We start from the raw sequence: 57,026 nt of genomic DNA, 5'->3' as shown, positions 1-57,026 counted from the left end.
AAACGGCTTTTCGATCGCGGCGCTGTTCGTCGTGTCCGAAAGCTGGATCAACCTTTATGCCGATCAGAAGAATCGCGGGACATATTTTTCCCTCTATATGCTGATGACCTCGCTTGCGACATTGTTTGCGCAATTGCTGATCGAGGCGGCCGGACCGAAATCTCCTCATCTCTTTCAGCTTGTGCTTGCGGTCATCCTGTTCGGGTTGGTTTATGCCCGCTTTGTCGGTGGCCCCTGGCCCACCTTGCGACTGCCGCTGGCAGTGACGGTCGATGCCAGCAACGTCCACTCCGGGAGCCGGTTTGGCATCTGGCGGCTCGCCGCTCTCGCGCCAGTCACTGTCGTCTGCGTCTTTCAGTCGGGCATGACCAACATGAACGTCTATACGATGACGCCGATCTATGCGGAGCGGGTGAACCTCGACGCTGCCGTTGCGGTGACGCTGGTGACGGCTTTCAGCCTGGGCGGGATGCTCGCCCAGGCGCCGATCGGATGGTTGTCGGATCGCATGGACCGGCGCGTTCTGTTGCTCCTGCAGGGACTGGCGGCAGCGGGTCTATGTGCTGCAATCGCCTGGCCCGGAATGCGGCCCCAGGCGCTGCTCTACGGCCTGTTCTTTGTCTATGGCTCAGTCGCGCTGACGATCTACCCGGTCGCAATCGCCTATGCCAACGCGCAGCTCGATAGTCGGCACATGGTTTCCGCGTCGGGCAGCCTGCTGCTCCTCTATTCGATCGGCAACATCATGACACCGGGGCTTGCCGCGCAATTGATGGAACAATTCGCACCGCAGGCTCTCTTCCTTCTCCTCGGCGGCGGAGCCTTTCTGGTTGCTGCCGCCGCCTGCTTCAATCTTGTCCGCCGTCCGATCGGCGCGGCCAAGCCTTGCCTCGTTTCGGGAGGATGCGAATGACATGCGCCAAGCCTTATGACCTCGTGATCCGTGGTGGCCGCGTGGTGCTTCCGGACGCGACCAGGCAGATCGATATCGGCATTCGCGATGGCGTGATTGCCGCGCTGGAGCCGGATCTGCCCGAGGGAAGAAATGAAGTCGCAGCAGAAGGTCGTCTGGTCTTGCCAGGTGGGGTCGACAGCCATTGCCACATGGATCAACAGCCATGGGAAGGCAAAACGACGGCCGACGACTTCAACACCGGCACGCTGTCTGCGATGTGCGGCGGGACGACCACCGTCGTGCCTTTCGCCATGCAGATGCGCGGCCAGTCGTTGCGCGATATCGTCGAGGATTATCACAAGCGGGCCTGTCCAAAGGCGCGGATCGACTATGGCTTTCACCTGATCGTCGGTGATCCCTCAGCCGAAGTATTGCGCGACGAAATTCCCGGCCTGATCGCCGAAGGCTGCACGTCGATCAAGATTTACCTCACCTATGACGGGCTGAAACTCGATGACTACGAGGTGTTGAACGTCCTCGACCTTGCCCGTGCGCAGGGTGCGATGGTCATGGTCCATGCCGAAAATGATGCCTGCATTCGCTGGCTGACCGAAAAGTTCATCGCTGCGCGCAAGACCGACCTGCGCTATCACGAGAAGGCCCATTCGGCGATCGGTGACCGTGAAGCGACCTTTAGGGCGATCAGCCTTTCGGAACTGATCGAGACCCCGATCCTCGTCAGCCATGTTGCCGCCGGCGGGGCCGTCGAGGAGATTCGCCGCGCCAAGGCGAGAGGGCTTCCGATCTATGCCGAGACCTGCCCGCAATATCTCTTCCTCTCGGCCGATGACATCGATACGCACGACCTGTCCGGCTCCAAATGCGTCTGCACGCCGCCGCCGCGCGACAAGTCCAACCAGCCGGCAATCTGGGGCGGCATCCTGGATGGAACGCTTGAGGTCTTCACGTCCGATCACTCGCCCTGGCACTATGCCGACAAGATCGCGGGTGGGCCGGGAACCCCGTTCCATCGCATTCCCAATGGCATTCCCGGTATCGAAACGCGGCTCGCTTTGCTGTTTTCCGCTGGTGTGAACGGTGGCCTGATCTCGCTGCAGAAATTCGCGGATCTGACCGCCGGCGCCCCGGCGCGGCTCTTTGGTCTCCATCCCCGCAAGGGACGGATTGCAGTTGGTGCCGACGCCGATATCGCGATTTGGGATCCGGATCGCAGCGTCACAATCACCAATTCGCTGCTGCATCATGCGACGGACTACACGCCCTATGAAGGCCAGGTCGTGAAGGGCTGGCCCATCATGACGATCTCACGGGGCGACATCGTCTGGGACGACGGAAAGATCATGGCCGAGCCGGGACGGGGCCAGTTCGTTGCCCGTCACCGGCCGTTCCCACCGCAGCAAGGTCTTTCGAAGGTGCTTGCATCATGACGGCGGCGATGTCACGCCTTGATGGCAAGGTGATCTTTCTGACCGGTGCTGCGAGCGGTATCGGCGCGGCGATTGCGCGCCGCTGCATCGATGAAAACGCCTCGGTGATCTGTGCGGATCAATCGCTCGATAGCGTCACTGCGCTCGCCCAGTCCCTTGGCCCTCAGGCTTTCGCCATCCAGTGCGACGTGACTGATAATGCGTCGGTCAGGCGCGCGGTGGATAGTGGTGTGAGACGGTTCGGACGCCTGGACGGGCTCGTGCACAACGCCGCAGCACCCTCGATGGGTGGCACGGTCGTCGATCTTGACGAACAGCAATGGCGCCTCGAGATCGACGTCATCCTGACGGGCGCCTTCCTGGCCAGCAAGCATGCGCTTGCGGCAATGATTGCAGGCGGCGGCGGATCGGTCGTCTTCATCGCATCGCAGTTTGCGCATGTGGCGACCGGCAGGGCTGTCGCCTACTGCGCAGCAAAGGCCGGTCTCGTGCATCTCGCCAAGGCCATGGCAACCGATCATGCGGTCGATGGCATCCGCGTCAACAGCCTGTCGCCGGGCGCTGTTGCCACGCCAAGGCTGCTGCAGCGTTGGCCGGATCTTGAGGCGGCCAATGCCGGACTCGGACCTGCGCATTTGCTCGGTCGTATCGCAAAGCCCGATGAAATTGCCGCTGCTGCCGCCTTCCTGCTGTCGTCGGACGCTTCGTTCGTCACCGGAACCGACCTCCTGGCCGATGGTGGCTATGCCACGCGCTGATGCATGTCGCGAAATCTTTGGATGGATTTGAAATGACCCTACTTGTCACCGGTGGAACCGGCTTTGTCATGAGTGTCCTTGCCCGGACGTGGCTCGATCGTGATGCCAGGGCGCGTGTCGTCATTCTTGACCGCGCCGGCCTGGATGACATGGCTGAGCGCTATTTTGCACCGGTCCGCGATCGGCTCACTGTTATCACGGCTGACATCTGTGATCCCGGCCAGTGGGAGGCAGCGCTCGACAGTCACGATATCCGTTACGTGGTCCATGGCGCGACTGTCACTCCAATCTCGCGTGGCAGTGCCGCAGAAGCAAAGCGCCAGCCCGAAGCTGACGATCCTGCCAGGATCGTCGATGTCAATTTCATGGGCACCGTGCACATTCTCGAATGGTTGAGGGAACGCCCCGGCATTCAACGCCTCGTCTTCGTCAGTTCGGGCTCCGTCTACCGTCACCACGGGCCGGATTGGACGGGTGAGCCGCTTCCTGAAGATGGCTATGTCGCGCCGCTGACGCTTTACGGGATCTCCAAATTTGCAGCCGAGATGGTCGTCAACCGCTACGCAGATCTGTTCGATCTGTCGGCGGCCTCCGTTCGGCTTGCGTCGGTTTATGGGCCGATGGACCGGGTCACCGGCAGCCGCAATTTCCGGCACGTGCCGAACCGGGTAGCCCACATGGCGCTTGCTGGCGAGACCATCCGGCCAAACAGCCTGGAGCCTGTCGGCGACTACATCACCTCGACCGATGTCGCCGATGCGATCATCGCGCTGATCCTCGCAGAACGCCTGCGTTACCGGCACTACAATATCGGCAGCGGCGAGACCTCGACGATCGGCGACATCATCGCCTGGGCGAAGGAGCGGGCTCCGGACCTGCAGGTCGATTTGAGCCCGGGGGAAACTGCCAACATCATTCAGGACGTCTCACTCAAAGACGGCATGTGGGGAGCCTACGACATTGCCCGCATCGCGCGCGACACCGGCTGGCAGCCGCGCGGCGCAAGGCAATCGTTCCACGATTACATGGACTGGATTATCGACAACGAAAATCAGAACGAGGGAAAGTGATGAGCGCCATGGCAAAAGATCAATCGCGCGACTTTGTCGGTTACGGCCCGAAGCCTCCTGTCATGACTTGGCCAGGTGGGGTCAAGCTCGCGATCAACCTTGTCCTGAACTACGAGGAGGGCGCCGAATATTCCTGGCTCGAGGACGGGCGAAACGACAATTGGGGCGAATACAATATCCCAAACAGCCCGCCGCTGCGCGACCTCGGCACCGAAACGCATTTTGAATATGGCAGTCGTGCCGGCGTCTGGCGCCTATCACGCCTGTTCGACCGCTACGATATTCCGGTAACCGTCTCGGCCTGCGCCGTTGCGCTCGAGAAAAACCCTGCCGTCATTGATTGGATGAATGCCCGCGGCCATGACCTGCTCGGCCACGGCCTGCGCTGGAGTGAATATTCCATCATGCCGCGCGATGAGGAGGAGCAACAGCTTCACGAAGCCATCGCCCTCTATCAAAAATTGACCGGCAAGCGGCCGATGGGCTGGAACTGCCGATCCTTTCCAAGCGTCAACACCCGAGATCTGATCGTCAGGGAAGGTGGCTTTCTCTATTATTCCGATCCCTGCAACGACGATCTTCCCTATTTTCTCGATCACGAAGGCACGCGCCTTCTCGTCGTTCCCTATTCGAAGACACTGAACGACAGCCGTTATCTGATTGCGCCCGGCTACAGCAATCCGCGCGATTTTGCCGAGGATTGCCGTTCTGCCATCGACTACATGATTGGCGAAGCCGACGAGATCGGGGGGCGCATGCTGACGATCGGCGTGCATGCGCGCTGGATGGGCCAGCCCAATCGGGCGTCGGGGCTTCGGGACGTGATCGAACACGTCAAGAAGACCCCGGGCGCTGCCTTCATGCGACGCGAAGACATCGCTCGTTACTGGATGGATCATCATGGCTGACGGTGCGCATGCGATGCCGGGTGACCATCGTCAAGCAGAGGCGGAAACGATAAGCGGCGCCGAATATGTCGCCGGTGTCTTGAAGCAGGAAGGCGTCAAGCAGATCATCGGCTTTCCGGCAAGCGAGCTTTTTGATGCGTCTGCCGCGCTCGATATTCCGCCGCTGATCGCACGTACGCAGCGGGTCGCCGTCAACATTGCCGAAGGTTACGCCCGGGCGACGGCCGGCAGGGAGCTCGCCGTCGTCACCGTCCAGTACGGTCCGGGAGCCGAAAGCGCCTTTGCCGGTATCGCTCAGGCCTTCAATGATCGTGTGCCGATGCTGTTCCTGCCGACCGGTTATCCGCGCGGATCGGAAGCGGTCGCCCCGAATTTCGAATCCCGTCGCAACTTCCGCCACATCACTAAATGGTGCGAAGCGGCAACGCAGGTCGCCGATCTGCCGAAGCTGATGCATGCGGCAATTTCACGTGTCAGAAACGGGCCGCCGGCGCCCGTTCTGCTGGAACTGCCGGTCGATTTGTTGGCCGAAACGCTCGACGCCCGTCCGGCCGATCATCGCCGCCCGCGCCGCAGCGTGCCGCAGGCCGATGACGGTGAGGTGGCCAATCTGGTTGAAGCGCTGATTGCGGCCAAGAGCCCGGTGATCCTGGCAGGGCAGGGAGTTCTCGCCGCATCGGCCACGCAGGACCTGGTCGAGCTGGCCGAGTTGTTGAACGTTCCCGTCATGACGACACCGAACGGCAAGAGCGCCTTTCCCGAAGACCATCCACTTGCGCTTGGGACTGCCGGCCGGGCACGACCGGCGACGGTCGACCATTTTCTCGAAAGGGCCGATGTCGTGTTTGCCCTCGGCAGCAGCCTGACGCGCTCCTATTACATCCTGCCGGTCCCGGACGACAAAACCATCCTGCAGGTGACGCTCGACGAAGCCGATCTCGGCAAGGACTATGCGATCTCGCAAGGCGTGATCGGTGATGCCGCCTCCGTCCTCAGGCAGATGATTACGCTTATCCGCCGGGAATTTCTGCCACTTGGCGACCGGCCGCAGCCGGCGGCAGAAATCGCCGTCATTCGTGCGGCCTTCTTGGAAAAGTGGATGCCGCTGCTGACATCGGACAGCACACCGATCTCGCCCTACCGTGTCGTCTGGGAGATCATGCAGGCGATCGATCCGAAGACCTCGATCGTGACGCATGATGCCGGTAATCCGCGTGACCAGTTCTGCCCGTTCTATATGGCAAGCACGCCCGGCGGCTACATCGGCTGGGGCAAGACCACCCAGCTCGGCAGCGGCCTCGGCTTTGCGATGGGGGCCAAGCTTGCTCGTCCCGATGCGACGGTCGTCAATCTGATGGGAGAGTCCGCCTTCGGAATGGTCGGCATCGACTTCGAAACCGCCGTGCGGTGCAATCTGCCAGTCCTGACGGTCGTGCTGCGCAACAACGTGCTCGGCGGCTACGCGAAAAGCATGCCGATTGCCACCACGAAATATGGCGCGAATCGGGTGACGGGCAACTACGCTCCGATCGCTGAAGCCCTCGGTGGCTACAGCGAATGTGTGATCGAACCGGAGAACCTGCGTCCCGCATTGTTGCGCGCGCTGGACAGGGTTACAGCCGGCCAGGCCGCGCTGATCGAGGTTGTCACGCACGAAGAACCGCGGCTCGCAGGTCTGTGGTAGAAAAGCGGAGGCGGACGTGTTCGATACGATGATCCTTGGCGGCACGGTCGTCAATGCAAACGGTCAAGGCCGTGCGGATGTCGGCATTCTCGATGGACGGATAGCGGCTCTGCTTGCGCCTGGCGAGACCGCGATGGCACGCAATTTCATCGATGCGGGCGGCAAGCAGCTATTGCCGGGGCTCGTCGATGCGCATGCGCATCTGCGAGAACCCGGACTGACGCACAAGGAAGACTTTGAGAGCGGCACGCATGCCGGCGCTCTCGGCGGCGTGACAACGATCCTCGACATGCCGACGGACGATCCCTGGACGGCTTCGGCGCAGCAATTGTCCGACAAGATGGCGAGCGCAGCGGGACGACTGAATGTCGACGTCGGTTTTCAGGCGGTGGTTTCAAAGAGCTGCGACAGCCTGGATGACCTGCTTGCCTTGTCKCCGGTTTCGCTTGAACTGTTCACGGCAGATGTGCCTGCCGACTATCGGTTCGACAGTCTGGACGCGGTCACGCAGATGCTGCGCCGGTTGAAGGACACCGGCACGGTGATCGGTGTTTCCCCCGGCGACCAGTCGATCCTCGAGGGAACCAGTTCACGCGACCGCAGCGGCGGCATTTCGGCGTTTCTTGCCAGCAGGCCGCCGCTCGCCGAAGCCGGCGGTATCGCGCGTGCGGTTCTTGCCGCCGCCGAGAGCGGTGCGCGAGTGCATGTTCGCCAGGTCAATTCGAAGCTCGGCGTCGAAACCTGGCGCCGCCTTCAGGGCATGGCTGACGTCACTATCGAAACGACGCCGCAGAACCTGTTCTTCACATCCGACGACTACGAGACGGACGGTGCCAAGCTGAAGGGATCACCGCCGTTTCGCGCGCATGACGATGTCGCTGCCCTGCGCCATGCGGTCTCGGAGGGCCTGATCACGATCATGGCGACCGATCACGCACCGCACAGCCCGGCCGAGAAGTCGGCGGCCTATGAATCCTTTGCCGATATTCCCGGCGGCATGCCCGGACTTCAGACATTGCTTTCGGTGATGCTGGGCCTTGTGGCGGAAAAGGTCATAGGGCTTCCGGACCTGGTGCGGATCTGCGCCTACAATCCCGCCCACCGCTTCGGGCTTGGACGTTCGAAAGGGTCGATCGCCGTCGGTCGTGATGCCGACATGCTGATTGTCGATATGGGCAGATCAGCTGTCATCACCAATGCCGAACAGTCTTCGCGCGCCGCTTACACACCATTTCATGGCAGGCGTGCGGCCGGCCGGTTGACCGATGTCTTCCTCCGCGGCGAACGCATCGTCAAAGACGGAACGCTCATCATCCCCAATCGCGGCCAGGTCGTCCGCAGGGCCGACTAAAGGAACTCCCATGCCTATGCTCGAGAAGAAAATTGCCATTGTCACCGGAGCGAGTTCCGGTCTCGGTCGCGCGATCGCGCTTCGCTACGCCCAAGAGGGCGCGACCGTCGTGATTGGCGACGTCTCCGAGGATCCGATCGAGGGAGGTGAAACGACCCTTTCCCGCATCCGGGCGGCAGGCGGAAAGGGTATGTTCATAAAGGCCGACATTTCCAGATGGGCTGACGTCGATGCGCTGGTCTCACAGACGGTGAAAGGGTTTGGGCGGCTCGACATCATGGTCAACAATGCCGCGATCTACACTTCGACCGATCTCCTGGAAACGTCGCCGCAACAATGGGATCGGGTGATCGCCGTCAATGTCACCGGCTTCTTTTATTGCTGCAAGCGGGCAGCGCAGCAATTCCTACTGCAGGAGCCGGTCGGCGACACGCGCGGACGCATCATCAACATTTCGTCGCAGCACGGCATGGTCGCCTGCCCAGGCGATTTCCCCTACGGGGTCAGCAAGGGTGCGATCGTCCAGATGACCCGGCAAATTGCTGTCGACCATGCAGCGGCAGGAATCGTTTGCAATGCGATCGCCCCCGGCAAGATCATCACCGGCAAGCCGGGTGTCGCCAACGATCTTGACGCTCTCGACTATTCACGCCGTCGCACGCCCTGGCCGCGGCTCGGCGAGCCGCGCGATGTCGCGAATGCTGCACTTTTCCTCGCCAGCGACATGGCGAGCTACATGACCGGCGTCAACCTGATGGTCGACGGCGGCTGGATGGCGGGCTGATCATGACGTCGCACAAGTTCGACAATAACGGAAAGGAAACAGACCATGGATCTAGGATTGAAAGGCAAGACTGCCCTCGTATTGGGCGCCGGTGGCGGACTTGGCGGAGCAATCGCCAAGACGCTAGCCGCGGAGGGCGCGAACGTCGCCGTTGCCGATATCAACAGGGAGGCGGCCGACAAGACCGTCGCAACAATCGCGGCGGCCGGCGGATCGGCGATGGCGTTTCAATGGGATCTTGCCGATCTCGGTGTGATCGAGCCCAATCTCGCTGCAATAGATAAGCAGTTCGGTCAGGTGGATGTTCTCGTCAATATCACCGGCGGCCCGCCGCCGACGCTCGTTTCCGGTCAGAACGCCGAAAGCTGGCGCAAGTATTTCGATAGCATGGTTCTCTCGGTCATCGCCATCAGCGACGCCGTGCTTCCCAAGATGCGTGAAAAGAAGTGGGGCCGTATCATCACCTCGACATCGTCGGGTGTCGTCGCGCCCATTCCCAACCTTGGCCTCTCGAATGCCCTGCGCATGTCCCTGCTTGGCTGGTCCAAGACTTTGGCGGGTGAAGTCGGCCGTGATGGCGTGACCGTCAATGTCGTCCTGCCGGGACGTATCGCTACGCAGCGCATCACTTTCCTCGATGAGCAAAAGGCCAAGCGTGAAGGCAGGCCTGTGGAGGAGGTCTCGGCCGCAAGCACCGCCTCGATCCCGGTCGGCCGCTATGGAGACCCTCAGGAATATGCTGACGTGGTCGCTTTCATTGCAAGCATGCGATCCTCCTATCTGACCGGTTCTGTCATCAGGGTCGATGGCGGCCTGATCGCAAGCGTGTGAGAGGGCGGCCTTGCCCCGACCGTCCACTCTCCGGCGGATGGTCCCGCCGGAGATCGTCTCTGGTTCTTTAGAAGTTCCACCGCCCTCATGGCCGATCACGGCATCACATGCTCGATGAGCCGATCCGGCAATGTCTCGGACAATGCCGCGATGGAAAGCTTCTTCTCATCACTCAAAACGGGACGAACTGCTCGCAAGGTAGGGCGATACAATAATGATCTTCGGCGCCAGCGGCGGTATCGGGCACATGGCCATCCAACCCGCAAAACGAATGGGCGCCCGAGTATTCGCGGTGGCTTCGGGCGATGACGGCGTGGCGCATCGCTGCGGCTGGGTGCCGACGCCATCGTCAATGGGCGCAAGGACGACGCGGCGGTGGCCGCTCGTGAATTCGCTCCTGGCGGCCTCGACGCTGCCGTTGTCACCGTCGGCGGTGAGACGGCCGACCAAGCGCTGTCGTCAGTGCGAGATGGCGGTCGGGTCGCCTCTCCCTACGGCGTGATGCCCGATCCAAATGTCCGGCCCGGCGTTACGCTCATTCGCTACAACGGCGCCCGCTGCCAGGACGCGACCTGCAAGCTTAACCGCCTGATTGACTCTGGCCCGTTCGATGTCCATGTCGCCCGTACAGTACATTCCCGTTCGAACAGGTCTTTGATGCCCACCGGGCCCTTGCCATCCACTACGTCGGCAAGCTCGCTTTGCGGGTGAGTTGAGCAAATGGTGGATTGCATCAGACATCACCAGGCGTGGCGACAAGCGACGCCTTCGGCGTCGCTGCGATTGTTGAGCTGATGACTCGTGGCGCCGTTGTAGCCGCGCACGCAGAGTTCGCCATCCACCGCGACCGGCCATAGGAAGCATGAGCCCCCTCCAGAGCTTGATACTTGCCATCAGCTCTTCATTCTATATATTCGGGATATGTCGAATATATCAAATAAAATGCATGAAGACGAGCAGCGCTTCGTGGAGGATATGGCGCGCCTGCTGGTGCCTTCGGGCGTGCCGCCCATCGCCGCCCGGCTTTATGGTCATCTGCTTCTCTGCCCCCGTCCCGTCAGCCTAGACCAGATCACCGAGGATCTCGGGATCAGCAAGAGCAGCGCAAGCGTGGCAGCGCGTTTGTTGGAGACCTATACGCTCGCGCGTCGCCACAGCGAGCCCGGAACCAAGCGCGCGCTTTACGCGGTGGCCGACGACTACGAAGCCATGATCCGACAACAGAACCGGCTGCTCGATGCACTGGCCGAGCAGCTGAACGCCGGGGCAGGAATCGTCCCGTCCAAGGAAGTAAACGCACGTCTCGAGGAGATGGCGGAATTCTATCGGGTGATGCGCGGCGCCATGGATGACGCCATGAGCCACTGGAAACGTAGCCGGCGCCGGCGGTGAAGGGTGAATTCCCGTGGCGGAAGAATTAACAGCTTCGACATGAGAGGCAAGAAATGGGTCTCGTTCTAAATCTTATCATCCAGACGATCGTCTGGTACGGCTTCATGGGTGCGATTATCTTTGGCGCCGCGGGCACGATAGACTACATCGGTGGGTGGCTCTATCTCGGTGAAATGGTCGCACTATCAATCGTTTTTGGGACAATCATGATGCGCGTTGATCCCGGGCTGCTCAGAGAACGCCTGAAGCCGCCTTTGCAAAAGGATCAGCCGCTCGCGGACAAGCTGATTATAATTCCAGTCCTGCTCCTCATATTTGGAGGAATGGGTTTCATGGCAGCAGATGCGGCGCGCTGGCGCTGGTCGGCGATGCCATCTTCCGTGCAGTGGGCAGGCTGCGGCCTCCTTCTGGCGGGACTTTTGTTCATTTACTGGGTTATGCGCACGAACAGCTTCGCGGCGCCGGTCGTGAAAATACAAAAGGACCGCGGGCAGGCGGTTATCACAACAGGCCCTTATGCCATCGTCCGCCATCCGATGTATTTCGGCGCGCTTTTCTACATCGCCGGTACCTCGCTCGTGCTCGGCTCATGGTGGGGGCTTGTGACGGTCCCCATCCTCGCATTCTTATTCGGCATCCGGATCGGCATTGAAGAAAAAACACTGCGCACGGGCCTCGATGGCTATGACGATTATGCGCGCCGCGTGCGCTGGCGCCTGATTCCATTCATCTGGTGAGACTGCCCGCCACGATGGCCGATCTCGACGAGAAATCATGCCGTCGAATACGACAGACGGATCGAATTAGCAGGATACATTGCGGCAACGCGTGGCGGTACGTGGCCCGAAGTTTAAATTTTCAGCCCCTCCCGACCTGAACGTTGACCAGGTCCGAAAGACGTCGCCATGCAACGTTCGGCCCAAAGCTGCCGACATCCGAAACCCTTCATAGAAGGTGACATTCGGCGAACCTCGGCTGGAGCCCGGCTGCCAGATCGAAAAGCGGGCGCCGATGGCGACATTCGACTCCGCGCTTTTTGTGTAGACGTCGGCGATACCCGAGAAAGTTCGCCGCCCCGCCTTGAGCAATCCATTGGCTAAGTTGTTCCCAAGCGGTTTGTTTTGCGCCACTCTTCGTATTCTCCGCGGGCATCGTCATGGAGCGGATAGTAGCGCTGCAACGACCCGCCCCCCATAAGCTTCACGCGTGAGAACTCCTCCCAATCGTGATGCTTTTGCGATTCTTCGATGACCTTCGCGGCCATTGCGACTGGAAGCACCACCACCCCGTCATCGTCGGCGACGATGATGTCTCCGGGGATGACCGTGACACCGCCACAGGCAATCGGAACATTGACGGCGTTGGGATAGATGCCAGTCTGCACATGATAGTTGGGCGTCCAGCCACGCAGCCATAAAGGTAGATCCAGCTTCTCGACATTGGGCCGATCGCGCATGCAGCCATCGATCACGATGCCAGCGCCGCCTCGTCCTTTGAAATACGTCGACATCATATCGCCGAAGACGCCGGAGCTCATGTCGCCGCGCGCGTCGACCACGACCACATCGCCCTCCTGCGCGTGATAAAGCACATGGCGGTGCAACTGCGTCTCCGGATCCGCATATTCTCCCTCGGTAAAGAGGTCCGGCCGCTGGGGCAGGAATTGAAGCGTCAGGGCCGGCCCGACGATCGATTTTCCGTGATTCTGCGCCACGGGACCCACCATGTGCGGATTGCGGAAGCCCATGTGGCCAAGCGTGCCGGAAACCGTCGCGGCGCCGATCTCCTTCAGCGCGTCGATCAACTCTTTGGGCGGTCGCGTAATGTCGGGCGTGTGTGTCATTCTAAGCTCCGGTGGATGAAACTACCAGTTTGTCACTGAACCGTCGCGGCGCTTCAGGTGAGGCGCTTCCCAGAAACGAAAGCTCTCCGCCTTGATCGCCTCTTCGTTGACCTCGACGCCGAGCCCCGGCAAATCGCTGACCGGATAGTCGGGGCCGTCGAGTCGTGGTTGCACGGGGAAGAAGTCGGAATTATCGAACCCCAGCTTTGCTTCGGGCGCCCTTGTCTCGAGCCAGGCGAAATTCGCTACCGCGGCGGCGAGATGGATAGTCGCGGCAGTGCAGACTGGGCCGAGGGGATTGTGCGGCATCAGGTCCACATAGTGCGCCTCGCTCCAGCCCGCGACCTTCATCGCTTCAGTGAGCCCGCCCACATTGCAAACATCGAGCCGGTTGAACTGATGGATGCCACGCTCGACGTAGGGCAGGAATTGCCACTTGCTGGCAAATTCCTCGCCGATGGCGAACGGGATGTCGGTCATCGTGCGCAGGGATTGGTAAGCCTCCGGCGTTTCGTCTCGTATCGGCTCCTCGAGGAAATCAAGCACGCCACGGCCGAGCTTGTTGCAGAAGCTCGCCGCCTCTGCCACCGAGAGCCGATGATGATAGTCGATGCCGAGGACGACGTCGTCGTCCAGCGCTTCACGCGCCTTGTTCAGCATACGTGCGGTAGGCCCGATCGACTCCCGCGGCTCAAAGATATCCCTGCTGTTTTGCCCGATGGGGAAGAAGCGGATCGCCTGCCACCCCTGGGCGCGTAGTTCGCGGGCTCGTTCGATGGCAGCATCGCCCTCGGCCTCGTCACCGGTCGAGGCGAAGGTCGGAATGCGGTCGCGCTGCTTGCCGCCTAACAGATCGTAGGCCGGCACCCCCAGCGCCTTGCCCTTGATGTCGTGAAGGGCAATGTCGATGGCCGAAATCGCCGCCTGCAGAACGCGCCCGCCTTCGAAATATTGGCTGCGATAAACTTCTTGCCAGATCCGCCCAATTTGCATCGGGTCGCGGCCGATGAGAAATTCGCGATAGTGCTCGATCGCGCCGGCCACGGCCTTCTCGCGCCCGCTCAGGCCGCTCTCGCCCCAGCCGAAGATGCCATCGTCGGTCTCCACCTTGACCAGCATCTGGTTGCGCGTTCCTACCCATACTGGATAGGGCTTGATCGCCGTGATTTTGAGCTTCGCAGTCATCCACGCCCTCGTTTCACACGCATCCGCCTGGTCTCAGTTGGCCTTGAGCGCCATTTCTGTTTGGCCGTCGAAAAGATGCATCCGCTCCTGATCGAACTCGAGCCAAATTTGTTCATCGGGCGCCACGGCAATGGTCGGCGGCACGCTGACGTTGACGATGGCGCCAGACAGAAACGCCTGCACGAAAGTGACGTCTCCGGTCGGCTCCACTGTGTAGGCCTTGGCAGGGACGCTTCCAGGTATCGCGCTCTTATGCAGCCTGATCGTCGAGTGACGTGCCCCGAGCACGACTTTCTTGGTTGTTGCCCTCGAGACCTTCTGAGCGTTTTGTGGCGAGAGCTCGAGGCGCCAGCCCTCCGCGCTCGTCAACACAGTATTGCCGTTTGCCGTTGACGCCTCCAGCGGAACGAGGCTCATCGCCGGGCTGCCGACGAAGCTGGCGACGAACATGTTCACAGGATGGGCAAAGACCTGCGCCGGTGTATCGTATTGCTGCAAGTAGCCGCCGTTCATCACCGCCATCCTGTCGGCCATGGTTACCGCTTCGAGCTGGTCGTGTGTCACGTAGATGATCGTGGCGTTGAGGTCCTGGTGGAAACGCTTGATCTCCGACCGCATCTGCACGCGCAGCTTCGCGTCGAGGTTGGAGAGTGGTTCATCCATCAGGAATACCGCCGGATCGCGAACGAGGGCACGGCCCAGCGCCACGCGCTGCTGTTGGCCGCCCGAAAGTTCGCGCGGCTTGCGCTCGAGCAACTGCGTCATGTCGAGCACGCGCGCTGCTTCCTTGACCTTCTTGTCGATCTCGTCCCTTGGCAGTTTGCGCATCTGCAGCGGGAACGCCAGATTTTTGTAAACCGATTTCTGCGGATAGAGCGCGTAGTTCTGGAACACCATTGCGATGTCCCGGTCCTTGGGGTCGAGGTCGTTGACCACCCTGTCGCCGATGACGATGTCGCCAGATGTGATGGGGATGAGCCCCGCCACAAGATTGAGTGTGGTTGTCTTGCCGCAGCCTGAGGGGCCGACGAGCGCAACGAATTCGCCGTCGTTGACCGTCAGCGAAACGTCGTTGACAGCTTTGAAGCTGCCATAGGTCTTGACCAGATCTTTGAGGACCACATGGGCCACCGGCAACTCCCTTAGTGCTTGACTGCGCCTTCCGTGAGGGCGCGTACGAAGTATCGCTGCAGGACAAGGAACAGAACCACGACGGGCACGCTCATCATGAAGCTGGCCGCCATCAGGCCCGGAAAGTCCGTTGTATTCTCCGAGAAGAAGCGCTGGATGCCGACCGGCAGTGTCAACTGCTCGTTCTTGGAGAGGAAGGTGTAGGCGTAGATGTACTCGTTCCACGCGCCGATGAAGGAATAGATCGCCGTGGCGATGATTCCCGGCGCCGAAAGCGGCATCACGATGAGGACAAAGGCCTGGAACCGCGTTGCCCCGTCGATGCGTGCGGCCTGCTCGAGTTGCACCGGGATGTTGTCGTAGAAGCCCTTGAGCAGCCAGATTGCCAGCGGCAGGCCGAATGTGAGGTAGGTGAGGATGAGCGACCCATGCGTGTTCACCAGCCCGATCGCGCGCATCAGGATGAAGAGCGGCACGAGAAAAATCACTGCCGGGAACATGTTCCGAAGCAAGACGGCGAAGAACAGAAAGTTCCGACCCGGGAAGGTGAAGCGCGAAAACGCGTAGGCCGCAGGAACTGCCACGATCACCGAAAGGATGGTCGTGGCGGTGGAGACGAAAAGGCTGTTCCAGAAGAAGCGCAGGAAGTCCTGGCCGACGCTGTTTTGCGGATCGAGCAGCTTCTGGTAGCTGGCAAGGGTGGGTTGGTCCGGCCACCATTGCGGCGGGAATTGCATGGCCGCGAAGCCGGACTTGATCGAGGTGATCAGCATCCAGATCATCGGTAATGCGGTGTAAAGCAGCATGAACACGAGGAAGATGCGTCCGCCCCACCGCCATCCATCGATGCGGGTACGGCGACGCGCCTGGCTTCGACGAGCAGTCTCGGCAATCGCGCTCATTCGTTTCCATCCTTCCGTTCATTGCCGCTCAATGCACGGACGTAGAAGTAGCCGAGCGACATCAGGATCAGGAACAGCAGCACCGAATAGGCCGATGCCACCCCCCAGCGCTGGCGGCCGAAGGCGAGCTCATAAATATGGGTGATCCAGATATGCGATGCGTTCGACGGCCCACCGCCGGTCATGATCCAGGGGATGATGAAAGAATTGAAGTTCGCCACTGCCAGCAGAAGGATCGTCACCGTCGAGACGTTTCTCAAGTGCGGAAAGGTGACGTGCCAGAACCGCTGCCATGCATTGGCTCCGTCGACCTTTGCTGCGCGCAGCAACTGATCGGGAACCGTCTGCAGCCCAGCCATCATCATGATCATAGCAAACGGAAACTCTCGCCAGATATTCACGACGATCAGCGAGGGCAGCACCGTGCTGACGCTGTCGATGAAATTCGGCGGCCGGTCGGCCAACCCGAGGCCGACCAGCACCGCGCCAATGATCCCAAAGTCCGAATGGTAGATCCACTTCCAGATATAGGACGCGGCGACCGCGCTGATGACCCAGGGAATGATCAGGATGGCCCGCAGGATGCCGCGGCCGATAAAGTCGCGATGGAGCGCCAAGGCACAGGCAAATCCCAGGACAAATGAGATAAAAGTGGATGCCAGTGTCCAGATAAGAGTGTTCGAGGTGACCGTCCAGAACACCGGACTTGTGAGGATGGCGATGTAGTTGTCGAAGCCGACGAAAATCTTGTCCCGGAGCTGAAGGCCAGGTGGTGTATTAAAGAACGACAGCTCGATCGTGTAGTAGATAGGGTAGGCTATGACGATGAGCATTACGGCGATCGCAGGAAGCACATACGCGTAGTCAGCGCGATGCTCCCAAATCTTTCGCAGCACGCCGGACCTATCGGGGTGCAGTCTTCGGCGAACCTCGGCCTTGCCAGTCAAGATCGTCACTGTGCCCTGCCCTTATTCTTCGGAAGAAACCGGCTGCAATCGAGGCGCAGCCGGTCAGATCGGCAGGCCTGGACTAGAGTCCGCCGTCCGTCAGGTCTTTTACCTTCTTGGCTGCGTCGTCTGCTGCTTGGTCGACGGTCATGGCTCCGGTCAGGGCATTCTGCAGCATGTCCGGGACGATAATATTCATGATCTCGGGAGACTGTGGCAGCGCCGGGAAGGGGATGCCGTATGGCAGCATCGAGGTCGTGACATCAAGGAACTTGATGTTATCAAGACGTTCCTTCATCCATTTGGTCTTGAAGCCGTTAAGGTTTCCCGGGTTCGAGCCGGCATAGGCCATCTTCAGCGACCATTCGGGGCTCGTCCACATGCAGATGATAGCCTTTGCAGCCGGCTCGTCTACCTTGCCGCCCTCGACATATTCGGGCTTCAGGATGTGAATGTTGGAGCCGCCAAACACGACGGCACGCTTGCCGTCGGGGCCGGTCGGAATCAGGCCGTAGCGCATGTTGTCGATGACGGTCTGCGCTTTTTCCTTGTCGCTGCCCGTCGTCTTCTTCTGCAGGTCGAGCATGACGTTGTAGTCGGACGGGTGCGAGATCATCATGCCGAGCTGGCCAGCGAGGAAGAGGGGCTGGTTGTCCGCCTGCTGGTTGGTGAGTGCCGAAACCGGAACCGACTTGTCGCGAACATACATATCGTAGGAGGCTTGCAATGCCGCCTTGCTCTGCGGGCTATTGAGCTCGACCTCTTTATAGGTTGGGTTGGCGGTAGCTTCGTCGAAGACGCCGCCGCCATAGGCCCACAGTTGCGGCATGAAACGGTACGGCGTATTGCCCGCATTCTTGCGCGCCACGAGGCCGTAACCGGCAATGCCGAGCCTGTCGTGGATCTGCTTGGAATCTTTGACGACGTCGTCCCAGGTTGCCGGAGCCTTGTCCGGATCGAGGCCTGCACGCTTGAAGATGTCGGCGTTCCAGATGAACGCCATCGTCTCGTTGTTGGTTGGAATGCCGTAGGTCACCCCGTCCCAGGTTACAGCCTTCATTGCGCCGGGCCAGAAATCCTCGGTCGAATACCCGACATCTTCGGGTTTGAGCGGCTGCAAATAGCCCTTTGCGGCGAACTCGGTGCCACCAAGGATTTGCAGGCGGACCGCCATGGGCGCTGCATTGCCAAGGAGTGCGGTCCGGAACTTGTCGAGCAGGTCGTTATAGGTGAGGGCTTGTTCCTCGAGCTGGATGTTCGGATAGGTTTTGCGGAAGGTCTCGAAGAAGTCCTTGTAATACTGGCGCAGGAGGTCGGGGTCGCCCTCGAAGACGCCCTGATACCAGAAAGTCAGTCGCCCCTTATAGTCGAGCGGAGTGACCTTGGCGCAATCGGCCGCCGTGTCAAAATCTTGTGTGCCGGCGATGGAGCGAACGTATTCCGGCGACCACTTGCTCAGGTCGACCGGCGCACCCATCGCAGACACGGACATCAACGATACCATCAAAGCAGTCGAGACAGTGCCGCACAGGATGGCACGGCCGAGTGAAATCCTCGTCATAGGTAACCTCCCAGGTTTTCTCCCATGCCGCTCTGCATCGAGGCGAGCGGTCTTTGCTCTCCGGCCGCGGGACTTCCCCTAATGTATCCCTTCGACCTGATCATACGTTTTCAGATCGTAGATTGCCTGTCAATCAGAGAAATCGTACATTGTTTAGAGAAGCTTCGCGTGATATCCGAACAATGTGTGTATTCATTGGGGACAATCTTGGCCGAAACGAGCGATTTTAAAGCACAGCCACCCGAAGGCATCGACGCTATCGGGGCCTCCAGTGAGGGCGCCTCGCTTTATCAACTGATCAGGGATGACATCATCGAAGGGCGGCTCGCTGCCAACGAGCGGCTTGTTGTCACCGATCTCGCCCGGCGCCACGGCACCTCGACCAACCCCGTGCGCGAGGCTCTGCAACTGTTGCGCGGGGAGGGCTTTGTCACCTTCGTCCCCAACCGCGGAGCGCGTGTCCGGCCCATAGATCAGGATTTCGTTAGGGACATCTATGAGATCGGGGTCTTGATCGAGCCGGCACTGACGAAATGGTTCGTGAATATGGCCACCGTCGAGGACATTGCTGAACTCGAACGCATCCAAGGCCTGATTGAAGAGAACAACTTCGCCGACCCGTTCAGACACAGCGAACTGGACACCGCCTTTCACACGGTAATGTACCAGAAGCACTACAACCGCCATGCCGCCGAGCTTTGGTGGAAGCATCGCGAAGTGCTTCGAGCCGTAAGTCGGCGTTTCGACTTCACGCTCGCCCGGCGTGCCGCAATCCTTAGCGAGCATCGCGAGCTCATCGCGCATGTAAAAGCGGGACATGCGAACGAGGCAGCCGAACTCATTGCACGCCATGTTGAGGGCTCCGGCCGGYACATCCTCGAGCACATGCGTGCGCGTAATGCCGCTCGGGCAGGATAGAATCCACAACCTGAATATCGTTATCCCGACCACTTCAGTTAAAGGCAGTTGAGATGAAAATCACCAGCGTTCGGCCGTGGTTAATCAGATCCGATGCTTCCTATTGGGGAGAGTTCCTGTTCGTCRAAGTGACGACTGACGAGGGGGTGAGCGGCTGGGGAGAGRTCACCACCACGACAAGGCTTGCCAATCGCGCCCTCTGCACGATCCTTCGCCAGATCGGTGCCGCTTTGACAGGCGAGGACCCGGCGCGGATCGAGTATCTGTGGCACAAGATATTCCGTAGCTTCACTTATATGGGCAGTCGCGGTGCGGCCGTCGAATGCGTAAGCGCCATCGATATCGCCCTCTGGGATATCCGCGGCAAAGTCCTTGGCAAGCCGATTTACGAGCTGTTGGGCGGACGGGTACGCGATGAAATTTCGCTCTACACCCATCCCAACCAACGCAAGTTTACCAGCAAGGAGGCTGTGGTCCAGGAAATTCGAGACATCGTCGACTCGGGCCACACTGCGCTCAAGTTCGATCCTTTTCCCCAGCAGGGTCGCACCGCCGGCGGACAGGCTCGCGAGCAGCGGGACGGCTATCTCGATGGCAGCATGACCCGCAAGGATGAGCGCGAAGCCGCCGAACTGACGGCTCTGATCCGCCAGACGGCGGGCGCTGATGTCGACATCCTCATCGATGCGCATGGCCGGTTCGACGTTCCCACCGCCATTCGCCTTTGTCGGAGCCTTGAGGAAGCTGGTCAGATCGACTGGTTCGAGGAGCCCTGTCCACCGGAAAGCCTCAACGCTCTCAGGCAGGTCCGTGAGAAGGTCAGCGCCGCGATCTCGTGGGGCGAGCGTGGCCACACGAAGTGGGATTTCGTGCCGGTGCTCGAAAACAGGCTCGCCGACTACATCATGCCGGATGTCACCTGGACCGGCGGCATTACCGAACTCAAGAAGATTTCCGCGCTCTGCGAAGCCTATTACATCCCGGTCTCGCCGCATGACGCCGCAGGGCCAATCAACGTGGTTGCGGGAGCGCAGGTGATGATGACCGTTCCCAATTTCTACAAACTTGAAACGTCGGAGTGGAACCTGGGCAAATACGATCACCTCATCGACAGACCACTCGATGTTTCGAACGGCAGCCTCAAGCTTACGCCCAAGCCCGGTCTCGGCGTTGAAATGAACCGCGACTACCTTCAAAATCACGAGATAGAGCTCGACTAGCTAGCAACGCTCTACGCCGCATCAGCGTGCGCGACGACGAGCCCCCCGACCAGAACGAGGATAGATCATGCCAGAGGCACATGGAGCCGACGAGGCGCTCAATCGGGTGAACACGCATTCCAAGCCGTCCGACCTTCGCATTACCGACATGCGGGTCGCCGAAATTGTCGGCGCGCCGTTCACCTCAGTCCTGCTTAAGATTTACACCAACCAGGGCATCGTCGGGCTTGGCGAGGTGCGCGACGGCGCCAGCGCAACCTACGCACTGATGCTGAAGAGCCGGTTGCTTGGCGAGAACCCTTGCGACATCGACCGCCTGTTTCGCCGCATCAAGCAGTTCGGCGGGCACGGCCGGCAAGGCGGCGGCGTATCGGCGGTTGAAATCGCGTTGTGGGATCTTGCCGGCAAGGCCTATGGCGTCCCTATCTACCAGATGCTCGGTGGCCGGTTTCGGGAGAAAGTGCGCGTCTATTGCGATACCGACGCCACCGTGCCGAGCGGTACCGAGACCGGTAAGCGCCTGAAGCAGCGCATGGAGCTCGGATTCACCTTCCTCAAGATGGATTTGGGATTGATGCAGATCGCGGATGTGCCCGGTGCGGTCGTATTTCCTGCTGGCTCACTCGAAGGGTACCGCGACGGTCCCAGTCGTGGGCCGCTGAAGACCGTTGAAGAGCGGCGTGTCCGCAACGCTTCATACGATTTGCATAACGTCCCGCACCCGTTTACCGGCTTGCACTTTTCCGACAAGGGCCTCGACCTGCTTGAGCAATACATCGCCGAGGTTCGCGAGGTCATCGGCATGGATGTGCCGCTTGCGATCGACCATATCGGCCACATCTCCATGCAGAACGGCATTCGCCTTGCCAGGCGAATTGAAAAATACGTGCCAGCCTGGCTCGAGGATGTGATCCCCTGGCAATATACCGAGCAATACCGACAACTGCAGGATGCCACCACGATACCGATCTGCACTGGTGAGGATATATATCTCAAGGAGGGCTTCGAGCCTCTGCTCAAAAGCGGCGGCGTCTCCGTTATCCACCCGGACCTTCTCACCAGTGGGGGCATTCTCGAGACCAAGAAGATCGGCGACAGGGCGCAGGACCGTGGTGTTGCCATGGCAATCCACATGGCAGAAAGTCCAATCGCCGCAATGGCCGCGGCACATGTCGCGACCGCGACCGAGAATTTCATGGCGCTCGAATACCATTCCGCCGATGTTGACTGGTGGGACGATATCGTCACGGGCCTTCCCAAGCCGCTGGTCAAGAACGGCTTCATCACTGTTTCGGACAAGCCGGGCCTGGGGATTGACGATGTCGTCGACGAGGTGATCTCGCGGCATCTGCAGCCGGGCGTCACCGGCATTTGGCAGCCTACCGACCGCTGGGACGATGAGTATTCCTGGGATCGCACCTGGAGCTGAAGCGAAAAGGAACGAAGATGAAGATCACCGATCTCCGCTGCGCAGTTATCGGCAAACACCCGATCGTCCGCATCGTGACGGACGAGGGCCTCTATGGCTTGGGTGAAGTCGAATTCACCAAGTCCTACCTCAAACCCTTTGTGCTGCATTTCCGCGAGGCGCTGATCGGCGAAGACCCGACCGATGTCGAGAGAGTCATGCTGAAGATCCGCCAACGCGGCTCTTTCAAGCCGTACGGCGCGGCGGTGAGCGCTATTGAGCATGCGCTGTGGGATATTGCTGGCAAGGCCGCGGGCATGCCCGTCTATAAACTGCTAGGCGGCAAGGTGCGGGACAAGGTGCGCGTCTACAATGGCTCTGTCCGCCAGAAACGCACGGGCGACCGACCGGAGGATTACGCCGCTGACGTCAAATGGATGATGGAGCAGCCGCAGAACTTCTTCATGGTCAAGCAAGGCATCTCGTTCCACTCCAACATGAAGGACACCATCGAGGACTTCCACTACGGCGTGACGCAGAAGAAGGCCGGTTATCACGGTGCCATGGATCAGGGCGTGATCAGCGAACGCGGTTTCAATCACATGCTCGACTGCGTGATCGCGATGAAGGAAGTGCTGGGCGACAAAGTCAGTCTGGCGCTCGACTGCGGCCCGGGCTGGATGCTGCCCGATGCGATCAAGTTCGCTCGCGCGGTTGAGAAGTACAATTTGATGTGGCTCGAGGACATGCTGACCGGCGACTACGTGCCGTGGGTCAATCCGCAGGCCTATCGGGAACTGACAACCTCCACCTCGACGCCAATCCACACTGGTGAGCAGATCTACCTGCGGCACAATTTCAAGGAACTGATCGAGACGCAGGCGGTACGCGTCATCGGTCCCGATCCGGCCGATATTGGCGGCATTGCTGAGCTCAAATGGGTCGCCGAGCACGCTTACATGCATTCGATCCTGATGGCGCCGCATGGCACCGCTAACGGGTTGCTGGGCCTCGGCGCGTTGATCAATGTCTGCGCCACGTTGCCGGCAAATTACATCGCGTTCGAATATCCGAGCGCCTCCGACCCCTGGTGGGAGGATCTGGTAATCGGCTTGCCGCCGCAGATCGTGAATGACAGTATGGTGGACCTGCTGGAAGCGCCGGGGCTGGGCCTCGATATCGACGCTGAGGGGGCGAGGAGATATCTCAGGGAAGAGGATGCGGGGTTCTTCGACTGAACCCCTCCACCTGCCGCGCTCATCTTGCCGGACGCTAGGTATAGGGCCTGTTGAAATAAGAAGCGCTGACCGATCCGCTGACCCAATTCGGCGGGGGCAACATTCGCGGCTTTTCAGCCGGCATCAGCCGACGCTGAGACGTTGAGCCGCTATTGAGGCGAGAACCGACAAGATAGTTGATAGTAAAAGAATACCAGATGTTGCGAACAGCGAGCCTGTTGCGCCTGGCTCGTGCACAATTCCCGCAACACGACTGATGAGAGAGGCAAATGAAGCTGCCGCCGCGATTACGGTTGCCGCACTAAGGAAGACAACGACGGCTACCAAGCTATCCAGCACAACTTCAAGAAAGGGGTTTCCATCATTCACGATTAAACCTCCACGCTTGCTGCGTTATATGTCGCCAAGCATGTTGCGCGAAAAGTTTACAATCTGCAACCCTGAATCGTCAGGCTGGCGTCGTATGGCCGATGAATCCTCAAAAATGATTCGGCGCGTCTCGTCGTAGTTTCGAGCTGAATTCGAGCGACGGTTTCCCGGCCGTTTTAGCCCGCGAAATCCTATTTGCCTTCTCCAGTCACCCGGCCTGCTTACCCCTTGCTCCGTTTTTGCGGCTGGGCCTTCGGTCAGCGCCCCATCCGCCCGACATGCCAGTCAGYCACGCTGCTGGACGTAGAGCATGCGCTCGCGTGTCGCGAACCATTCCTCGGCGTAATCGTCATTCTTGTATTCGTCGAAATAGGGTCCGCCATCCGTGAAATGCACGATCTTGGCGTCATCGCGCTTGTCGTATTCGTTGACGAGATAGTTCCAGGTGATGGGTAGCTCGCCGATCAGATCGTCGCCGTCGAGCCACTTGAACTGGTGCAACTGCAGCCCGGTTGCGGTATTGACGTAATCAGGCGTCAGCGCCCTGCATTTCGCGTTATTGAAGAGGATCAGGCTCGACCAGTTCTTCTTTTCGTACTTAGTCTGCACCTGGCCGAGAAACTTCGTTTCGACCTTAGGCTGGTAATCGTGCTTGACGCACATGACGGAATAGCGCTCATCGCGCAGCGCCCAGAGCTCGGCAATATCCGTGCGCGCAAGCATGTCGCAATCCATGAACAGGCTCCATCCCTCATACTGACTGAGATAGGGCGTCAGGAAGCGCGAGAAGGAGAACTCGGTCGACTGAAGGGCGTTGCGTTCACGCGTAAACGTGCTTTCGATATTGTGCAGGTAGATCGGCGTGATGCTCACCGGCACGCTCGATTTTTCCAGAATACTCTGCGATAGCACGTGATGGGCGACAACTTCCTTTGAATCAAAACCAACATAGATGTTGACGATATCGGTCATATCAATTTCTCCTCGGGACGGATTATGTGTTGCCTTCAGGAAGCTTGCTTCTTTTGGCGGTCGAGCGCGCGCTGCTTGCGGGTCTTTGGCCGCGCCTTGCGGAAGGCCTGGTCGAGCGCCCGCTGCCATTTGGTTAGTGACATCAGGCCGTCGATGAGGGTCAGCGCATGATCGAGCCGCGTGGAGAGTGCATCATTGATCCCCGCCTGGATCTCCTCGCTTTCCGCATCCGGAAAGTGCCGGGTCAGAAGGTCGAAGCGGGACGGCCTGGCATGTTCGGCGCTGGTGATGATACCTCTTCGCGCCAGAAGCCCGAAATAGATCCGCTCGAATGTCCAGTCATGAACGTCGAAGACCTTCCAGCGTGCGCTCCGTTTCCCGGAAAATCCGGCGAGCACGATCTTCGGTGTCAGCTGAAGCTCGCGCATCCACGCAACCAACGCAAAGCCACTCGTCGGGATCTTGTCCGGCGGATAGTGTCGCGACATCAGCGTCTCGAGATCGCTGTACATGACTGTCGCACCCTTGAATGCGCCGACGGGGCTGAAGCGCTCCTCAGGTGCCGTACGGATATTCAGAATGCCGAGGAACTTGTCCGAAGTAAAGAATTTTAGGACCTCGTCCACCTCCCGCCGATGGACGATATTGGCGCCCATCATGCCGCTGCGCGCCACAAGAATGGCATGCCCGGGAAAACTGTCGTCGAGAACCTTGTAGACCTTGTTGAAGAAGACGAACAACGTATCCCCTGGAAACTCCGTGCGCATCGACTGCGGATCGAGCGCCTCGCTATTGGCGACCAAAACGATGTGCGAATAGCGATTGAAGAATGCGCGCCACGCATCGGCGCCCTGCGTGTGAAAGACGGGACTTCCGGAATTTTCGGATCCGGGGCTCGTTTCAGCCCTTGGGACCTCACCCGCGCCAAAGTGTGCCTTCAGTTGTTGGGCACGGTTCATCGCGCCGGCGCGCTTGCCGAGCGCCAGGAGATAGTCGGCAGCCTTTCGCAAGCCGCCGCGCCGGCTGACAAATCCTGACCATGGCGTTTTCGAAAGCATGTTCGAATAGATCTCGGCATAGACCGACTGCCCAGCCTGCACCGATAAATGCCACGGCTTGCGACGTCCGGTGAAATGCAGGAGCACAGCATTGCGGATATAGGGCATGATACCGGTCTGGACATTCCACCGGCTGTCCAGCCGTTGCCACGTCCCGCGAAAGGCAATATTGAGAATATCCTGGTCGTTGGAGGCAAAGCATCGCCCTGATCTGAGCAGCGAACGCGCCATCTCGAAAAAGCCGCCGGCCCGGACGGCGGCACAATCTATGAGAACGACCCCGGCATTGAAATATCCCGCCCCCGGGTCGAGGCCGAGCTCCCGCTCCAGCTGTCCGATCTTGTCGGGGAAGGCAATGCGGTAGTCGTCAACCGCACCGATCGCCTTGTCGTTGAGATCGACATCGAAGAGTGGATCGACATTGCCGACGGCCAATATATCTGCATCAAGGTAAAGAACGCGCTCCAGCTCCTCGCCCATCAGCTTGTCGAGATAGAGGCGCGCAAGCGTCGACTTGTGCCAGCGGCCTGCCGTCTCGGGCGTATCGGTGGGAAAAGTGAAATCGACGACGTCGATATCGATACCGTTGACGGCGTTGAAGGTCGCGACCCCAGCTTTCTGGTCTTCAGGCAAATCGATGCCGACAATGATCAGCTTGAAATCGTTCTTTTGACTATTGCGTTCGACTGACAGAAGCGCGCAGCAGGCTGCCGGAAGCATTCGCGCATCCGTGAACACGTATATGGCCTTGCTACGTATGCGAACCGACATCCCACCCACCTGAGATATGCAGTATTGAACGACGACAGAAGCCTTATCGAGATTGGATATTCAATGAAAATTCTGGAAAAGCCAGCTACATGTGTCGCGTCAACGCTCAAACATTGTGCGCAAGAGAGTTTTGTCAACGTCATCAGGGTTTTTTTACCTTCGCTTCAATCTGTTTCCGCATCTGACCGCCGTGGAAAATGTCGTCCTGACGAGCGTGACGCTGTGGCCGAGCCGTACGATTGCTGACCCGGGTTGGTCTTCTACACCGTGCGCTGGCCTATCCGGAGCAAATGTCAGGCGGAGAGCAACAGCGCGTTGCAATCGCGCGGGCTCTTGCTCTTTCGCCAACCGTACTTCTGTTTGGCGCGGTTTGACGAGCCGACCTCCGCGCTCGATCCGGAATCGACCGACGACGTGCTGCGCGTGATGCGCGAACTTGCAAGCGACGGGATAACAATGATCATCGCCGTGCGAGGGGAGTTGGGCGTGGATTTGCTATGCTCACGCTATAAATCGACAGAGGTCCTAGAGCGGCTGTCCTATCGTTATGTCCACCTGGAAATCCACGCCCGCGCTCCGTCCAGCGTCTTGAAATCGTCGAGCGATCGGCTCGGAATGTCCGGATAACTCGTGGCAGCCATTTCACTTAAGGCGCGTCCCGGTCCAAGTTCCAGGAAGGCCGTTGCGCCGTTTTCGACGCAGCCCTGCAAGTTGTCCGCCCATCTGACCGTGTGCGAAATCTGCGCGGCCAGCTTGTCCAGCCCCTGATCCAACCGGGACACGCTGGCTCCATCGATCCCGCTCAGAAGTCTAGCTCCAGCAATAGGTGGAAACGCCTTGGGTGGACCATCGAGGACGCTACGAAATTGCGCGGATACCTCGGAAAGGAGCGGGGTGTGAGACGCGACCTCCACGGGAAGACGAACGATGCGCGTGGCGTGTGCGTTACTAGCGTTCCGCATGATCGCCGCCAAGAAGGTCTGCCCCCCTCCGACGACGAAAGCATCATCTGGATTACTTATCGCTATGGCTCCGTGGTGCTCTTCACAGAGGCGACGTATCGTCTCGTAGGCGAGACCTCTTATAAAGACCAGCCCATCACCTGCCGCGCTAGCCCCAGACATCATCTCGGCGCGCCGCGCAGCAAGCGTCAAGGTATCAATGTGACGGAAGACGCCAGCTGCGCCCCACGCGGCAATCTCTCCGACGCTGTAACCGGCGAAAACCGAACGCTGCGGAATGCTCGTCTTCAGCGCGGTTATCGCAGCGAGCGACTGAAGGGTGCAGAGGATTTGAGCGGTCCGGTTTTCGAAGACCCCATTCTCGGCCTCTTGCCTTACGATGATGCGTGGATCGACACGGTCCAGCAGCATCGTCGCACTGGCGAACAAGTGGCTGGCCATCGCGCAATCCCCGGTCAGGGTGAACATGTTCGGGTTCTGATTCCCCTGACCGGAACACAAGATGGCAAGTGTCATGACTGGACCTACCGGGGATAGAGTATGATTATGGCAATGAGCAGGGTGATCACGCCGAACACCGTGAGTGATATCACGAAAAAAGTTGGTGTCAGCGCGAGTAGGATGGTTCCGGCCATCGACTTCAGGGTCCCTCTATCTCATCGACGAACAGCGTCATTGCAAGAAGGTCCGCTGCTCCGCCTGCGCTGAGTGTTCTGGTGATGAACTCTTCGTGGATCGATTGTGCGCGTCGTTGCCAGCGACCGGCGCCGATTCCGCCTGTCGCCAGAAAATGACGTGCAGCCCGCTGGGCAAAGCGAAGGCCCTCCTCGCCGCCCCTGTGCAGAAGGTTGGTGTCATCCAGCTCAGCGATCAGCGCAAAGCAGGTTTCGACCCTCTGCGCCTCCAGATCGTCGGGCGATTTGAGCCGCGCAGCCTGTAGTGCGGGAATTCCGATCTTGTAGATACTCGGAAATCCCTTGGCGGCCTCCGCTCGCGCGCCGCCCGCTCCGTAGCGAAGTTGCGCCTGTGCACCGTGACTATCGGCAAGCCTTGGACCTGCAAGAATGCTTTGGCCCCAAAGCTCGTGGACGACCGAGCCAAGCGGCGATCGGGGACTGACAACGCCGTTGGCCCTCGCGCCCGCGGCAGCACATAGCAGACCCATGCCGAAGATTGCTCCTCGATGAGTATTAATGCCGTTCGTCGCCGACAGCATCGCCGTTTCGGCTGCGAGTCCGATGGACCTGAGATGCGTCATTTGACAGCCACTTGCGCCGGCGACCACAAGAGACCGGAGATACGGCTCGATTGCGGAAGCACTGTCGCGAAACGTCCCGGCGTCCATGTCACTGTGGCTGCCTGAATCCACATGGCTGACCAAACCCGGCTTCGGCCACGTCTCCACCTCCAGAAGGAGGCTTTTCTTCGCTAGAGAAGCGATGCCCGCCGCATCGACAGTCAAGCGCGCGGAAGCGTCGAACACGGAGACAGGAAGGGAGAGGGCATTCATGAGAGAAAATCTCCAGCGAGGAACCGTCTTCGGTCCAGTAATGCGATGCCCTGCATGGACTTCACCATGACGTCGGCCGGCCTGAACAGGAATTCGCGCCAGTTGGCGGCAAGGCCATCGTCACGGATAAACTCGCCGTCTATGCGGCTGGGCGATACATCCTCGATCCTGGAAATCTCCGAGGAAAGCAGGTCTATGTCGGCCGGGGAACGGACATGCAGCAGCAGGTCGATGTCCGACGAGCTGGTAAGATACGCAAGACCGGTCAGCGCCTGCCAAGCGAGGCTGCCGAATACTTGCAGTTCGATACCGCGATGCGCCGCGAAGAACTCAAGTTCGTCGAAGGTCCGTTGCCATACCATGGGGGCTAGGCCGCGGGCGCAGGCGAGCGCCGTCGGTTCGTGGATCGCGAGGATGTCATCGGCTTCCACCACCAACGGAATGCGTCGCTTTTCCAGTGATGGTGGCAGCGGCAGGCCAAGGGCAATGCCGTGCGTCTCGTGCGCCATGGGCCGGCGCGCCACGAGCGGCCATTCTCTGTGCACCCAGGACTGGATCAGAGGATCGGCGCGATCTGATCCCAGCTGCCTTTCGAGCACGGAATCCCATCTCGCCGGGTCGAGATAAACCAGGTCGTGGCGTTTCAGCGGGCGAAGCTTAGGAAGCGCGTGCGATCGCATAGACGCGCTCCGCGATTTCCGCTGCTTTGGTACGGCCATGCCGTTCGAAGCCGAGAAGGTCGCGCTTGTCGACTGTGTCAGGGAGATCGGCCAGAAGCGCGCTCAGTTGGCTTGCCAGCGATTCCCGCTCGTTCCATACGAAATGGACTGCACCCGTTTTCGCGAGATTGTCCAATCCGGGAGCGAAGATGGCAGTCGTCTTAGCCTTTTCCTGCAGAACCTCGATGGATAGCTTCGTCACCTTTGACATGGACGCGAGATCCATCACAGCAGGCTCCGCGCCAGGAAGCGCGACGAGAACACGGGTCGCAAGCGCGGTCGCGAGAAACGCCCCGGCCGCCGTGTGGCCGTAGAGGATGCCGATCGTCGGACGGCCGTGAAAATCGGCGAAGATCAGGCATTTGGCGAGATGAGCCAGGAACTCGTTGAGCCCGAGCAACTCGTCGCGTTTGCTCATCATTTGGCTATCGCTGTCGACGATCACCAGGATCGGCCCCGTCCCCGAATGGTCGTCGAGGATGTGACGGGAAAGCAGGGAGGCCTGATCGACGCCAACTGCTGCCCGATCCGAAACGCCTACGACAAGTGCCTGCTGTCCGTCCGAAAGCAGAGCCAAACCGTATAGCAGACCATGGTCGGTTTTGATGCTATGACCGTGCGGGAAAAGCGACGCGAGGATATCAGCGAGCTGCATGGTTCGGCCTCCGTACTTTTTGAGCGGCGGCCGTGAACCGCGCATAGGTCATCTCGGGGATGGAAGCGGCGTCGGTGATGCCTATGGACCGCCAGATGTCGATCGCATCGGCGGATTTGCCAAACTGTTCAATCCGCCATTCGATCCGCCTCTGCTCATCCTGCAATGTCTGGAGCGTGAACGGCCGAGTGTCGGCCAGCAGGCTGACAGCGGTCTCCCGGAAACTTGCGATCGTGTCATCGACGAAGGCGTCGGCCCCACCGATCAGTCGGCGATGCTTGCCGCCCATGGTGCGCCAGACGAGCGCCCGGTCTTTAGAATCGAATTCTTCGACGCCGCGGTTTGTCTCGATCACTTCGGGTCCCGAGACGGAAATGCGGCCCTGCTCGGAGACTGCGAGAGCCGAGCAGCATCCGGCAATCAGGCCACCGCCGCCGTAGCATCCGGCTCTTCCGCCAATGAGGCCGATGACTGTGACGCCGGCGATCCTCGCCTCTATGACCGCACGCATGATTTCGGCGATCGCCAGTTCGCCGGCGTTAGCTTCCTGGAGACGTACACCACCCGTATCAAACAGGATGATGACTGGTACCGAACGCATATCGCGGGCCGCCCGAAGAAGGCCAGTGAGCTTTGCGCCGTGAACCTCGCCGAAAGCCCCGCCCATGAAACGGCCTTCCTGCGCTGCGATGAAAACGGGTATGCTCTTGATCAGGCCACGTCCGACGATCATACCGTCATCGAATTGCTCGGGAAGATCGAAGGACTTGAGATTTGGGCTCATCTCGCGTTCTGCCGGGCCGAGAAACTCGTTGAAGCTATCGTCGTCTAGGAGGAGCGATACACGGGCGCGAGCCGAGGACTCATACCAGCTGGCTTGTCTGGCGTCGGTGCCGGCGGCTTGGGTGGCAGCGTTTGTTGGAACGTTCATTTCTCTGTTTTCTCCATCAGGCGTAAAGCCTGTGCCAGGCGAAGCGATACGGTGTCGGGTCGCGCGCCTCCATCGTTGATCGAGAACCGCAGGCCGCCCGTTTGGAAGCGCTCGACGAAATCTTCGACGACCGCCTGCCAGACGGGATCGAACCCTCGAACCGTGGTTCGAATCTCGACAACGCACTGCTTTTCCGGAACGACTCGCTCGACGAGGACTTCCAAATTTCCTGACGCAACGACCCCTGTGATCGCTTGCTTCGTGTTGCCCGCGGCCTTGTCGGCCACGTCATGTGTGAATGTGAGGTTTTCCATGGACTGCTCCCATCACCAGTTGCGAAACTTCGAGGGCGGAACGTAGAGGCCGCCCGACCAGCGAACGATGTCCTTGATGGACCGTGCCGCCAGCAGATTGCGGTCCGCCTGAAGCGGATCGATTCCAAGGTCTTCCGGTCTGAGAATGACGCCGCGACCCCGGAGCTGGTTGACCATCGCCTTGTCGCGGGCGCGGCCCACGTCCGTGTAACCGGCAACCCCGCGGATAGCCTGTTCGCGCTCCTGCGGGTTCCGGCACAGCAGCAGGTTCGCGATGCCTTCTTCTGTCACGATGTGAGTGACGTCATCCCCGTAGATCATGACGGGCGCGAGATCGAGCTTCAGCTTTTCGGCCAGGGCAAGCGCGTCCAGCTTCTCGACGAACAAGGGGACGTTCTTTTCTCCGAACGTCTCGCCAATCTGGACGACGAGTTTCCGGCCGCGGCGCAGGGCCGGCAATCCCGTGGGATCTGCTTCCCGTCCTGCCTGCAGCCAGGGATCGCTCGGATGCCGCCGACCGCGCGCGTCCGATCCCATGTTGGGAGCGCCACCGAATCCCGCTATCCGTGAGGTGGTCACCGTTGATGAGTTTCCAGCCAAGTCGATCTGGAGCGTCGAGCCAATGAACATGTCGCAAGCGTAGAGGCCCGCCACCTGGCTGAAGGCGCGGTTTGAGCGAAGCGACCCGTCGGGCCCAGTGAAGTAAACATCAGACCGAGCCCTGATATAGTCTTCCATCCCGACCTCGGAGCCAAACGAGTGTATCTGCTCCACCCACCCGGATTCGATCGCAGGAATAAGTGCGGGGTGCGGGTTGAGGGCAAAATGGCTGGCGATCTTGCCTTTCAGTCCCAGAGCTTCGCCGAACGTCGGCAAAAGAAGCTCGATGGCAGCCGTATTAAACCCGATGCCGTGGTTCAGGCGCTTGACGCCGTAGGGCGCGTAGATGCCCTTGATGGCAAGCATTGCCGTCAGGATCTGGGTTTCGGTGATGGCCGCCGGATCGCGGGTGAAAAGGGGCTCGACGAAGAAGGGCTTGTCGGCTTTAACCACGAAGTGGACGCGGTCTCCGGGGATGTCCACGCGAGGGACCTTAGCGACGATTTCATTGACCTGGGCAATGACGATACCGTCCTTGAAAGCAGTCGCTTCGACGACAGTCGGCGTGTCTTCGGTATTCGGACCCGTATAGAGATTGCCTTCACGATCAGCGCTAACCGCCGCAATAAGAGCCACGTTGGGCGTCAGATCGATAAAATAGCGGGCAAACAGTTCGAGGTAGGTGTGCACTGCGCCGAGTTGAATTTTTCCGCCGAACAGCATTTCCGCAATGCGGGCCGACTGCGGACCGGAGTAGGCATAGTCGAGTCTCGTGGCGACGCCGCGCTCAAAGAGGTCGAGATGCTCGGGAAGTACGACGCCCGACTGCACCATATGCAGGTCGCTTATGTTTTCCGTATTTACTGCCAGGAGGGCCGAGCTGAGCAAGTCGGCCTGCTTCTGGTTGTCGCCTTCCAGGCAGACGCGATCGCCTTTACGGATGACGGCCTCAAGCAGGCGAGTGGCATCCTGGGCGTCGACGATTTTTCCCGCTGACAGTTTGCGGCCCGCTTCGATGCGTTGATCCCTGGCGTCACGGTTCTTGTGCCACTGCATGCGAAACTCCTGCATTTGGAAGGTGGACCATGCGATCTGTCGGTGTGGACCGAATTGCGGGATGAAGGGCTGCCGCCTAGCGGCAGCCTTTTTGGCCGGCTGTTATTTGTCGCTCGCCATGGCCGCAGTTTCAACTTTTCGCGCGGCTTCCGTGATGACGGCCGCCACTTCCTTCGGATGGGACTCGTAGACCGAGTGGCTCGCACCCTTGATCTCGATAGTGTGGCTCTTGGCGCGCTTGTAGTACCAACGCTCAAGGTCCGGATTGATGATCTGGTCGTTGCCGGCGACGACAGCCCAGCTTGGTTTGGTTTTCCACGCAGCCGCGGTCAGTGGTTGGGTGAACACTTGCGCAGATGCAAGGACTTGCGAACGTGCTCCGAACAGAGCTTGTTCGCGGGGCAGGTCAGGAGCGAACAGTTTCGGAAACTCGTCGGGGTCGAGATAGGTGTAGCCATCCGGGGTTTTCTTGATCGCGCCTGGCGTCTTGGCGAGCACGCTGGGCGTCTTCTTGCCCAGCGATCCTTCGTCTTCCCCGACATCCGGTGCATGGGCGGCGACATACACCAGGCCTACGACAGACGGATGGACGCCCGCTTCGGTGATGATGGAGCCTCCATAACTGTGGCCAACGAGCAGTGTAGGGCCGTCCTGCATGTCGAGGACGCGCTTCGTCGCCGCCACGTCATCGGTGAAGGAGCTTTCGGGTTCCTGGACCATCGAAACGTGGAACCCTTCCTTCGTCAGGATTTCGAAGATCGGCTTCCAACCGGAACCGTCGACCCATGCACCATGTACGAGAACGATGTTCTTGACAGGTTCTGCGGCTGCGGGATTGGCCAAGGTCGCGAGCGGAACGAGTGCGGCAAGAGCCAGGCATGCGCTAGTGTATCTCATGATCACAGTTCCTTTGTTGCTGCTGGTTAAAGGCTGTCGCGGATTAATTTCTGAATCGAGTCAAGCGTTGCAAAATCATGCAAAATCAKAGGTTTGCGCCAGGTGCGCTGTTCGTTCGCCGCCGAGTGACCGGGCGCTCAGCAAGTTTCGTCTGAGGCTATGGGGTTGCCGTCCTCATAACGCTTTGCGTTGACGATATCGCGCGGTGAGCACTATTTTAGGCCAGACCGGATTGGAGCGAAACCAGATCAAAGTGTAGGTACCCCCACACTCCGTGGTAGGGCCTCGTGATAATCATCAGGTCTTTTTTGATGGGGGCCGCTTGTTCTCGCATCGGATATTCGATTACGAGACCCCAGAGTGGGCCAGCTTCCTAACCTCAACATTTCCGCGAATGGCGTTCGAGTATGGGCATATCGCGTCAGCCCGAGCGACAAGCTCGTCGATCAGGCCCGGTTCGATCCCTACGATCGTGATGTGCAGGGTAACAGCCAGCGCGAACGTGTCGCTCTCGGTCTTGCTGAGCCCGACTTCGCCAACCACCTCGATGTCACCGTCGGGAATGTGATGACGGCTTTCCCGTGCTGCCCGGAAAAGGGCGTTTTCGAAGCACGCGGCATAGCCTCCCGCGAAAAGTTGCTCAGGATTGGTTGCGCCTCCTTTGCCGCCCAAAGCTTGCGGCATAGCCAGCTGTAAGTCGAGAACGCCGTCGTCGCTCCTAATCTTGCCATGACGTCCACCGGAGGCGGTTACCTTGGCTGTGTAAATCGCTTCCATATACTTGCTCCTTTGAGTTCGTTGTTTTGTGGGTGAGGGGCAGGCTCACGAGGAACGGAGCGCCGCCAGACGGGTTGGCGCGGCCGATATTTTTCCGCCATGGGATTCGACGATAAACCTGCAAATGGTGAGGCCCATGCCGGTTCCGTGCTCTGTTTCGATGTGTGGAAAGGTTTGAAAAACACCTCTCCATTGCCGGAGAATCCGCCGTTGACGACATCGGGCAACTTCATACAAGTTCAATGCCGGTGTCATTGGTATAGCGCGAGAAGCATTCCAATCAGCTGGGCTCCCGCCCAAGAGACGGCAATGAACGCGACAATCGCGATAAGAAGAACTGTCGAGAGTGCAATCAACGGGTGAAATTGACGCGGACAGTGAGTACTCGTGTTCACGCCTAAGGGCCCCGGTTCGGGGCCGTAAGGGAATGCCATTGGCACCATTCGAGGGTTTTGGTAGTTCGAATTCGCCGCGGTCAGAACGCGCGAGTGGGACGAAGTCTCGCGCCGATCGCGGTGGTACAAAGATAATTGGGTGTGTGACATCGGGGTTTCCTCAAGATGCCGATGAGCGTCGGTTCAATATCGAGGATCGCGCAGTTGGAGGCTTTGGAGAATCAGGACTAGGTCTATTTGACCAATACCTACGTTTAGATTCTGGTCGAGCGAAGTACAGCAAACCGCGACTGTAGTCGGGGCGTAAAGACTTCGCTCAGTGCTCCGAGTTAGCACGCAGTTGGTTGAGGATCGTAGGGATCCCCAGTTCGTGTTCCTTCAAGAGCTTAGAAATCGGCCCGCAAGCGGAACACTCGGTTGTGGGCAGTCGGTCCCACTTGTCCTTCGGACCGCTTTCGCTCAGCTCCTGCGGCTGCCCTTGCTCACGCCCTTGTGTAACGCGAATTCCCGCTTTCCCGCGCGTTCCGCCCGGACGCTATGCTGAAAGCTCCGATATATTTCTAGACGATCCTTGCGGATCGATGTGATGTCCCCTGCATGCGTTTCCGGTGGATTCTGCGACGGGTGACTCGACACATTCGAATCGCGTCCCATGTGAGTTTGTCGTAATTTTGAGAGATACCGCTTCATGGACAATCTTCAGAGCCCGACACCGATTCGTCCACTCCACGTCGAGATAGATGGCATGGCGAAATATCGTCAGGCACACGGCGTCGAGGATTTCGCCGCTTTTCTGCTGAGCGAACAATGGCCGCATCTCGAAAACGACCCCGCTCTATTCCACCATGCGCTGGCGACCTCTGGCGCGGTTTCGAACGTCGTGCGGGCAAGCCAAGGGGAGCACGGCCCCGACCGCCCGCTCTCCGGCGGATGGTCCCGCCGGAGAGCGCACCGATGGCCAACCGGCTATTGCAGTAACGCTGACACCGGGACMATGTCTCGGAGGTACAAAAAAAGTGAAGAAGTCGATGACCGGCGCGTTCAACCGAGGTTCATCACCTCAGATCTATTTTCAGAGAAACAAGTGCATGAACGTCACCTTAAGTGGCAGTACGCGCTACGTTTTTCCACGCGACCGCAATTTGGAGCTGTCCGCTCGGGATCATGACGGTGGCGCAGCCCCAATGGAGTTGAATGTGAAAGATACACTTCTCAGAATCTGCGCAACCGGCCTTCTCTTGCTGTCGCCTGCGATAGCCTCTGCCGCCGAAGGCTATTCGACGGCGAACGTCAATATGCGTGCAGGTCCAAGCACGAGCTACCCCGCAGTTGCCGTTATCCCACTTGGTGAATCTGTCGAGATCCATGGTTGCCTTGCTGACGTGCCATGGTGTGACGTCGAATTCTACGGTGGTCGCGGTTGGGTCGCCGGACGATATGTTCAGGCGGTGTATCAAAGCCGGCGTGTTTATGTAGGACCCGAATATTATCGCCCGCTTGGAATCCCGACCGTTGTCTTCAGCGTAGGCAATTATTGGGACCGCTATTACCGCAACCGTGATTTTTATCGGGACCGTGACCGGTGGCGTCGAGGCCCCGATTTTTACCGGCCGCCCCCTCGTGACATCAACCGTCCAGACTTAGATCGACGACAAGACGCTGACGGACGTCGCGGATTTGATCGACGACCTGATCTTGGCCTCACGCCGGACGCTGATCGCCGGACGGACTTCGATCGCGATCAGCGCCGACAGTTTGACTTCAATCGCGACCGAGACAACCGCAGGCCGGATGCCAACGGTGACGAAAATCGCCGCCCGCAATTCGATCGCCGGCCGGATTTCCGCCGCGACGGCGATGACAATAGCAACCGCGATCGCCGGGACTTTCGACGCCGGGGAGGTGACGACAGCAACAACGGTGACATCCGTCGCAGAGGCGATAATGACGGGGCGGGTAATGATCGAAGAAGACCGCGCGGTGCGTGCGATCCGGGCGACCCTAACTGCAACAACTGATTAAAGGGGCGGCACGATGCCGCCCCTTTTTATTTGTGGAAAGTAAAGTGCAACGCAAGCGCTCGTCGGCGCGACCTTTGCGACTGTCTCTTGTGGGTGCCTCGACCAGACCTAGTGGCCCGATTCCGAAATGCCTTTCGGCTCGGCAAGCGGCAACATGCCGCGATAGATGCCTGGTTCCGAGCCTTCAATCGGAACTGCCCCGACGCTTCGACGATAGAACTCCATTGGACCGGCGCCCCCGATTACCCCGTAGGCATACCCCTGCGCGTACATATCGAGAAGTGTGGTCAGCAGCAGAGCCTGGCCAACACCTTTGCCGCGGGCGACCGTATCGACGCCGGTCGGCCCGAAGAAGCCTTTCGCGGTTGCCTCGTGACAGGCAAAGCCGATGAGTACGTCGTTCTGGATGGCGATGAAGCAAGTGGGCGGCTGGCGCATCGTGGCAACCGTCGCTTCCGCGACCCAGCCGGAGCCAAAGCGCGGCTCGATCCAGGCGGTCAGAGCGTTTAACTCCGGCGCAAGGACGCGCCGGATGGTGATGTCCTGCTCGGCGATGCGCGCATTAAGTTCAGGATCGGCCTTCAGCTCGTAGAGTTTTACCAGCATGTCCATGGTTTATTCCTTTGTCAGCCTTTGATGGCGCCTGCCGTTAGGCCGGCAACGATCCGTCTCTGGAAGATCAATACGATGATGATCAGCGGTAGCGTCACGGTAACGGACGCGGCCATGATCTGACCGAACGGATATTCGTACCGGGTATTGCCTGCGATCAGGCCGATCGCAACCGGCACGGTCCGGTTCTCGTCCGTCAGGGTGAAGGTCAGCGCGAAGAGAAACTCGTTCCATGCCAGAATGAAGGCAAGAATGCCCGTGCTGGCGAGCGAGGGTCCCATCAGCGGCAGCAGGATCTTCGTCAGAATTCTAAAATGTGAGCAGCCGTCGATGATCGCAGCCTCTTCCAACTCCCGCGGAAACTCGCGGATGAAGGTGGTCAGGATCCAGGTCGTGAAGGGCACGGTCGACAGGAGATAGGTGAGGACGAGCGCGCTTGGCCGGTTAAACAGACCCATCCAGTTGATCAGCTCGAACATGCCGGAGAGAACGACGACCTGCGGAAAGATCGAGATCATCAGCACGATCATCAGGATAGTGCGCCGTTGCGGAAAGTCGATGCGCCCCAGCGCATAAGCGGCGCTGAGCCCGATGACGAGCGACAGGAAAGTGGTTGAGACCGCGACATAGGCCGAGTTCATAAGCGAGCCCATGAAAACAGGATTGTCGATCAACTGGCGATAGTAGGTGAAGTCGAACGCCGGCATCAGCGCGGATTGATAGAGCGCCGAACCTTGCTTCGTCGAGGAAACGAAGGCCCAGTAATAGGGAAACAGCGTGTAGAACAGGACGAGCAGAAGAGCCAGGACCTGCAGGCTTCGCACGGCGCGCCGCCGCATACGGAAGTAGGAGGCAGGCTTGCGCACGGTCTTCGGGATGATTGCATCGGCCATGTCGCTCAGGTCCCCGCGGCTCTGTCGAGGCGAAGGACCCCGATGATGATGATGGCGACAAGCGCGACGAGCAGGAAGACCCAGGTCGATGCCGCCGAGCCGATGCCGAGCTCCTGGAAGCTGATCAGCCGGTCGCGCGCGTAGATGGAGACGGTCATCACGCTTTCGTTGCTCGCCGCCATCACATAGGCAAGGTCGAACATCCTGAGTGCATCGAGGACGCGGAAGAGGACCGCTACGCCGATCGCCGGGCGCAGCATCGGCAGGGTGATCGACCAGAAGCGCTTCCATGCCGGAATGCCATCGACCTCCGCTGCCTCGAATATCTCCGAGGATATCAGTTGCAGGCCCGCCAGGATGAGCAGAACCATGAACGGGGTTGTCATCCACACGTCGACGAAGATCACGACGCCCATCAGCAGCGAACCGCTCGCCGTCCAGGGAATACCATGATCGATGAGGCCGAGCCCGATGAGGAGCTTATTGATAACGCCGAACTGGTCGTTCAACATCCATTCCCAGATCTTCGTCGAGACAACGACCGGGATCGCCCAGGGCACGAGGATGGCGGCGCGCGCCAGCCCTCGGCCCGGAATGGCTTCATTGACGAGAAGCGCTATCGCCAGGCCGAGAACCGTCTCGATCGCGACCGAGATGACCGTGAAGATCAGCGTGTTCTTGACGGCAATCCACCAGCTGCGATCGTTGATGACCTCAAGGAAGTTGTCGACCCCTGTCATTGAATAGACTGACGGATCGTCAAGATAGGCATCGGTGAAGGCGAAGAAGAAGGTGCGGCCGAGCGGCCAGAGGGCGACGACCAGCATGACGACGATGACCGGCAGCAGAAACAGCCAGGCCGCACGATGGTCGCGGCGGGCGAGCCGGGCACTCATTGCCGCGCTCCTTCGGTCACGCCGACCTGGCGGTTGAGAATGAGCCGTCTTCCGTCGGCGGCGAATGCAAAGATCGAGGCGTCCTGGAAATTCAGGCCGACCGCCTTGCCGATCAGTTCCCTCGGCGGCTCGACATTGACGCGGACGACCCAGATGACGTCACCGTTGATGCGGCAATAGGCGAAATGCTCGTGGCCAAGATCCTCGATACGTTCGAGCACGCAGGTCATTCGTCCGTCCCCTGCCGCCACCAGCCGGATCGCTTCCGACCGTATGCCGATCTCGGTCACTGCCTGGCCCTCGGTGTCCGCATCGATGACGAGGCCACCCGGTCCGCTCACTTTGGCCGATGTTGTCTGCACGGCCAGGAAGTTCATGCGGGGACTGCCGATGAAGCCTGCGACAAACCGGTTGTCAGGAGTGTGGTAGAGTTCCTTCGGCGTGCCGACCTGCTCAATGCGTCCGTGATTGAGAACGACGATCCGGTCGGCAAGCGTCATCGCTTCCGATTGGTCATGGGTCACATAGATCATTGTCGTCTTCAGATCGTCGTGGAGCTTGGCGATCTCCATGCGCATCTCCATGCGCAGATCCGAGTCGAGATTAGACAGCGGCTCATCGAAGAGGAAGATTTCGGGCTGGCGCACCAAGGCGCGCCCGATTGCCACGCGCTGGCGCTGTCCGCCGGACAGTTCGCGCGGCCGGCGTTCGAGCAGATGATCGACCTTCAGCATTCGTGCGACCGACCGCACCTTCTCGCTGATAGCGGCCCTGTTCATGCCGAGGGTCTCAAGCGCGAAGCCGATATTTCGCGCAACGTTCATATGCGGATAGAGCGCGTAAGACTGGAAGACGAAGGCTACGCCTCTCTTGGAGGCAGGCACATCAGTCACGTCGTCGCCGCCTATCCTCACCACACCCTTCGATGCGGAGATCAGGCCGGCGACGATGCGCAAAAGCGTTGACTTGCCGCAACCGGAGGGACCGACGAAAACGACAAACTCGCCGTCGATGATCTGCAGGTCAACATTCTGGATAACAGCATGTGTACCGAAATTCTTCGAAACGGATTCGAGCGAAACCGATGCCATTTTTCACCTGAGGGTATGAGACGGCAGAGGGCTCGCCACCGTGATTGGTGGCGAGGCAGTGACGCGTTCCGGCCGCGTTCCCGCCGCCGGAAATCCGAAGAGCGTCAGCGGCTTTCCTTCAGTTTCTCGAGCCGACCGGCCAGCGGCGTCAGGCTGGACTTGACCTCGGCACCGCCGGAAAGCATGTCGTGAACCGAACGGTAGAAAGCCTGCGAAACGCGGTTGTAGCTGGTGCCAGTGTAGCCGGACGGGCGCACTGCGCTATCGGCAAAGGCCTGCTGGTTATCCTTGAGGAAGGGTATCTTCTCCAGAACGTCCGGATCGCTGTAGAGCGCCTGGATCGACGGGTTGAGGGCCGCCTTCAGCGCGCGCATCTTCTGCATATCGGGGCCGGTGATGAAGTTCACAAAGTCGGCCGCCACCTCGGGCTTGGCGCTGTATTTGTTAACGCCATAATACATTGGGCCAAGGCATCCGCTCGACTTTTCGCCTTCCTTGCCGACCGGCAGAGGCATCACGCCGACCTTGTCGACGATATTGCTCCCCTTTTCATGGGAGGTACCCCAGACATAGGGCCAATTGCGATGGAAGACCGCGTTGCCGGATTCGAAGACGGCGCGCGACTGCTCCTCATCATAGTTGAGGACGCCCTCGGGGCTGATCGAGCCGATCCAGCCCTTCGCCTTTTCGAGCGCCTCGGCAGCCTGCGGATTGTCGATAGTCACCTTTCCGTCGTCAGAAATGATGGTGCCGCCACCGTTGGAAGCAACAAGCTCGATCGCGTCGCAGGTCAGGCCTTCATAGCTCTTGGCCTGCCAGGCATAACCCCACATGTCGGCCGAGCCTGCAGCCCGTTCCTTGTCCTGAATTTCCTTGGCGGTGGCAGCAAGCTCGTCCCAGGTCTTGGGCGCCGTCTTGCCGTATTTTTCGAGCAGGTCTTTGCGGTAGAACATGAGCCCGACGTCCATATAGGCAGGCATGGCAATGAGATTGCCGTCAAGCTTGGCCGCATTGAGTGTCGAGGCGAAATGCTTGTCCTGGTCTGCCTGCGGGATCATTGCCTTGAGATCGAGCAGGTTACTCTTGAACATGCCGAGCCAGATCACATCGAGGAAAAGGACGTCGACGTCCTTGGATTTGGCGGCGAGCAACTGTTGATAGATCGGGATCGCATCGTCCAGAAGCGCGGGCATCTTGTTGATCTTGGCCTCGTTGCCCGTCTTTTCCTTCCAGGCGTTGGCAACGTTCGTGCAGAGCTCGAATTCCGTTGGCGAGCAAAACACGGAAATGGTTTCGGCATGCGCGCTGCCACCCCAGAGGGCTGCAGATATCGCCAATGCGACAAGGCTTTTCTTCAGCATCGATTGTTCCCTTCGTTGATAACGCTTCGGCATCACGCGGAGCTCTYTGTCTCCTTGTTTCCAATAGGACTGGTTATGACCAGTCATGTCAACATGGACTTTGCCGACGTTTGCGTCGAAGATGCAAAACGGCAAGAGTGCTCCGCACAGGATCGGATTTCGAAGATGCAGCAAGCTCCGGCACCACTCGTCGCGCCAAAGGGCGGCATCGACCGGAATGACCCTCGCCCTTTGCACAAGCAGGTCTACGAAGCCCTTTTGGCATCTATCCGCGACGGCAAGCTGCCGTTGCGCGGCAAGCTGCCATCAGAACGCGAACTCGTTGATCTCTATAATGTCAGCCGGATCACCGTGCGCCATGCTGTGCGAGAATTGATCCAACAAGGCGTCATACACAGCCAGCCGGGAAAAGGACTTTACGTCGCCGAGCGTGGTGGCGGCTTCGAGCTCCAGGTTCTGAAAAGCTTCACCAGCATCGCCATAGCGAACGGGCGAAGTCCTGGCCATAGGCTGATCGGGGCCAGCATCGTGCATGCGCCGCTTGAGGTGAGCCGCCCGCTTTTCCTTGCACCCGGCGCCGAGGTGGTTCTGTTGTCGCGGCTTCGTCTTCTCGACAACATACCTGCTGTCGTCCAGACCGATTGGATCCCGGCGGCCCGCGTTTCGGGCCTGCTTGATCTCGACTGGACCGTTGCAAACCGGTCGCTCTACGGCGAGCTTCGCGAGCGCTATCGCATTCATCCGAAACGCGGGCAGACAACGCTGAGCGCGCGCCTTGCGACGGATGAGGAGGCTGCGATGCTCGAGCTGCCTCCGCCAGCCGCGGTTCTCACCGTGGATCAGATCGCTTTTGACGATCGCAACCGCCCGGTCAACCTGACGGCGCTGGTCCATCATCCCGCGCGTTATCCGCTGACGCTGCTTCAGTCGGAATCGGGCGATTTCACGCAGTATTGAGCCACTCTGTCCTGCTCCGGTGATTGCCGCTCGGGATAATTCCGCGCCATGCAGTAGCCTGACACGTCCGCCAGAACCGGGGTAGATCCGATCCGCGAGCTCTTGAGCTTTTCAGCCATAGCAGTTGCCTATTAGCGATGCTGCCTTTACCGGTCATTGGCACTCAACAGCTTGGCCTGGAGACTTGCCCGCATACCTCGCATTCGTTGAACAGAATGCTTAGCGTCTGCCGATCGATGGGCTGAATACCATCAGGCTCAGGATCTCGAAGAGCACCTGCGCTGCGGCGTGTGCAGTGTTGCTCGTCGCGTCATATTGCGGTGCAACTTCGACGACGTCGCCGCCCACCAAGTTTATACCTTTCAGCCCGCGGATCAATTCAAGGACCTCACGCGTGGTCAATCCACCGACCTCAGGCGTGCCCGTGCCGGGTGCAAAGCTCGGATCGAGGCTGTCAACGTCGAAGGAAAGATAGGTCGGGCCGTCGCCGACGATGGATTTTGCCTTGGCGACGACCGCCGCGATCCCCATTCCGCTGATCTCTTCGGCATGGATCACAGTCATTCCCGACGCATAGGAGAATTCCCACAAATATTCGGCCGAGCCACGGATGCCGATCTGGATTGTCCTTGTCGGGTCGAGTGCGCCGTCCAGCACAGCGTTCCGGAACGGTCCGCCATGATGAAACTTTGTCCGATCGAATGCGCCGCTTGTGTCGCAATGGGCATCGATATGGATAAGGCCGACTGGTTGTTGCCGGCCGATGGCCTTCAAAATCGGATGGCTGATCGAATGATCGCCTCCGACGGAAAGCGGGGCGACGCCGGCATCAACGATTTGGCCAATGCGCCTTTCGATGTCGTCGTGGCTGAGCTCCAGCCGGTAGCGGCTCTGGAACGAAACGTCGCCGATGTCGGCGACCCGAAGATCAAAAACCGGCGCCGTGGCGAGAACGTGATTGTACGGGCCGATCCTCTCGATGGCGCGAAGTGCGCGCGGTCCGAAACGGGAACCTGGGCGATTGGTGACACCGAGATCCATCGGGATTCCGGTGATTGCGACCTGGAGATTGCCGAAGTCCGGCTCTTCGGCAGCGACCTGCATATAGGGTGCGCTGAGGAAGGTTGGCACTCCAGAATATGGCGCCAGTCGCGTGCCATTTTTGGAGATGATCTTCTCCGCCACTTTCCGAAACTTCTCATCGAATATCTCGCCGCCATTGGTGTCCGCAAACTCCGAGCGCAGCTGCTCAAGCCGCATTTTGTCCCACACCATCGGCATGCGTCTCCGCTTCAGTTTCGTCTCGCCCAACAAAGAGGTTGAGAAAGCCATTGGTATCGTTGTAGCAATCGGGATCAAAGAGAAATCGCTATGACCGCCGCAAAATTCAATCCGCTCGTTTCCCGCCTTTCTGCCCCGCCCATTCCGTCCGTCGTTGCCTGGGGCCGTGAATACAAAGGGCTGAAGGGTCCACTCATCGATCTGTCGCAAGCCGTACCCGGCTATCCCGCACATCCGGAGATGCTACGGCTTCTCGGCGAGACGGCCGGACAACAGGCGATGACGGGATACGGGCCGATCGAGGGTGAGCCATTATTGCGCAAGACCTACGCTGCCCATATTGCCGAGCTTTACGGCGCCGCCATTTCCGCCGGCAATATCCACATTACGGCCGGCTGCAATCAGGCGTTCATGTGTGCCGCGATCGCGCTTGCTGGCGCGGGCGATACCGTAGCGCTCACCAATCCCTTCTATTTCAATCACGACACGACGCTGTCGATGCTGGGGATCGGGCGGCGATTGGTCGACTGCGATCCCGCCAACGGGTTCTTTCCCGATCCGCGTTCGGCCGAGGCGGCACTTGCGGCCGGCGCGAAGATGCTGGCGGTCGTTACACCCAACAATCCGACCGGGGCAGTGTATCCGCCGGAGCTGCTTCACGAGCTTTTCGTTCTCTGCCGGAAATATGGCGCCTGGCTGATCCTCGATGAGACCTATCGCGATTTCCTCGGCGCCGATTACGGACGGCCGCACTCTATGCTGTCCGAGCCGGGTTGGGAGGATACGCTCGTTCTTCTCTACAGTTTCTCGAAATCCTTCTGCATTCCTGGCCACAGGCTGGGTGCGATCACGGCAGGACCCAAACTCGTCGCCGAGATCGCGAAAGTGATGGACAACATGCAGATCTGCGCACCGCGTTCGGCTCAGATCGCCGTTGCATCGGCCATCCCGTTGCTCGCCGACTGGCGGGCCGGCAACCGTGCCGAGATCGCTCGCCGGGCGGATGCGCTTAGGCTGGTCGTGTCCAAGCTGCCAGGCTGGGAGATTGGAGCGATCGGCGCCTATTTCGCCTTTGTTCGCCACCCTTTCGCCGATCGATCGTCTTCCGAGGTGGCCGAAAAACTCGCCAGGGAATCCGGAATCGTTTGTTTACCCGGCGCCTATTTCGGCGAGGGACAAGAGCGTTACCTCAGGCTTGCTTTTGCCAATGCGGATGTCGCGTCGATAGGCCTATTGTCCGAGCGTCTTTTCTAGACCGCGGCGCTCAGCCTCTGCCGGAAGTTGATGATAACCGCCGCGCCAATAGAGAAGCGGCCCTATGCTCTTTCGGATTTTGATCGCGCAGATATGCCCGATCAAAATTGCATGGGAATGATGGTGGAATGCGGTTTCAAGCCTGCAATCCAGCACTGCAAGAGCCTTTTCAAGGACGGCCGCGCCGGTCTTCAGGCGGTACCATCCCGCATCGCCATAGCGTTCGGCGCCTTTGCGTCCATCAAGGCCGGCAAAGGATTGCGCCACAGTCTGCTGATCGGCGGCGAGCACGTTGACACAGAAGCAGCCGTACCGTTGCAGCACTGGCCACGAGGAAGAGGCACGATTGACGCTGACGATGACGGAGGGCCGCTCCGCCGAAAATGAAGAGACTGACGTCGCGGTGAAGCCGGTGCGGTCTTCACCGTCGCCGACGGTGATCACGCTCACGGCACCTGCCAGATGACGCATCGAAAGCTTGAAGTCCGCTTCGCTGATCAAGGTCTCGGCACTCATCGGGTTGGCGCTTGCGTTTTGGCAAAGCGGTTCGCCGGCATTGAGAGGCCGAGGTTCTCGCGCAAGGTTCTACCCTCGTATTCCTCGCGGAATAGCCCGCGGCGTCGAAGCTCGGGCAGGACGAGCCGCACGAAGTCGTCGAGACTGGACGGCAAGGTCGGAAACATCAGGATGAAGCCGTCTGCGGCGCGCGTCTCGAACCATTCCTCCATGAAGTCGGCAATCTGGGATGGCGTGCCCGTCATGCCATTTCCGGTATGCTTCTCCGCATAGTGCCGGATGAGTTCGCCGACGGTGTGGCCGCTTCTGACAAAATCGACCAGCTCATCGAACAGGGCGCGCGATCCCTTGGGCGCCGCCGGCAGCCGATCCATGGGGAAAGGCTTGTCGAGGGCCACGTCACGCAGATCCGCCTCGAGGAATTCAGAGAGCATCAGCCGGCCAACGTCCGGATGCATCTTATCGATTAGATAATCCACCTTCGCCTTTGCCTCGGCTTCGGTTTCACCGACGTTGATGACGATGCCCGGCATGATTTTCAGATCGTCCGGATCGCGGCCATAGGCCTGCATCCGGCCCTTGACGTTTTCGTAGAAGGCCCGGTTGCGCTCGATATTCGATGCGAGGCTGAAGACGATCTCGGCGGTGCGTGCCGCCATGTCCATTCCGGGTTCCGAACCGCCCGCCTGGGCGATCACGGGGCGGCCCTGAGGCGTCCGCGCGATGTTGAGGGGGCCGCGAACCTGGAAGTGCTTGCCTTTGTGATCGAGCGTATGGTGCTTGTCTTTGTCATAGTAGACACCGTTTTCACGGTCGAGAAGCAACGCGCCTTCCTCGAAGCTGTCCCAAAGACCGAACACGACATCGACGAATTCGTTGCCGCGCTCATAGCGCAACGCATGTGGGTCGAGCCCCTCGCGGTTGAAGTTGTAGCCGGTTTCGTCGTGGTCGGAGGTGACGACGTTCCAGCAGGCGCGTCCCTTGCTCAGATGGTCGATTGAGGAGAACAGACGCGCGACATTGTACGGCTCGTAATAGCTCGTCGAGACCGTCGCCACGAGACCGAGATTATCGGTTGTGACCGCCAGAGCCGAAAGCAGCGAGAGGGGTTCGAAACGGTTCATCTTTGTGGGAATGCGGGCAAGCGCACTGGGGTCGCCGACGGCGGCGGCGGGAGAATCCGCCATGAACATGAAATCGAATTTGGCTGCCTCGGATCGTTTGGCGACATGGAGCAGATGAGCGAAGTCGTTGGCACCATTGACGTCGCTTGCCGGATGCAGCCAGGAGGCGGGATGAAAACCGAACGTATAGACGAAAGTTCCGAGTTTCATCTTGTCGGCCCGCGCCATCGAACTCTCCTGCCATGTTGGTCATTGCCACCGCGGGAAACCGCCTGCGCAAATTATCGTCAGGCACAAATTTTCATCAATATTGCGCAGCTGAGTTCTGTTTTAGTTTTTCTAAAGTGTTGGCCGAGGCGCGGACGCCAGGGCCTGCTGACGGGAAACAGCCACGAGCCAATCGCGGAATTCGCTCCCATGGGGCTTTTGCAACGCCGCGCGGTCCCAGGCGAGATAATAGCTTTCGCGCAGTGCTATGCGTGTGTCGACGGGGATGACGAGCGTCTGTGCCTCGAGCTCATCGGCAATCATAGACATCTGCGCAAGGACGACGCCGCGCTTGTTGACGGCTGCGTCAATCGCACTGCTCGACAGAGTGAAGGAAAGGCCGGCTGTGCTCTCCTCAAACGCGGTGCCCGTCTTGGCAGCAAACTCGCGCCAGCTTGGATAGGGTGTGAAGTGCCGCTCCCATTCGACATGCAGGAGTGGATATTCGAGAAGCCGCGCGACGGAGGGCGCCTTGCCTTTGATCAGCGCCGGCGAGCAGGCCGGCACGACCCAATCGCGGAACAGTTCGGTATAGTGTTCATGCTGCAGCACATCCGATCCATAGCTGATGCGGAAATCGACCTCGTCGAAGCCCATGCGCGGTTCCTTGTCGCGGCCGACAATCCTGACATGAGCATTAGGATGAAGGGCCTGCCAGTCGAAGATCCGGCGCCCTATCCATTTGTTGACGACGGAAGACAAGGCGCTGAGAACCAGAGCATTCTCATTGCGCGCCCGTTCCAAAATCTGTTCCGCAAGCGCGAATTGCTCGAAACCCTTCGATATTTCCTGGTGATAGAGCCGTCCCCATTGGGTGAGCTCCACAGTGCGGCCGTTGCGCTCCAGCAAGGTGACGCCGAGAAAGCTCTCGATCTTGCGAATCTGCTGACTTATTGCGCCGGGGGAAACGTTCAGTTCGAGGGCCGCGGCGCTTACGCCGCCACACCGGCCGACAGCTTCGAACGCCTGTAAGCCCTTGAGCGGCACCGTCCTGATAACCTGTTTTACCGTCAAAAGGAGCTTCTCCGCGGCGGTTGATCTGGGATGCCTCTCTCCGTCGGATGAAAGTCGCCGGCGAATTGGAAACGGTCGCCGGGATGGATGATTTCGACGTGGGTGACCGTGCGGCTGCCCTGCCATGTCTGGCGGATCAGGGTCAGGCAGGCCTTGCCACGCTCGGTCTCAAGCAGGCGTGCCGTGGCGGCATCGGCCGAAACCGCACGAATGACATGCCTTGCCTTCGACCAAGGCACCATGTCCAGCAGCCATTTGCCGGGCGGGACCGAAGCAAAGCTTTCGGTTCTGGCAGACGGCACCATGGCGAGCATGATGATCCGCCGCTCCAGCGCATTTGGCTTGCCGTCCACGGTGTGCAGGCAGTGAAGCCGCAGGATGTCTGATCCCGTCGTCTCGCCGAGCTGTGCCGCGGTGGCCCCATCCAGTGTCTCGATCCTTCGCCGCAGGATCCTGTAGCCGTGGTCATGCCCCGCCAATTCGGCTTCCGTGGAAATGTCCTGGATATCCATCACGGTGCGGTCGATCTGCCGGGAGGCGACGAAGGAGCCAACCTTGCGGCGGCGTGTGATCATGCCGCGTTCCGCCAGGGCCGAAAGAGCCTTGTTCACGGTCATTCGGGAACATCGATACTCTTGTACCAGCTCGTGTTCGAAGGGGATGCGGTGCCCGGGTTGCCAAACGCCGGTCATGATCCTGGTTTCGATGTCTTCGAATATTCTCTGATGAATTGAGACCAAAACTCACCTCGATCCAGCGATGACATTCAATTTCCACCAAAGCCGCCGCTACCGGGTCTACCGGCACTATGCGGCACAAATCTTGCATCCGCCGAGTTTAGCGTTTGACAGTGTAGGCCGGCCTGTATCTATTTGTATAGACAAAAGCGGATCAGAGAAATCCGCTCGGCGGGACAACGATTGGGGAACTTGGACCTTCCACCGGAAGGGTGAAACTGGAGAGAAAAACATGAGGAAGAGTTCGCTTCTGAAGGGGCTGGTCGGCGCTGCATTTCTGTTCGGCGCGACTATTTCTGCCCATGCGGCCGATACGCTTGCCGCCGTGAAGGCAGCTGGCACCATGAAGGTCGGTACCGAGACGGCCTTCGCACCGTTCGATTTTATCGACGCTGGCGAACATGTCGGCTTGAACGTCGATCTTTTTAACGAGATTGGCAAGGAACTCGGCGTGAAAATCGAATGGGTCACGCTCCCCTGGGACGGCGTCTTCCCGGCGCTCGAAGCCGGCAAGTTCGACGTCGTCGCAGGCCCAGCGACGATCACCAAGAAGCGCATGGAGCGCTATCGTTTCACACCGCCGCTTGCCGAGGCGACCATCGCGATCCTGAAAAAGGCCGGCGACCAGACGATCAACAAGCCGGAGGATATCGCTGGCAAGAAGATTGGCGTCGGCAAGGCGACCGCCCAGCTGGATCAGCTCAAGGAGTTTTCCGAAGCCCTGCCGACAAAGGTCGATATCCGCGAATATCCGGCCTTCACCGAGTCCTATGCGGATCTCGCGGCCGGCCGCATCGCCGGTGTTGCCAATTCACTGCCCAATATTGCTTTCGTCGCCAAGCAGCGCGAAGGCACGTTCGAAGTCGTGATGCCGCCCTTTGGCAAAAAATCCTATTTCGGCTTTATCGGCCTGAAGGATGCAGATCATGCGCCACTGATGGACGCAATCGACGCCGCCATGCTGAAGATCAAAGCTGACGGCCGGATGGCGACGCTGCAGAAGAAGTGGTTCGGCGCGAGCTTCGACACACCGGATTCCGTTAAGGACCCGGCATTCTGATCAGCCATCGGAAATCGGCCATGTCCGCGGTGTTGCCGGGGCATGGCCGAGAAATGCGACCGGATCTTCCTCACCGCCAAGCGAGCGAAATCTGAACAATGTCCGTTAAACTCTTCGAGTTGCTTCTGCAGGCATCGATCTACACGGTGACCATCAGTGTTGTGTCGATCCTCATCGGCTTTGCGATTGCGATCCTTCTTTCGGGAATGCTGCTGTCGGGGCGAGGGCTTTTCGTGCGACCTGCCCAGATTTTCATCAGCTTCTTTCGCGGCGTGCCGCTGTTGGTGCAATTGCTGCTGATCTACAATCTGCTGCCGGTCATCGGCATCAATGTGCCGAGCATCGTGGCCGCGATCATCGGTCTGTCGCTCTGCACGGCAGCCTACCAGGCCGAGAACCTGCGCGGCGGCTTTGCCAGCGTGCCTCTAGGCCTGGTGGAGTCGGCGGAAATGGTTGGCCTGACGCCGCGCCAGGTCTTCCGACGCGTCAAGGTTCCGATCGCCCTGCGCCTCACGTTTCCAGCTCTCGTCAACGAGGCAATCCTCATTCTCAAGGCGTCGTCATTGGTTTCAGTCGTTGGCATCGTCGAACTGACGCGCATGGCCCAGGACCTTGCCGGCAGCACCTTCCTGCCGCTGCAGCTCTTCGCATCCGCCGGTCTCATCTATCTGGTGATCAATTGGTTGATGGCGCTTGCCGGCGGCCTGATCGAAAATAGACTCCCGGGGGCGCCGCGGTGACCTTCGACATCAATGTCCTCATCGGGCAATGGCCGGCCATCGTAAGCGGTGCCGGCGTAACGATCATGATATGGATCCTCGGCACCATCGCTGCAACCGTCATCGGCTTCCTGATGGCAGTCGCCAGGCAATATGGCGGCGTGCTGATCAACAAGGCGCTGGGTGCCGTCGTAGGCGTACTGCGTGGCACGCCGTTTCTCATCCAGATATTCCTAGTCTATTACGGCGGCCCCTTTGTCGGCCTTGATCTCGACCCCTTGCCGGCCGGACTGATCGGCATTTCCATCTATGGCGCGGCCTATTTCAGCGAGATCTTCCGCTCCGGCTTCCAGGCTGTGCCGAAGGGCCATATCGAGGCTGGCGAATGTGTCGGCCTGACAAAGGGGCAGATCGTCATGCGCATTCTTTTGCCGGAAATGACGATGCTGGTGCTGCCGCCATCCGTGAATATGGTGGTCATCCTGATGAAGGAGACGGCGGTCTTGTCCATTATCACCGTGCCGGAGCTGACGGCCACGCTGAGTGCAATCGGGTCGCAGCAATATGCCTTCGTCGAAGCACTCTCCGCATTGGCGCTTTTCTATTGGGTGCTCGTCGAAGTCACCGGCTGGCTTGGCAACCTTGCTGAAACGAAACTTTCCAGATTCAGGTTTTTCAACGCATGAGCGTCCCCGCAATAGCAGTTAGGAATCTCATCAAGACTTTCGGAGAGACTACGGTCCTTCATGGTATCGATCTCGCCATCGAACCCGGACGGGTTTCCTGCCTCATCGGCCCTTCCGGTTCCGGCAAGAGCACTCTTTTGCGCTGTATGGCTTTTCTTGAGGAGGCAACGCACGGGACGATCTCCATCAACGGCGAGGTGCTTGGCTTTACCGAGGATTCCCAAGGACGGCGCGAGCGAGTCTCGGCCGCCACCAACCGGGCGATCCGCGCCCAAATCGGCATGGTGTTCCAGCAGTTCAATCTCTGGCCGCACATGACGGCCCTCGGCAATGTCAGCGAAGCATTGAAGACGGTTCACAAGATGGGCCGCAAGGACGCGGAGGAGCGGGCAATGGCCCAGCTCGTCAAGGTTGGCCTCGAGGGCCGGGCCGGGCACTATCCCTCGCAGCTATCAGGTGGACAGCAGCAGCGCGTGGCGATCGCCCGTGCCCTGGCGCTGAAGCCCAAGATCATGCTGTTTGACGAGCCGACCTCGTCGCTTGATCCGGAGCTGACTGGCGAAGTCTTGAACGTGATGCGCGATCTGGCCGCCGAGGGCATGACCATGGTTGTTGTCTCGCATGAGATAGGTTTTGCTGCGACCGTCGGCCAGCAGATCATCTTTCTCGACCACGGCAAAGTGCTCTTCAGCGGATCCCCACAGGAGGTCTTTAAGAAGCCGAGAAATCCCCGTCTTGAACAATTCCTCGATACCTATCTCGACCGCGGTGCCTCGATGTTGCTGTAATGTCCATGTCCTTCCAGGTCGCCAGGCAGACTAGGTTGAGCACCTGGAATCTCCCCAAACGGCGGTATTTTTTCTTCCCTCCTATGTTCCCCAAATTCCAACGGTAGAACGCGGGGATTTCGGTCCCGGGAGCCGACGAGCATGGCCTCGATCTTCTTCGCACGCTGGTTGACGTTTTTACGAGAACCATCCCGGAGCTGGAGCTGGATCAATCTAACGAGCCACTTTGGGCGTTCTGGCAAATAAAGACGGTTAGTGTAGTCGCGAACCGCGTCAATTTCGTCTTGTGAAAAACCGCGGACGTCAGACAAGTAAACTCCACCTCAGAAAGTTTATGTGTCTCTGTCTGCGATCTGGTCGCAGAGGCGAAAGCGCATGGCCGTATGACCATGACAGATATCAGCACCGCAGAGGAAGGTCGGGACGCTATTGCCTCGGGCGCTGACTTCGTGGGCACGACGCTTTCCGGATACACCGACTACACAATGGGTCGGCAGCCCCGACTTCGATCTCATGGCCAACCGTTAAATTTCCTTGGCCACCTCCCTGCGAATGAAAGGTAAAATTTACCAAGATTTGTAACGATCCGACGCTGTCCAAATCGCGGAGGGAATTTAGTGAAGACTGCCACGCTCGCATCCATAGCCTTGGCGATGTCGATCTCCGCCGCCGGCGCGCAGACAATCGGCGTCTCGATGTCCGATCTCGACAAATTCAGAACGGCGCTGCTGAACGGCGTCGTCAATCACGGGCAGACGATATCAGGACTCAAGCTCATCACCGAAAATGCCAAGAGCGACAATGAGCTGCAGAAGAAGCAGGTCCAGAAGCTCATTGCCGACAAGGTCGACGCCATTATCCTTGCCGTCTCCGATGGCGACCTCGGGCCGCAGATGACCAAGATGGCGGCAGACGCGGGCATTCCGCTGGTCTACATCAACAACGTCCCCTCCAACTTGCTCGACCTGCCGGAAAATCAGGTCGTGGTCGCCTCCGACGAGAAGGAGTCAGGAACGCTCCAAACGAAGCAAGTCTGCGCGCTCCTCAAGGGCAAGGGCCGCGTCGTCGTGCTGATGGGCGAACCCTTCCACGCGGCCGCCCGCGCCCGCACGCAGGACATATCAGACGTCATCGCCATGCCGGAATGCAAGGGCCTCGAGATCGTCGAGCGGCAGGCGGCCTATTGGTCGCGCGATTATGCCGACCAGCAGATGCAAGAATGGCTGGCGGCCGGCGTCAAGTTCGACGCTGTCATCGCCAACAATGATGAGATGGCGCTCGGTGCGATCCGTGCCATGAAGAAGGCCGGTATGCCGATGAAGGACGTCGTCACCGCCGGGGTCGATGCGACCGACGACGCGCTTGCCGCGATGGAGGCCGGCGATCTCGACGTCACCATTCTTCAAAGCGCCGTCGGGCAGGGTGCGGCCGCAGTCGACGCTGCCGTAAAGCTCGCAAACAAGGAGAAGGTGCCGCGCGAAAACAACGTTCCCTTCGAACTCGTGACGCCCGAGAACGTCACCAAATATTTGCCGAAGAGCCAGTGAGCATAAGAGGCCAATCATGTTGCATTTCTGGAATAAATTCGGCATCCGCGCGCAGATCACCTCCGGCTTCGTACCGCTGATTCTGTTGATGAGCCTTCTTACCGTCAGCGCGATCTCCGGCATGAACGGGCTTGCTGCCATCTTCACCTCTTATCGCGCCACGGCAGGCCAGAGCCTTGCCATCTCCGATTACAGCGACAGACTGCACGAGATCCAGATGTCAGCGGAAGCCTTCCGCTCCACGCCGACGCAAGCCGTCGTCGACAGCTTCCGCGCCGGCGTCAAAGCCTTCGAGGCGGGCGATCCGCGTTTTGCAGATAACAAGGACCTGCAGTCCGGTCTTGCGACAATCCGTCAGGACATTGCCGCCTATGGCAAGGCGTTCGAACAGATCGTCGCCCTTCAGGCCCGACGTGACATGCTGATTTCCAAGGTCACCGAATTCGGCCCCTGGACCAGCATCGCGCTCAACGACGTGATGCGTAGCGCCTGGCGCCAGAATGACGTGGCCCTGCAGCACATGACGGCAGAGACGCTGGAGGCCTTGAACCGCAGCCTCTATTTTTCCGAACGTTTCGTGCATTCGGACGATTTCGCCGCCTATGATACGGCGCAGGTGGCGCTCGCCGAAGCGGTGGCGCTCAACGATGCCGCCGCCAAGGCTGCGAAGAACGAGCTGCAGAAGAAGCGCCTGATGGGCGCCGGCCAGCTCATGCAGAATTACACTGCCCGTCTCAGTGATATGAAGGAAGTACTGCAGGCATCCGGCAATATCCGTCAGACGCAGCTCAACGTGCTCGCCCCGAAGATATCGGGCGCATTCAAGGACTTGCAGGCGACCGTGACCGGCGCGCAGAAGAACCTGGACGGTTCGGTCGAAGCAACGGTCGCCGCCGCGACCAGCACAACGCTGGTCATCAGTGGCCTGTTGATCGTCATTGGCCTCCTGCTCTCCTACTTGGTCGGCCGACTGATTGCCTCCGCCGTTCGCGGTATGGCGCAGTCCATGGAGCGGCTTGCCCGCGGCGACGACACCATCGCGATCAAGGGCGTCGAGCATCGTCATGAGCTTGGCGCCATGGCGCGTTCGCTCAAGGTCTTCCAGGAGACCGGTCGCGCCAAGCTGATCGCCGAATCCAATGCCGAGCGCGCCCGCCTCGCCGCCGAAGAAGAGCGGCTGCGCCAGGAAGCCGAGCGTCTCAGCGACGCAAAGGTGATGGAGCATGCCTTCCGCCAGATTTCTCTCGGCCTGGATGCGCTCTCGAAGGGCGATCTCTCGGTCCGCGTCGGCGAAGTCGACCACCGCTACGTCAGGATCCGCGATCACTTCAACAACTCGGTCGCAAGCCTGGAAGAAGCAATCGGTTCCGTTATTCGCGCGGTCACGACCATCCGGTCCGGCCTTGCGGAGATCTCCACCGCCTCCAACGATCTTGCCCGCCGTACCGAGCAGCAGGCCGCTTCGTTGGAAGAAACGGTGGCGGCGCTCGGGGATGTCACCCGCGGCCTCAACGGAACGGCGGAAGGCGCCAGCCGCGCCCAGGCTGTCGTGGCAACGGCCCGTACCAACGCCGAAAAGGGCGGTGAGATCGTCTCCCGCGCCATCGCCGCAATGACAGAAATCCAGAACTCCTCGTCGAAGATCGGCAACATCATCGGCGTCATCGACGAGATCGCCTTCCAGACCAACCTGCTGGCGCTGAATGCCGGCGTCGAAGCCGCACGCGCCGGTGAAGCCGGCAAGGGCTTTGCCGTCGTCGCCCAGGAAGTGCGCGAGCTCGCCCAGCGCTCGGCCAATGCGGCAAGAGAGATCAAGGAACTCATCTCCACCTCCTCGATGCAGGTCAAGACGGGCGTCGAACTGGTCGGCGAATCCGGTGTTTCGCTCGAAAAGATCGTCGAGCAGGTGACCGCGATGAATGCGACGGTCGCCGAGATCGCGGTCGCCGCCCGCGAGCAGGCCACAAGCCTGCGCGAGGTCTCGGCCGCCGGCGACCAGATGGACAAGGTGACCCAGCAAAACGCCGCGATGGTCGAACAGACCACGGCTGCAGCTCAGAGTCTGACGCAGGAAACTGAAAACCTCGCGGAATTGCTGTACCGGTTCCGGACAAGCAGCGCCCACATGTCAGAGAACAGGCATTATGCGATGGCATCGTGACGCGTTCGATCGTTCCCAACGGCGCAGCCCGTCGAAGGCCGGGTCGCCTGTCGGACTGACCGTCTCGAGACGAGGTCAACCAATATAGCCCATGAGAATCCTAGAGGAGCGTGTGCGGTCGGACAGCGGAAACCAACGGTCAGGAGAGCGGTACGAGCCGACCGGGCACTGCTCACTGGATGTTTAATCGCGGTCTTATCAGTCTGCTGTCGGCATGCCGCGTAAAGTTAGAGCCCCGCTCCACCCGGCGAGGCTCTTCGCCTATCACTTGTTCATCGCATCCTTGAGCGCCTTGGCCGGCTGGAAGGTCAGCTTCTTTGCGGCCGCAACCCTGATCGTCGCGCCGGTTGAGGGATTGCGTGCTTCGCGCTCCGGCGTCGCCTTGACTTTGAACTTGCCAAAGCCCGGCAGCGAGGTTTCGTTGCCGGCAAGAGCTGCCTCGGTGATCGAAGCGAGGACCGCCTCGACGATCGCCTTACCCTGTACCTTCGTCAGACCGTGTTCGCCAGCAATCTTGTCTGCGATTTCGTTGGWCGTCGTCATGTCGTTCTCCGCATCGTCGTTGATGCGCAATCCCTGAC

General features: G+C 59.6%; 55 protein-coding genes and 2 pseudogenes (1 of these 57 running past the window's edge). 28 read left to right on the top strand and 29 right to left on the bottom strand.

Annotated elements, in window-relative coordinates; genetic code table 11:
• The 13 genes and pseudogenes from AC1DTN_RS26120 to AC1DTN_RS26060 all read left to right on the top strand — a co-directional run.
• Positions 1–913, top strand: partial view of an MFS transporter gene (locus AC1DTN_RS26120; RefSeq protein ID WP_442207406.1) — the 3' portion only. It extends 350 nt beyond the left edge of the window; 913 of the gene's 1,263 nt are visible here — the last part of the coding sequence; the start codon falls outside the window, past its left edge; the stop codon is at positions 911–913.
• On the top strand, positions 910–2,343 hold the full coding sequence (gene hydA, locus AC1DTN_RS26115) for a dihydropyrimidinase (RefSeq protein WP_442207407.1): 1,434 nt from the start codon (positions 910–912) through the stop codon (positions 2,341–2,343). Before AC1DTN_RS26120 ends, hydA begins: the two co-directional genes overlap by 4 nt.
• A complete protein-coding gene (locus AC1DTN_RS26110) occupies positions 2,340–3,101 on the top strand; it encodes an SDR family NAD(P)-dependent oxidoreductase (RefSeq protein ID WP_442207408.1) in 762 nt (253 codons plus the stop codon). The genes hydA and AC1DTN_RS26110 overlap by 4 nt, the downstream gene beginning before the upstream one ends.
• A 32-nt stretch (positions 3,102–3,133) precedes the next feature.
• Positions 3,134–4,171 (top strand): NAD-dependent epimerase/dehydratase family protein, encoded by a 1,038-nt coding sequence (locus tag AC1DTN_RS26105; protein ID WP_439018553.1) that lies wholly within the window; start codon positions 3,134–3,136, stop codon positions 4,169–4,171.
• Positions 4,171–5,079: an allantoinase PuuE gene (locus AC1DTN_RS26100; RefSeq protein ID WP_439018552.1), complete on the top strand. Its 909-nt coding sequence runs from the start codon at positions 4,171–4,173 to the stop codon at positions 5,077–5,079. The genes AC1DTN_RS26105 and AC1DTN_RS26100 overlap by 1 nt, the downstream gene beginning before the upstream one ends.
• Positions 5,072–6,763, top strand: a complete 1,692-nt coding sequence (locus AC1DTN_RS26095; RefSeq protein WP_442207409.1) for a thiamine pyrophosphate-requiring protein — start codon at positions 5,072–5,074, stop codon at positions 6,761–6,763. The genes AC1DTN_RS26100 and AC1DTN_RS26095 overlap by 8 nt, the downstream gene beginning before the upstream one ends.
• A 16-nt stretch (positions 6,764–6,779) precedes the next feature.
• Positions 6,780–8,114 carry a dihydroorotase gene (locus tag AC1DTN_RS26090; protein ID WP_113321060.1) on the top strand — a complete coding sequence of 445 codons (1,335 nt, stop codon included), beginning with the start codon at positions 6,780–6,782 and terminating at the stop codon, positions 8,112–8,114.
• A gap of 10 nt (positions 8,115–8,124) precedes the next feature.
• Positions 8,125–8,898 (top strand): SDR family NAD(P)-dependent oxidoreductase, encoded by a 774-nt coding sequence (locus tag AC1DTN_RS26085; protein WP_113321059.1) that lies wholly within the window; start codon positions 8,125–8,127, stop codon positions 8,896–8,898.
• Positions 8,899–8,943: 45 nt separating this feature from the next.
• On the top strand, positions 8,944–9,729 hold the full coding sequence (locus AC1DTN_RS26080) for an SDR family oxidoreductase (protein WP_113321058.1): 786 nt from the start codon (positions 8,944–8,946) through the stop codon (positions 9,727–9,729).
• An 84-nt stretch (positions 9,730–9,813) separates the two neighbouring features.
• Positions 9,814–10,038: pseudogene (locus AC1DTN_RS26075) on the top strand (hypothetical protein); the annotation flags it as partial.
• A gap of 66 nt (positions 10,039–10,104) precedes the next feature.
• A complete protein-coding gene (locus AC1DTN_RS26070; RefSeq protein ID WP_442207411.1) occupies positions 10,105–10,440 on the top strand; it encodes an MDR/zinc-dependent alcohol dehydrogenase-like family protein in 336 nt (111 codons plus the stop codon).
• Between the two features lie 231 nt (positions 10,441–10,671).
• Positions 10,672–11,121, top strand: a complete 450-nt coding sequence (locus AC1DTN_RS26065; protein ID WP_477923227.1) for a GbsR/MarR family transcriptional regulator — start codon at positions 10,672–10,674, stop codon at positions 11,119–11,121.
• Between the two features lie 53 nt (positions 11,122–11,174).
• Positions 11,175–11,858: a methyltransferase family protein gene (locus AC1DTN_RS26060; RefSeq protein WP_113321056.1), complete on the top strand. Its 684-nt coding sequence runs from the start codon at positions 11,175–11,177 to the stop codon at positions 11,856–11,858.
• A 359-nt stretch (positions 11,859–12,217) separates the two neighbouring features.
• Here AC1DTN_RS26060 and AC1DTN_RS26055 read toward each other — a convergent pair whose 3' ends face one another.
• The 6 genes from AC1DTN_RS26055 to AC1DTN_RS26030 form a co-directional block, all read right to left on the bottom strand.
• A complete protein-coding gene (locus tag AC1DTN_RS26055; RefSeq protein ID WP_113321055.1) occupies positions 12,218–12,964 on the bottom strand; it encodes a ribonuclease activity regulator RraA in 747 nt (248 codons plus the stop codon).
• A 21-nt stretch (positions 12,965–12,985) separates the two neighbouring features.
• The gene (locus AC1DTN_RS26050) at positions 12,986–14,149 is read right to left on the bottom strand and encodes a mandelate racemase/muconate lactonizing enzyme family protein (RefSeq protein WP_442207413.1); all 1,164 of its coding nucleotides are present in this window, start codon (positions 14,147–14,149) and stop codon (positions 12,986–12,988) included.
• A gap of 33 nt (positions 14,150–14,182) precedes the next feature.
• The gene (locus tag AC1DTN_RS26045; protein ID WP_442207414.1) at positions 14,183–15,280 is read right to left on the bottom strand and encodes an ABC transporter ATP-binding protein; all 1,098 of its coding nucleotides are present in this window, start codon (positions 15,278–15,280) and stop codon (positions 14,183–14,185) included.
• A gap of 11 nt (positions 15,281–15,291) precedes the next feature.
• Entirely contained in the window at positions 15,292–16,182 is an 891-nt protein-coding gene (locus tag AC1DTN_RS26040; protein ID WP_310380897.1) for a carbohydrate ABC transporter permease, read from the bottom strand.
• Positions 16,179–17,138, bottom strand: coding sequence for a carbohydrate ABC transporter permease (locus AC1DTN_RS26035; protein ID WP_439018510.1), 960 nt, complete (start codon positions 17,136–17,138; stop codon positions 16,179–16,181). The genes AC1DTN_RS26040 and AC1DTN_RS26035 overlap by 4 nt, the downstream gene beginning before the upstream one ends.
• Positions 17,139–17,211: 73 nt before the next feature.
• The gene (locus AC1DTN_RS26030) at positions 17,212–18,690 is read right to left on the bottom strand and encodes an ABC transporter substrate-binding protein (RefSeq protein WP_442207415.1); all 1,479 of its coding nucleotides are present in this window, start codon (positions 18,688–18,690) and stop codon (positions 17,212–17,214) included.
• Between the two features lie 207 nt (positions 18,691–18,897).
• Between AC1DTN_RS26030 and AC1DTN_RS26025 the strand changes: the two genes are divergently transcribed.
• The 4 genes from AC1DTN_RS26025 (at position 18,898) to AC1DTN_RS26010 (ending at position 23,474) form a co-directional block, all read left to right on the top strand.
• A complete protein-coding gene (locus tag AC1DTN_RS26025) occupies positions 18,898–19,608 on the top strand; it encodes a GntR family transcriptional regulator (protein WP_477923225.1) in 711 nt (236 codons plus the stop codon).
• 53 nt (positions 19,609–19,661) lie between these two features.
• Positions 19,662–20,828 (top strand): mandelate racemase/muconate lactonizing enzyme family protein, encoded by a 1,167-nt coding sequence (locus AC1DTN_RS26020; RefSeq protein WP_477923224.1) that lies wholly within the window; start codon positions 19,662–19,664, stop codon positions 20,826–20,828.
• Between the two features lie 67 nt (positions 20,829–20,895).
• Entirely contained in the window at positions 20,896–22,257 is a 1,362-nt protein-coding gene (locus tag AC1DTN_RS26015) for a mandelate racemase/muconate lactonizing enzyme family protein (protein ID WP_113321048.1), read from the top strand.
• Between the two features lie 17 nt (positions 22,258–22,274).
• Positions 22,275–23,474 carry a mandelate racemase/muconate lactonizing enzyme family protein gene (locus AC1DTN_RS26010; protein WP_442207418.1) on the top strand — a complete coding sequence of 400 codons (1,200 nt, stop codon included), beginning with the start codon at positions 22,275–22,277 and terminating at the stop codon, positions 23,472–23,474.
• 123 nt (positions 23,475–23,597) lie between these two features.
• Here AC1DTN_RS26010 and AC1DTN_RS26005 read toward each other — a convergent pair whose 3' ends face one another.
• From AC1DTN_RS26005 to AC1DTN_RS25995, 3 genes are all read right to left on the bottom strand, one after another.
• Positions 23,598–23,843, bottom strand: a complete 246-nt coding sequence (locus AC1DTN_RS26005) for a hypothetical protein (RefSeq protein ID WP_162747937.1) — start codon at positions 23,841–23,843, stop codon at positions 23,598–23,600.
• Positions 23,844–24,128: 285 nt separating this feature from the next.
• Positions 24,129–24,815 carry a glycosyltransferase gene (locus AC1DTN_RS26000; protein WP_477923222.1) on the bottom strand — a complete coding sequence of 229 codons (687 nt, stop codon included), beginning with the start codon at positions 24,813–24,815 and terminating at the stop codon, positions 24,129–24,131.
• A 35-nt stretch (positions 24,816–24,850) separates the two neighbouring features.
• Complete coding sequence (locus AC1DTN_RS25995) at positions 24,851–26,593, bottom strand: glycosyltransferase family 8 protein (protein ID WP_442207419.1); 1,743 nt, start codon at positions 26,591–26,593, stop codon at positions 24,851–24,853.
• Between the two features lie 196 nt (positions 26,594–26,789).
• Between AC1DTN_RS25995 and AC1DTN_RS25990 the strand changes: the two are divergent.
• A pseudogene (locus AC1DTN_RS25990) lies at positions 26,790–27,109 on the top strand (ATP-binding cassette domain-containing protein); the annotation flags it as partial.
• Positions 27,110–27,189: 80 nt separating this feature from the next.
• Here AC1DTN_RS25990 and AC1DTN_RS25985 read toward each other — a convergent pair.
• The 9 genes from AC1DTN_RS25985 to AC1DTN_RS25945 all read right to left on the bottom strand — a co-directional run bounded on the left by AC1DTN_RS25985 (position 27,190) and on the right by AC1DTN_RS25945 (position 35,065).
• Entirely contained in the window at positions 27,190–28,122 is a 933-nt protein-coding gene (locus AC1DTN_RS25985; RefSeq protein WP_442207420.1) for an acyltransferase domain-containing protein, read from the bottom strand.
• Positions 28,123–28,246: 124 nt separating this feature from the next.
• Positions 28,247–29,116 (bottom strand): triphosphoribosyl-dephospho-CoA synthase MdcB, encoded by an 870-nt coding sequence (gene mdcB / locus AC1DTN_RS25980; protein ID WP_113321043.1) that lies wholly within the window; start codon positions 29,114–29,116, stop codon positions 28,247–28,249.
• Positions 29,113–29,796: a malonate decarboxylase holo-[acyl-carrier-protein] synthase gene (mdcG, locus tag AC1DTN_RS25975; protein ID WP_442207421.1), complete on the bottom strand. Its 684-nt coding sequence runs from the start codon at positions 29,794–29,796 to the stop codon at positions 29,113–29,115. Before mdcG ends, mdcB begins: the two co-directional genes overlap by 4 nt.
• Entirely contained in the window at positions 29,774–30,490 is a 717-nt protein-coding gene (locus tag AC1DTN_RS25970) for a biotin-independent malonate decarboxylase subunit gamma (RefSeq protein ID WP_442207422.1), read from the bottom strand. Before AC1DTN_RS25970 ends, mdcG begins: the two co-directional genes overlap by 23 nt.
• Complete coding sequence (locus AC1DTN_RS25965; RefSeq protein ID WP_113321040.1) at positions 30,477–31,421, bottom strand: biotin-independent malonate decarboxylase subunit beta; 945 nt, start codon at positions 31,419–31,421, stop codon at positions 30,477–30,479. The genes AC1DTN_RS25970 and AC1DTN_RS25965 overlap by 14 nt, the downstream gene beginning before the upstream one ends.
• Positions 31,418–31,735: a malonate decarboxylase acyl carrier protein gene (gene mdcC, locus AC1DTN_RS25960; protein ID WP_113321039.1), complete on the bottom strand. Its 318-nt coding sequence runs from the start codon at positions 31,733–31,735 to the stop codon at positions 31,418–31,420. The genes AC1DTN_RS25965 and mdcC overlap by 4 nt, the downstream gene beginning before the upstream one ends.
• Positions 31,736–31,747: 12 nt before the next feature.
• On the bottom strand, positions 31,748–33,391 hold the full coding sequence (mdcA, locus tag AC1DTN_RS25955; protein ID WP_442207423.1) for a malonate decarboxylase subunit alpha: 1,644 nt from the start codon (positions 33,389–33,391) through the stop codon (positions 31,748–31,750).
• Positions 33,392–33,493: 102 nt separating this feature from the next.
• Entirely contained in the window at positions 33,494–34,288 is a 795-nt protein-coding gene (locus AC1DTN_RS25950) for an alpha/beta hydrolase (RefSeq protein WP_113321037.1), read from the bottom strand.
• A 345-nt stretch (positions 34,289–34,633) separates the two neighbouring features.
• On the bottom strand, positions 34,634–35,065 hold the full coding sequence (locus tag AC1DTN_RS25945) for an organic hydroperoxide resistance protein (protein ID WP_113182582.1): 432 nt from the start codon (positions 35,063–35,065) through the stop codon (positions 34,634–34,636).
• Between the two features lie 1,591 nt (positions 35,066–36,656).
• Here AC1DTN_RS25945 and AC1DTN_RS25940 point away from each other — a divergent pair.
• The gene (locus AC1DTN_RS25940; RefSeq protein WP_113321129.1) at positions 36,657–37,478 is read left to right on the top strand and encodes an SH3 domain-containing protein; all 822 of its coding nucleotides are present in this window, start codon (positions 36,657–36,659) and stop codon (positions 37,476–37,478) included.
• Positions 37,479–37,589: 111 nt separating this feature from the next.
• On the opposite strand, the gene AC1DTN_RS25935 is transcribed toward AC1DTN_RS25940, so the two are convergent.
• The 5 genes from AC1DTN_RS25935 to AC1DTN_RS25915 form a co-directional block, all read right to left on the bottom strand.
• A complete protein-coding gene (locus AC1DTN_RS25935; protein WP_113321035.1) occupies positions 37,590–38,093 on the bottom strand; it encodes a GNAT family N-acetyltransferase in 504 nt (167 codons plus the stop codon).
• A gap of 14 nt (positions 38,094–38,107) precedes the next feature.
• Entirely contained in the window at positions 38,108–38,986 is an 879-nt protein-coding gene (locus AC1DTN_RS25930) for a carbohydrate ABC transporter permease (RefSeq protein WP_442207424.1), read from the bottom strand.
• A gap of 5 nt (positions 38,987–38,991) precedes the next feature.
• Positions 38,992–39,882 (bottom strand): carbohydrate ABC transporter permease, encoded by an 891-nt coding sequence (locus tag AC1DTN_RS25925; protein WP_113321033.1) that lies wholly within the window; start codon positions 39,880–39,882, stop codon positions 38,992–38,994.
• Positions 39,879–40,973, bottom strand: a complete 1,095-nt coding sequence (locus AC1DTN_RS25920) for an ABC transporter ATP-binding protein (protein ID WP_477923218.1) — start codon at positions 40,971–40,973, stop codon at positions 39,879–39,881. Before AC1DTN_RS25920 ends, AC1DTN_RS25925 begins: the two co-directional genes overlap by 4 nt.
• Before the next feature lie 104 nt (positions 40,974–41,077).
• A complete protein-coding gene (locus AC1DTN_RS25915) occupies positions 41,078–42,334 on the bottom strand; it encodes an ABC transporter substrate-binding protein (protein ID WP_113321031.1) in 1,257 nt (418 codons plus the stop codon).
• Positions 42,335–42,499: 165 nt separating this feature from the next.
• On the opposite strand from AC1DTN_RS25915, the gene AC1DTN_RS25910 reads away from it, so the two are divergent.
• Positions 42,500–43,291 carry a GntR family transcriptional regulator gene (locus AC1DTN_RS25910; protein WP_113321128.1) on the top strand — a complete coding sequence of 264 codons (792 nt, stop codon included), beginning with the start codon at positions 42,500–42,502 and terminating at the stop codon, positions 43,289–43,291.
• Positions 43,292–43,510: 219 nt separating this feature from the next.
• On the opposite strand, the gene speB is transcribed toward AC1DTN_RS25910, so the two are convergent.
• The gene (gene speB / locus AC1DTN_RS25905; RefSeq protein WP_113321127.1) at positions 43,511–44,566 is read right to left on the bottom strand and encodes an agmatinase; all 1,056 of its coding nucleotides are present in this window, start codon (positions 44,564–44,566) and stop codon (positions 43,511–43,513) included.
• A 96-nt stretch (positions 44,567–44,662) separates the two neighbouring features.
• Between speB and AC1DTN_RS25900 the strand changes: the two genes are divergently transcribed.
• Complete coding sequence (locus tag AC1DTN_RS25900) at positions 44,663–45,826, top strand: aminotransferase (protein WP_113321030.1); 1,164 nt, start codon at positions 44,663–44,665, stop codon at positions 45,824–45,826.
• Here the strand turns inward: AC1DTN_RS25900 and AC1DTN_RS25895 are convergent.
• The 4 genes from AC1DTN_RS25895 to hutC form a co-directional block, all read right to left on the bottom strand.
• A complete protein-coding gene (locus AC1DTN_RS25895; RefSeq protein WP_439018478.1) occupies positions 45,803–46,342 on the bottom strand; it encodes a flavin reductase family protein in 540 nt (179 codons plus the stop codon). The genes AC1DTN_RS25900 and AC1DTN_RS25895 overlap by 24 nt on opposite strands.
• A complete protein-coding gene (locus AC1DTN_RS25890) occupies positions 46,339–47,694 on the bottom strand; it encodes an LLM class flavin-dependent oxidoreductase (protein ID WP_439018477.1) in 1,356 nt (451 codons plus the stop codon). The genes AC1DTN_RS25895 and AC1DTN_RS25890 overlap by 4 nt, the downstream gene beginning before the upstream one ends.
• A 111-nt stretch (positions 47,695–47,805) precedes the next feature.
• Complete coding sequence (locus tag AC1DTN_RS25885; protein ID WP_477923216.1) at positions 47,806–48,747, bottom strand: LysR family transcriptional regulator; 942 nt, start codon at positions 48,745–48,747, stop codon at positions 47,806–47,808.
• Positions 48,744–49,487: a histidine utilization repressor gene (gene hutC, locus AC1DTN_RS25880; RefSeq protein ID WP_113321027.1), complete on the bottom strand. Its 744-nt coding sequence runs from the start codon at positions 49,485–49,487 to the stop codon at positions 48,744–48,746. Before hutC ends, AC1DTN_RS25885 begins: the two co-directional genes overlap by 4 nt.
• 229 nt (positions 49,488–49,716) lie before the next feature.
• On the opposite strand from hutC, the gene AC1DTN_RS25875 reads away from it, so the two are divergent.
• From AC1DTN_RS25875 to AC1DTN_RS25845, 7 genes are all read left to right on the top strand, one after another.
• Positions 49,717–50,544: a transporter substrate-binding domain-containing protein gene (locus AC1DTN_RS25875; protein WP_442207427.1), complete on the top strand. Its 828-nt coding sequence runs from the start codon at positions 49,717–49,719 to the stop codon at positions 50,542–50,544.
• Positions 50,545–50,642: 98 nt separating this feature from the next.
• The gene (locus tag AC1DTN_RS25870; protein ID WP_113321025.1) at positions 50,643–51,284 is read left to right on the top strand and encodes an amino acid ABC transporter permease; all 642 of its coding nucleotides are present in this window, start codon (positions 50,643–50,645) and stop codon (positions 51,282–51,284) included.
• Complete coding sequence (locus AC1DTN_RS25865; RefSeq protein ID WP_477923215.1) at positions 51,281–51,949, top strand: amino acid ABC transporter permease; 669 nt, start codon at positions 51,281–51,283, stop codon at positions 51,947–51,949. Before AC1DTN_RS25870 ends, AC1DTN_RS25865 begins: the two co-directional genes overlap by 4 nt.
• Entirely contained in the window at positions 51,946–52,737 is a 792-nt protein-coding gene (locus tag AC1DTN_RS25860; protein WP_113321023.1) for an amino acid ABC transporter ATP-binding protein, read from the top strand. The genes AC1DTN_RS25865 and AC1DTN_RS25860 overlap by 4 nt, the downstream gene beginning before the upstream one ends.
• A 353-nt stretch (positions 52,738–53,090) precedes the next feature.
• On the top strand, positions 53,091–53,300 hold the full coding sequence (locus AC1DTN_RS25855; protein WP_442207432.1) for a hypothetical protein: 210 nt from the start codon (positions 53,091–53,093) through the stop codon (positions 53,298–53,300).
• 54 nt (positions 53,301–53,354) lie between these two features.
• Positions 53,355–54,284, top strand: a complete 930-nt coding sequence (locus AC1DTN_RS25850; RefSeq protein ID WP_477923214.1) for a substrate-binding domain-containing protein — start codon at positions 53,355–53,357, stop codon at positions 54,282–54,284.
• Between the two features lie 16 nt (positions 54,285–54,300).
• Positions 54,301–56,445, top strand: coding sequence for a methyl-accepting chemotaxis protein (locus AC1DTN_RS25845; RefSeq protein ID WP_442207428.1), 2,145 nt, complete (start codon positions 54,301–54,303; stop codon positions 56,443–56,445).
• A gap of 264 nt (positions 56,446–56,709) precedes the next feature.
• Here the strand turns inward: AC1DTN_RS25845 and AC1DTN_RS25840 are convergent, their stop codons facing one another.
• Entirely contained in the window at positions 56,710–56,988 is a 279-nt protein-coding gene (locus AC1DTN_RS25840) for an HU family DNA-binding protein (protein ID WP_477923244.1), read from the bottom strand.
• Positions 56,989–57,026 lie beyond the last annotated feature (38 nt).

This window comes from Rhizobium sp. 01T444 (assembly GCF_056398305.1).
The sequence above is the reverse complement of the archived record's forward strand: the minus strand, read 5'-3'. Positions and strand labels throughout refer to the sequence as shown.

Bases quoted from the DNA above. Each gene is read 5' to 3' on its own strand.
- hydA (WP_442207407.1), top strand. From the start codon at position 910: ATGACATGCGCCAAGCCTTATGACCTCGTGATCCGTGGTGGCCGCGTG.
- AC1DTN_RS26110 (WP_442207408.1), top strand. From the start codon at position 2,340: ATGACGGCGGCGATGTCACGCCTTGATGGCAAGGTGATCTTTCTGACC.
- AC1DTN_RS26105 (WP_439018553.1), top strand. From the start codon at position 3,134: ATGACCCTACTTGTCACCGGTGGAACCGGCTTTGTCATGAGTGTCCTT.
- AC1DTN_RS26100 (WP_439018552.1), top strand. From the start codon at position 4,171: ATGAGCGCCATGGCAAAAGATCAATCGCGCGACTTTGTCGGTTACGGC.
- AC1DTN_RS26095 (WP_442207409.1), top strand. From the start codon at position 5,072: ATGGCTGACGGTGCGCATGCGATGCCGGGTGACCATCGTCAAGCAGAG.
- AC1DTN_RS26085 (WP_113321059.1), top strand. From the start codon at position 8,125: ATGCCTATGCTCGAGAAGAAAATTGCCATTGTCACCGGAGCGAGTTCC.
- AC1DTN_RS26080 (WP_113321058.1), top strand. From the start codon at position 8,944: ATGGATCTAGGATTGAAAGGCAAGACTGCCCTCGTATTGGGCGCCGGT.
- AC1DTN_RS26065 (WP_477923227.1), top strand. From the start codon at position 10,672: ATGCATGAAGACGAGCAGCGCTTCGTGGAGGATATGGCGCGCCTGCTG.
- AC1DTN_RS26060 (WP_113321056.1), top strand. From the start codon at position 11,175: ATGGGTCTCGTTCTAAATCTTATCATCCAGACGATCGTCTGGTACGGC.
- AC1DTN_RS26055 (WP_113321055.1), bottom strand. From the start codon at position 12,964: ATGACACACACGCCCGACATTACGCGACCGCCCAAAGAGTTGATCGAC.
- AC1DTN_RS26050 (WP_442207413.1), bottom strand. From the start codon at position 14,149: ATGACTGCGAAGCTCAAAATCACGGCGATCAAGCCCTATCCAGTATGG.
- AC1DTN_RS26040 (WP_310380897.1), bottom strand. From the start codon at position 16,182: ATGAGCGCGATTGCCGAGACTGCTCGTCGAAGCCAGGCGCGTCGCCGT.
- AC1DTN_RS26030 (WP_442207415.1), bottom strand. From the start codon at position 18,690: ATGACGAGGATTTCACTCGGCCGTGCCATCCTGTGCGGCACTGTCTCG.
- AC1DTN_RS26015 (WP_113321048.1), top strand. From the start codon at position 20,896: ATGCCAGAGGCACATGGAGCCGACGAGGCGCTCAATCGGGTGAACACG.
- AC1DTN_RS26010 (WP_442207418.1), top strand. From the start codon at position 22,275: ATGAAGATCACCGATCTCCGCTGCGCAGTTATCGGCAAACACCCGATC.
- AC1DTN_RS25995 (WP_442207419.1), bottom strand. From the start codon at position 26,593: ATGCTTCCGGCAGCCTGCTGCGCGCTTCTGTCAGTCGAACGCAATAGT.
- AC1DTN_RS25985 (WP_442207420.1), bottom strand. From the start codon at position 28,122: ATGACACTTGCCATCTTGTGTTCCGGTCAGGGGAATCAGAACCCGAAC.
- mdcB (WP_113321043.1), bottom strand. From the start codon at position 29,116: ATGAATGCCCTCTCCCTTCCTGTCTCCGTGTTCGACGCTTCCGCGCGC.
- mdcG (WP_442207421.1), bottom strand. From the start codon at position 29,796: ATGCGATCGCACGCGCTTCCTAAGCTTCGCCCGCTGAAACGCCACGAC.
- AC1DTN_RS25970 (WP_442207422.1), bottom strand. From the start codon at position 30,490: ATGCAGCTCGCTGATATCCTCGCGTCGCTTTTCCCGCACGGTCATAGC.
- AC1DTN_RS25965 (WP_113321040.1), bottom strand. From the start codon at position 31,421: ATGAACGTTCCAACAAACGCTGCCACCCAAGCCGCCGGCACCGACGCC.
- mdcC (WP_113321039.1), bottom strand. From the start codon at position 31,735: ATGGAAAACCTCACATTCACACATGACGTGGCCGACAAGGCCGCGGGC.
- mdcA (WP_442207423.1), bottom strand. From the start codon at position 33,391: ATGCAGTGGCACAAGAACCGTGACGCCAGGGATCAACGCATCGAAGCG.
- AC1DTN_RS25950 (WP_113321037.1), bottom strand. From the start codon at position 34,288: ATGAGATACACTAGCGCATGCCTGGCTCTTGCCGCACTCGTTCCGCTC.
- AC1DTN_RS25945 (WP_113182582.1), bottom strand. From the start codon at position 35,065: ATGGAAGCGATTTACACAGCCAAGGTAACCGCCTCCGGTGGACGTCAT.
- AC1DTN_RS25935 (WP_113321035.1), bottom strand. From the start codon at position 38,093: ATGGACATGCTGGTAAAACTCTACGAGCTGAAGGCCGATCCTGAACTT.
- AC1DTN_RS25930 (WP_442207424.1), bottom strand. From the start codon at position 38,986: ATGGCCGATGCAATCATCCCGAAGACCGTGCGCAAGCCTGCCTCCTAC.
- AC1DTN_RS25925 (WP_113321033.1), bottom strand. From the start codon at position 39,882: ATGAGTGCCCGGCTCGCCCGCCGCGACCATCGTGCGGCCTGGCTGTTT.
- AC1DTN_RS25920 (WP_477923218.1), bottom strand. From the start codon at position 40,973: ATGGCATCGGTTTCGCTCGAATCCGTTTCGAAGAATTTCGGTACACAT.
- AC1DTN_RS25915 (WP_113321031.1), bottom strand. From the start codon at position 42,334: ATGCTGAAGAAAAGCCTTGTCGCATTGGCGATATCTGCAGCCCTCTGG.
- AC1DTN_RS25910 (WP_113321128.1), top strand. From the start codon at position 42,500: ATGCAGCAAGCTCCGGCACCACTCGTCGCGCCAAAGGGCGGCATCGAC.
- speB (WP_113321127.1), bottom strand. From the start codon at position 44,566: ATGGTGTGGGACAAAATGCGGCTTGAGCAGCTGCGCTCGGAGTTTGCG.
- AC1DTN_RS25900 (WP_113321030.1), top strand. From the start codon at position 44,663: ATGACCGCCGCAAAATTCAATCCGCTCGTTTCCCGCCTTTCTGCCCCG.
- AC1DTN_RS25895 (WP_439018478.1), bottom strand. From the start codon at position 46,342: ATGAGTGCCGAGACCTTGATCAGCGAAGCGGACTTCAAGCTTTCGATG.
- AC1DTN_RS25890 (WP_439018477.1), bottom strand. From the start codon at position 47,694: ATGGCGCGGGCCGACAAGATGAAACTCGGAACTTTCGTCTATACGTTC.
- AC1DTN_RS25875 (WP_442207427.1), top strand. From the start codon at position 49,717: ATGAGGAAGAGTTCGCTTCTGAAGGGGCTGGTCGGCGCTGCATTTCTG.
- AC1DTN_RS25870 (WP_113321025.1), top strand. From the start codon at position 50,643: ATGTCCGTTAAACTCTTCGAGTTGCTTCTGCAGGCATCGATCTACACG.
- AC1DTN_RS25860 (WP_113321023.1), top strand. From the start codon at position 51,946: ATGAGCGTCCCCGCAATAGCAGTTAGGAATCTCATCAAGACTTTCGGA.
- AC1DTN_RS25845 (WP_442207428.1), top strand. From the start codon at position 54,301: ATGTTGCATTTCTGGAATAAATTCGGCATCCGCGCGCAGATCACCTCC.